Source organism: Photobacterium sp. R1, assembly GCF_054600795.1.
In genome coordinates, this window is sequence record NZ_BAAHZP010000001.1 from 1 (window position 1) to 57671 (window position 57671).

52 protein-coding genes and 3 tRNA genes (1 of these 55 running past the window's edge) are annotated in these 57671 nt (G+C 52.9%); 23 read left to right on the forward strand and 32 right to left on the reverse strand.

The genetic code is table 11. The annotated features are described in order from the left end of the window. Positions 1-2: 2 nt before the first annotated feature. The 6 genes from ACYP03_RS00005 to lolB form a co-directional block, all read right to left on the reverse strand. Positions 3-76: transfer RNA gene (locus ACYP03_RS00005), tRNA-Met, on the reverse strand. 268 nt (positions 77-344) lie between these two features. Beyond that, positions 345-1436, reverse strand: a complete 1092-nt coding sequence (gene ychF / locus ACYP03_RS00010) for a redox-regulated ATPase YchF (protein ID WP_248143448.1) — start codon at positions 1434-1436, stop codon at positions 345-347. 71 nt (positions 1437-1507) lie between these two features. Continuing rightward, positions 1508-2098, reverse strand: coding sequence for an aminoacyl-tRNA hydrolase (gene pth, locus ACYP03_RS00015; RefSeq protein ID WP_248143449.1), 591 nt, complete (start codon positions 2096-2098; stop codon positions 1508-1510). 126 nt (positions 2099-2224) lie between these two features. Then, positions 2225-3172 (reverse strand): ribose-phosphate pyrophosphokinase, encoded by a 948-nt coding sequence (locus tag ACYP03_RS00020; protein ID WP_248143451.1) that lies wholly within the window; start codon positions 3170-3172, stop codon positions 2225-2227. 10 nt (positions 3173-3182) lie between these two features. Continuing rightward, on the reverse strand, positions 3183-4067 hold the full coding sequence (ispE, locus tag ACYP03_RS00025) for a 4-(cytidine 5'-diphospho)-2-C-methyl-D-erythritol kinase (protein ID WP_459778407.1): 885 nt from the start codon (positions 4065-4067) through the stop codon (positions 3183-3185). An 18-nt stretch (positions 4068-4085) separates the two neighbouring features. Then, positions 4086-4760, reverse strand: a complete 675-nt coding sequence (gene lolB, locus ACYP03_RS00030; RefSeq protein WP_459777945.1) for a lipoprotein insertase outer membrane protein LolB — start codon at positions 4758-4760, stop codon at positions 4086-4088. A gap of 285 nt (positions 4761-5045) precedes the next feature. On the opposite strand from lolB, the gene hemA reads away from it, so the two are divergent. From hemA to kdsA, 6 genes are all read left to right on the forward strand, one after another. Then, positions 5046-6308 carry a glutamyl-tRNA reductase gene (gene hemA, locus ACYP03_RS00035; RefSeq protein ID WP_330960828.1) on the forward strand — a complete coding sequence of 421 codons (1263 nt, stop codon included), beginning with the start codon at positions 5046-5048 and terminating at the stop codon, positions 6306-6308. 101 nt (positions 6309-6409) lie between these two features. Beyond that, entirely contained in the window at positions 6410-7498 is a 1089-nt protein-coding gene (gene prfA / locus ACYP03_RS00040) for a peptide chain release factor 1 (protein WP_248143836.1), read from the forward strand. Continuing rightward, positions 7498-8343 (forward strand): peptide chain release factor N(5)-glutamine methyltransferase, encoded by an 846-nt coding sequence (gene prmC / locus ACYP03_RS00045; protein WP_459777948.1) that lies wholly within the window; start codon positions 7498-7500, stop codon positions 8341-8343. Before prfA ends, prmC begins: the two co-directional genes overlap by 1 nt. A 53-nt stretch (positions 8344-8396) precedes the next feature. After that, complete coding sequence (locus ACYP03_RS00050) at positions 8397-8777, forward strand: SirB2 family protein (protein WP_248143455.1); 381 nt, start codon at positions 8397-8399, stop codon at positions 8775-8777. A gap of 5 nt (positions 8778-8782) precedes the next feature. Further along, the gene (locus ACYP03_RS00055; protein WP_248143456.1) at positions 8783-9595 is read left to right on the forward strand and encodes a SirB1 family protein; all 813 of its coding nucleotides are present in this window, start codon (positions 8783-8785) and stop codon (positions 9593-9595) included. Between the two features lie 38 nt (positions 9596-9633). Continuing rightward, positions 9634-10485, forward strand: a complete 852-nt coding sequence (gene kdsA / locus ACYP03_RS00060) for a 3-deoxy-8-phosphooctulonate synthase (RefSeq protein WP_248143457.1) — start codon at positions 9634-9636, stop codon at positions 10483-10485. Positions 10486-10604: 119 nt separating this feature from the next. Here the strand turns inward: kdsA and ACYP03_RS00065 are convergent, their stop codons facing one another. After that, positions 10605-12488, reverse strand: coding sequence for a methyl-accepting chemotaxis protein (locus ACYP03_RS00065; RefSeq protein ID WP_459777951.1), 1884 nt, complete (start codon positions 12486-12488; stop codon positions 10605-10607). Positions 12489-12851: 363 nt separating this feature from the next. Here ACYP03_RS00065 and ACYP03_RS00070 point away from each other — a divergent pair, with 363 nt between their 5' ends. Further along, positions 12852-14213, forward strand: a complete 1362-nt coding sequence (locus ACYP03_RS00070) for a Na+/H+ antiporter NhaC family protein (protein WP_459777953.1) — start codon at positions 12852-12854, stop codon at positions 14211-14213. A 96-nt stretch (positions 14214-14309) separates the two neighbouring features. Here ACYP03_RS00070 and ACYP03_RS00075 read toward each other — a convergent pair whose 3' ends face one another. Beyond that, a complete protein-coding gene (locus ACYP03_RS00075) occupies positions 14310-16193 on the reverse strand; it encodes a methyl-accepting chemotaxis protein (RefSeq protein WP_459777954.1) in 1884 nt (627 codons plus the stop codon). A gap of 690 nt (positions 16194-16883) precedes the next feature. Here ACYP03_RS00075 and ushA point away from each other — a divergent pair. The 3 genes from ushA (at position 16884) to ACYP03_RS00090 (ending at position 19819) form a co-directional block, all read left to right on the forward strand. Beyond that, complete coding sequence (gene ushA, locus ACYP03_RS00080; protein ID WP_459777957.1) at positions 16884-18551, forward strand: bifunctional UDP-sugar hydrolase/5'-nucleotidase UshA; 1668 nt, start codon at positions 16884-16886, stop codon at positions 18549-18551. 136 nt (positions 18552-18687) lie between these two features. Then, positions 18688-19161, forward strand: coding sequence for a Cys-tRNA(Pro) deacylase (gene ybaK / locus ACYP03_RS00085; protein ID WP_330960822.1), 474 nt, complete (start codon positions 18688-18690; stop codon positions 19159-19161). Positions 19162-19204: 43 nt separating this feature from the next. Continuing rightward, positions 19205-19819 carry a LysE family translocator gene (locus tag ACYP03_RS00090; RefSeq protein ID WP_459777960.1) on the forward strand — a complete coding sequence of 205 codons (615 nt, stop codon included), beginning with the start codon at positions 19205-19207 and terminating at the stop codon, positions 19817-19819. A 9-nt stretch (positions 19820-19828) separates the two neighbouring features. On the opposite strand, the gene smrA is transcribed toward ACYP03_RS00090, so the two are convergent. Together smrA and ACYP03_RS00100 are read right to left on the reverse strand one after the other, a co-directional pair. After that, positions 19829-20410 carry a DNA endonuclease SmrA gene (smrA, locus tag ACYP03_RS00095; protein WP_248143464.1) on the reverse strand — a complete coding sequence of 194 codons (582 nt, stop codon included), beginning with the start codon at positions 20408-20410 and terminating at the stop codon, positions 19829-19831. Between the two features lie 120 nt (positions 20411-20530). Continuing rightward, positions 20531-20671, reverse strand: a complete 141-nt coding sequence (locus ACYP03_RS00100; RefSeq protein ID WP_036754542.1) for a DUF3149 domain-containing protein — start codon at positions 20669-20671, stop codon at positions 20531-20533. 367 nt (positions 20672-21038) lie between these two features. Between ACYP03_RS00100 and ACYP03_RS00105 the strand changes: the two genes are divergently transcribed. After that, positions 21039-21115: transfer RNA gene (locus ACYP03_RS00105), tRNA-Pro, on the forward strand. 97 nt (positions 21116-21212) lie between these two features. Further along, positions 21213-21289 (forward strand) — tRNA-Pro (locus ACYP03_RS00110). A gap of 15 nt (positions 21290-21304) precedes the next feature. Here the strand turns inward: ACYP03_RS00110 and ACYP03_RS00115 are convergent. Both ACYP03_RS00115 and ACYP03_RS00120 read right to left on the reverse strand, forming a co-directional pair. Further along, positions 21305-22231: a TraB/GumN family protein gene (locus ACYP03_RS00115; protein WP_459777963.1), complete on the reverse strand. Its 927-nt coding sequence runs from the start codon at positions 22229-22231 to the stop codon at positions 21305-21307. A 176-nt stretch (positions 22232-22407) separates the two neighbouring features. Further along, the gene (locus ACYP03_RS00120) at positions 22408-25221 is read right to left on the reverse strand and encodes a copper-translocating P-type ATPase (protein WP_459777965.1); all 2814 of its coding nucleotides are present in this window, start codon (positions 25219-25221) and stop codon (positions 22408-22410) included. Positions 25222-25309: 88 nt separating this feature from the next. Here ACYP03_RS00120 and cueR point away from each other — a divergent pair, with 88 nt between their 5' ends. Continuing rightward, positions 25310-25711: a Cu(I)-responsive transcriptional regulator gene (gene cueR / locus ACYP03_RS00125; protein ID WP_248143469.1), complete on the forward strand. Its 402-nt coding sequence runs from the start codon at positions 25310-25312 to the stop codon at positions 25709-25711. Between the two features lie 88 nt (positions 25712-25799). On the opposite strand, the gene ACYP03_RS00130 is transcribed toward cueR, so the two are convergent. The 3 genes from ACYP03_RS00130 to tesA form a co-directional block, all read right to left on the reverse strand. Then, on the reverse strand, positions 25800-26654 hold the full coding sequence (locus ACYP03_RS00130) for a co-chaperone YbbN (protein ID WP_459777967.1): 855 nt from the start codon (positions 26652-26654) through the stop codon (positions 25800-25802). A 405-nt stretch (positions 26655-27059) separates the two neighbouring features. After that, positions 27060-27887, reverse strand: coding sequence for an SDR family oxidoreductase (locus ACYP03_RS00135; protein ID WP_459777969.1), 828 nt, complete (start codon positions 27885-27887; stop codon positions 27060-27062). 57 nt (positions 27888-27944) lie between these two features. Further along, on the reverse strand, positions 27945-28544 hold the full coding sequence (gene tesA, locus ACYP03_RS00140; protein WP_459777971.1) for a multifunctional acyl-CoA thioesterase I/protease I/lysophospholipase L1: 600 nt from the start codon (positions 28542-28544) through the stop codon (positions 27945-27947). Here tesA and ACYP03_RS00145 point away from each other — a divergent pair. Beyond that, positions 28543-29217, forward strand: a complete 675-nt coding sequence (locus tag ACYP03_RS00145) for an ABC transporter ATP-binding protein (protein ID WP_248143476.1) — start codon at positions 28543-28545, stop codon at positions 29215-29217. The genes tesA and ACYP03_RS00145 overlap by 2 nt on opposite strands. Continuing rightward, positions 29214-31691: an ABC transporter permease gene (locus tag ACYP03_RS00150; RefSeq protein WP_459777972.1), complete on the forward strand. Its 2478-nt coding sequence runs from the start codon at positions 29214-29216 to the stop codon at positions 31689-31691. Before ACYP03_RS00145 ends, ACYP03_RS00150 begins: the two co-directional genes overlap by 4 nt. Positions 31692-31753: 62 nt before the next feature. On the opposite strand, the gene ACYP03_RS00155 is transcribed toward ACYP03_RS00150, so the two are convergent. The 5 genes from ACYP03_RS00155 to ACYP03_RS00175 all read right to left on the reverse strand — a co-directional run bounded on the left by ACYP03_RS00155 (position 31754) and on the right by ACYP03_RS00175 (position 37493). Further along, on the reverse strand, positions 31754-32677 hold the full coding sequence (locus ACYP03_RS00155; RefSeq protein WP_459777973.1) for a TIGR01777 family oxidoreductase: 924 nt from the start codon (positions 32675-32677) through the stop codon (positions 31754-31756). 133 nt (positions 32678-32810) lie between these two features. After that, the gene (locus tag ACYP03_RS00160) at positions 32811-33110 is read right to left on the reverse strand and encodes an Rdx family protein (protein ID WP_459777975.1); all 300 of its coding nucleotides are present in this window, start codon (positions 33108-33110) and stop codon (positions 32811-32813) included. Between the two features lie 9 nt (positions 33111-33119). Then, positions 33120-33881, reverse strand: a complete 762-nt coding sequence (locus ACYP03_RS00165) for a sulfite exporter TauE/SafE family protein (protein WP_459777977.1) — start codon at positions 33879-33881, stop codon at positions 33120-33122. Positions 33882-34019: 138 nt separating this feature from the next. Next, a complete protein-coding gene (pta, locus tag ACYP03_RS00170) occupies positions 34020-36173 on the reverse strand; it encodes a phosphate acetyltransferase (RefSeq protein ID WP_248143484.1) in 2154 nt (717 codons plus the stop codon). A gap of 120 nt (positions 36174-36293) precedes the next feature. Beyond that, positions 36294-37493, reverse strand: coding sequence for an acetate kinase (locus ACYP03_RS00175; protein ID WP_330960813.1), 1200 nt, complete (start codon positions 37491-37493; stop codon positions 36294-36296). Between the two features lie 315 nt (positions 37494-37808). Between ACYP03_RS00175 and yfbV the strand changes: the two genes are divergently transcribed. Continuing rightward, positions 37809-38258, forward strand: coding sequence for a terminus macrodomain insulation protein YfbV (gene yfbV / locus ACYP03_RS00180; protein WP_330960812.1), 450 nt, complete (start codon positions 37809-37811; stop codon positions 38256-38258). A 95-nt stretch (positions 38259-38353) separates the two neighbouring features. Here the strand turns inward: yfbV and dxs are convergent, their stop codons facing one another. From dxs to xseB, 3 genes are read right to left on the reverse strand one after another with little or no spacing between them, the layout of a single operon-like run. Next, on the reverse strand, positions 38354-40219 hold the full coding sequence (gene dxs, locus ACYP03_RS00185) for a 1-deoxy-D-xylulose-5-phosphate synthase (RefSeq protein WP_459777983.1): 1866 nt from the start codon (positions 40217-40219) through the stop codon (positions 38354-38356). A 24-nt stretch (positions 40220-40243) separates the two neighbouring features. Then, positions 40244-41140 carry a (2E,6E)-farnesyl diphosphate synthase gene (gene ispA / locus ACYP03_RS00190; RefSeq protein ID WP_248143492.1) on the reverse strand — a complete coding sequence of 299 codons (897 nt, stop codon included), beginning with the start codon at positions 41138-41140 and terminating at the stop codon, positions 40244-40246. Beyond that, a complete protein-coding gene (gene xseB / locus ACYP03_RS00195) occupies positions 41133-41375 on the reverse strand; it encodes an exodeoxyribonuclease VII small subunit (protein ID WP_248143494.1) in 243 nt (80 codons plus the stop codon). Before xseB ends, ispA begins: the two co-directional genes overlap by 8 nt. A 345-nt stretch (positions 41376-41720) precedes the next feature. Between xseB and pomA the strand changes: the two genes are divergently transcribed. From pomA to thiI, 3 genes are all read left to right on the forward strand, one after another. Next, positions 41721-42482, forward strand: coding sequence for a flagellar motor protein PomA (gene pomA, locus ACYP03_RS00200; protein WP_248143496.1), 762 nt, complete (start codon positions 41721-41723; stop codon positions 42480-42482). An 11-nt stretch (positions 42483-42493) separates the two neighbouring features. Next, entirely contained in the window at positions 42494-43435 is a 942-nt protein-coding gene (locus ACYP03_RS00205) for a flagellar motor protein MotB (protein ID WP_459777987.1), read from the forward strand. A 202-nt stretch (positions 43436-43637) separates the two neighbouring features. Continuing rightward, positions 43638-45086, forward strand: a complete 1449-nt coding sequence (gene thiI, locus ACYP03_RS00210; protein WP_248143500.1) for a tRNA uracil 4-sulfurtransferase ThiI — start codon at positions 43638-43640, stop codon at positions 45084-45086. Positions 45087-45175: 89 nt separating this feature from the next. Here the strand turns inward: thiI and ACYP03_RS00215 are convergent, their stop codons facing one another. From ACYP03_RS00215 to ACYP03_RS00255, 9 genes are all read right to left on the reverse strand, one after another. Beyond that, positions 45176-45808: a DJ-1 family glyoxalase III gene (locus ACYP03_RS00215; protein WP_459777989.1), complete on the reverse strand. Its 633-nt coding sequence runs from the start codon at positions 45806-45808 to the stop codon at positions 45176-45178. After that, the gene (gene panE / locus ACYP03_RS00220) at positions 45801-46700 is read right to left on the reverse strand and encodes a 2-dehydropantoate 2-reductase (protein ID WP_459777991.1); all 900 of its coding nucleotides are present in this window, start codon (positions 46698-46700) and stop codon (positions 45801-45803) included. Before panE ends, ACYP03_RS00215 begins: the two co-directional genes overlap by 8 nt. 117 nt (positions 46701-46817) lie before the next feature. Beyond that, positions 46818-47630, reverse strand: a complete 813-nt coding sequence (locus tag ACYP03_RS00225) for a nucleoside-specific channel-forming Tsx family protein (protein WP_248143504.1) — start codon at positions 47628-47630, stop codon at positions 46818-46820. 306 nt (positions 47631-47936) lie between these two features. After that, positions 47937-48758: a nucleoside-specific channel-forming Tsx family protein gene (locus ACYP03_RS00230; protein ID WP_248143505.1), complete on the reverse strand. Its 822-nt coding sequence runs from the start codon at positions 48756-48758 to the stop codon at positions 47937-47939. Between the two features lie 398 nt (positions 48759-49156). Next, positions 49157-50521, reverse strand: coding sequence for an AmpG family muropeptide MFS transporter (locus ACYP03_RS00235; protein ID WP_330960806.1), 1365 nt, complete (start codon positions 50519-50521; stop codon positions 49157-49159). Between the two features lie 170 nt (positions 50522-50691). Further along, on the reverse strand, positions 50692-51054 hold the full coding sequence (locus tag ACYP03_RS00240) for a hypothetical protein (RefSeq protein ID WP_248143507.1): 363 nt from the start codon (positions 51052-51054) through the stop codon (positions 50692-50694). A gap of 41 nt (positions 51055-51095) precedes the next feature. Further along, positions 51096-51650 carry a peptidylprolyl isomerase gene (locus ACYP03_RS00245; RefSeq protein WP_459777995.1) on the reverse strand — a complete coding sequence of 185 codons (555 nt, stop codon included), beginning with the start codon at positions 51648-51650 and terminating at the stop codon, positions 51096-51098. Next, entirely contained in the window at positions 51650-52219 is a 570-nt protein-coding gene (locus ACYP03_RS00250) for a YajG family lipoprotein (RefSeq protein ID WP_459777997.1), read from the reverse strand. The genes ACYP03_RS00245 and ACYP03_RS00250 overlap by 1 nt, the downstream gene beginning before the upstream one ends. Before the next feature lie 54 nt (positions 52220-52273). After that, positions 52274-53416 (reverse strand): methyltransferase, encoded by a 1143-nt coding sequence (locus tag ACYP03_RS00255; protein ID WP_459777998.1) that lies wholly within the window; start codon positions 53414-53416, stop codon positions 52274-52276. Positions 53417-53590: 174 nt separating this feature from the next. Here ACYP03_RS00255 and bolA point away from each other — a divergent pair, with 174 nt between their 5' ends. From bolA to ACYP03_RS00275, 4 genes are all read left to right on the forward strand, one after another. After that, positions 53591-53902, forward strand: a complete 312-nt coding sequence (gene bolA, locus ACYP03_RS00260) for a transcriptional regulator BolA (protein WP_459778000.1) — start codon at positions 53591-53593, stop codon at positions 53900-53902. Positions 53903-54571: 669 nt separating this feature from the next. Then, positions 54572-55912 carry a Na(+)-translocating NADH-quinone reductase subunit A gene (locus tag ACYP03_RS00265; protein WP_248143513.1) on the forward strand — a complete coding sequence of 447 codons (1341 nt, stop codon included), beginning with the start codon at positions 54572-54574 and terminating at the stop codon, positions 55910-55912. Between the two features lie 3 nt (positions 55913-55915). Beyond that, positions 55916-57160: an NADH:ubiquinone reductase (Na(+)-transporting) subunit B gene (locus ACYP03_RS00270; RefSeq protein ID WP_248143514.1), complete on the forward strand. Its 1245-nt coding sequence runs from the start codon at positions 55916-55918 to the stop codon at positions 57158-57160. Continuing rightward, positions 57150-57671 carry the 5' portion of a Na(+)-translocating NADH-quinone reductase subunit C gene (locus tag ACYP03_RS00275; protein WP_459778003.1) on the forward strand. The gene runs 270 nt beyond the window's last position, so the window shows 522 of its 792 coding nt (coding positions 1-522); its start codon is at positions 57150-57152; its stop codon lies beyond the right edge, outside the window. The genes ACYP03_RS00270 and ACYP03_RS00275 overlap by 11 nt, the downstream gene beginning before the upstream one ends.

Consider the following 57671-nt stretch of genomic DNA (forward strand, 5'->3'; position numbering starts at 1 on the left):
GGTGGCTACGACGGGATTCGAACCTGTGACCCCATCATTATGAGTGATGTGCTCTAACCAACTGAGCTACGTAGCCATCATGCCGATTCAGCCAGTTTTCACTGTTGCCTTTTCATCAGGCGCTGTCTCGGGAACGGGGCGCATTATGCTTATCCCTGTCTGGAGCGTCAATAGTTTTTTTAAGAATCCCCAGAAAATCTGCTTGTTCGGTGGTTATTTGGACGAAATGACCGAATGCCATGCTAGGTCAGTGATTTGGCGGGTAAAAAATCAGCAACCTTGCTCATTCCGCAAAAAAAGGGCCGGCAAATGCCGGCCCTGAAGTGTAGGTTTTTCGCTTTGCATCAGACGTTGAAACGGAAGTGAACCACATCGCCGTCTTTTACGATGTAATCTTTACCTTCCAGACGCCATTTACCAGCTTCTTTCGCACCACTTTCGCCATTGAACTCGATAAAGTGCTCGTAACCGACAACTTCAGCGCGGATAAAGCCCTTTTCAAAGTCGGTGTGGATCTTACCGGCAGCCTGAGGTGCAGTTGCGCCGACAGGAATGGTCCAGGCGCGGACTTCTTTCACACCAGCGGTGAAGTAAGTCTGCAGATTCAGCAGCTCATAACCGGAACGGATCACACGGTTCAGGCCCGGTTCTTCAATGCCCAGATCTGCCAGGAACTCTTCACGATCTGCATCGTCCAGCTCAGCAATTTCAGATTCGATTGCCGCACAAACCGGAACCACGACGGCGTTTTCTTTGCTGGCGTGTTCAATCACCATTTCCAGATGCGGGTTGTTTTCGAAGCCATCTTCGCTGACGTTTGCGATGTACATGGTTGGCTTCAGCGTCAGGAAGTTCAGGTAATCAATCGCTGCTTTTTCTTCTTTCGTCAGCTCAACGGAACGTGCCATACCACCTTCAGTCAGTGTCGGCAGCATTTTTTCCAGTACAGTGATTTCAAATTTCGCATCTTTGTCACCGCCTTTGGCACGTTTGGCCTGGCGCTGAATGGCACGCTCACAGGTATCCAGATCGGCCAGTGCCAGCTCAAGATTGATGATTTCAATATCGTCCAGCGGGTTGATCTTGCCGGCAACGTGCACGATGTTGTCGTTTTCGAAGCAGCGAACAACATGGCCAATCGCATCGGTTTCACGGATGTTCGCCAGGAATTTATTGCCCAGACCTTCACCTTTAGAAGCACCGGCAACAAGACCTGCGATATCAACGAATTCCATGGTCGTCGGCAGGATGCGCTCAGGATTGACGATTGCCGCCAGTTTATCCAGACGCAAATCCGGCACAGGAACCACGCCGGTATTTGGCTCGATCGTACAGAACGGGAAGTTAGCTGCCTCGATGCCTGCTTTCGTTAATGCATTGAAAAGTGTGGATTTACCTACGTTCGGCAGGCCCACGATACCACATTTAAAACCCATGGCTTGAAACCCTTTAGTGATGCTTCCGGCATCCCGCTTTCGGGCGGGATGGTGAAAAAGTCAGATTAAACTTACTCGGCTTTGAACGAATGAAGCCGGTTTTGTGCCTTGGTCAGACCGTCTTTCAGCCAGATATCAAGGCAGCGAACGGATTCGTCAACGGCAGCGTCAATCATGGATTGTTCGCCGACAGGGGCTTTGCCCAGTACGAAGCCGGTTACTTTGTTTTTGTCCCCGGGATGGCCGATGCCGACCCGCAGACGGTAGAAATTCTTGTTGTTGCCCAGTTTGCTGATGATATCGCGCAACCCATTATGGCCACCATGGCCGCCGCCCTGTTTGAACTTTGCCACCCCTGGCGGCAGATCCAGCTCATCATGTGCGACCAGAATTTCTTCCGGAGTGATCTGGAAGAAATTAGCCAGCGAGGAAACGGACTTGCCCGACAAGTTCATAAAAGTTGTTGGGATCAGCAAACGCAGATCTTCACCGTTCAGTTGGATCCGGCCTGTCAGACCAAAATATTTTGGATCGTTTTTCAGGCTGATGTTGTGGATTCTGGCCAGCTCTTCAACCACCCAGGCCCCTGCATTATGGCGTGTTTTGGCATATTCCGGACCCGGATTTGCCAGGCCAACCAGTAAACGGATTTTTTGACTCACGCTGGTCTCTCTATGTCGTCGGGATCAAAACGCGCGCTATGTTACCACCGCTGAGGAGATAAATAAAAACAAACACGCCCCGCACTGGGCGAGGCGTGTTGGCTGTCGTTCAGTTATTCTGAGCGATTAGTGCTCAAACATCGCAGAGATAGACTCTTCGTTGCTGATACGACGGATGGCTTCAGCCAGCATACCAGACAGGCTCAGAACAGAGACTTTGCCGGTATCCAACATGGCTTGAGACAGTGTAATCGAGTCCGTCACAATGACCTCGTCAATCACAGAATTTTTGATGTTTTCCGGTGCATTGCCAGAGAAAACCGGGTGAGTTGCGTAGGCAAAGACACGACGTGCGCCGCGCTCTTTCAGTGCTTCGGCAGCTTTACACAGGGTACCGCCAGTGTCGATCATGTCATCCACGATGATACAGTCACGGCCTTCAACATCACCAATCAGATGCATCACCTGAGAAACGTTCGCACGTGGACGGCGCTTGTCGATGATGGCGATATCGGTATCGTCCAGCAGTTTTGCCGTTGCACGGGCACGGACAACGCCGCCGATATCCGGAGAAACGACAACTGGATCTTCCAGTTTCTTCGCCAGCATATCTTCCAGCAGCACCGGAGAACCGAAGATGTTGTCTACCGGTACGTCGAAGAAGCCCTGGATCTGTTCGGCGTGCAGGTCAACGGTCAGGACGCGGTCAACACCTACGTTCGACAGGAAGTCAGCAACAACTTTAGCCGTGATAGGAACACGAGCAGAACGGACGCGGCGGTCTTGGCGGGCATAGCCAAAGTAAGGGATAACGGCAGTGATACGGCCAGCGGAAGCGCGACGCAGCGCGTCAATCATAACCACCAGTTCCATCAGGTTATCGTTGGTAGGGGCGCAAGTCGATTGAATGATAAAAACGTCGCTACCGCGGACGTTCTCATTAATCTGAACACAGACTTCACCATCGGAGAAACGGTTCACTGTCGCGTCTCCTAGTGAAATGTAAAGACGGTCAGCGATGCGTTGGGCTAGCTCTGGTGTAGCGTTACCAGCAAACAGCTTCATATCAGGCACGGGGTAAACCTCAGTTGCGTCCAAGTTGTATTGACTGACTTTTTGCAGCATGTTCACTCAGGGCCGTCATCAAAGGTGACTGATTCACCCCTTTCGCGACAAAACCACGGAGCCAGTCGGGTAGTTTTTTCAGGGTTGCAGTAGCCGCTTGCTGAGAGCTAAATTCAGCAAAAACACAAGCGCCAGTGCCGGTCAATCTCGACGGCGCGTATTCTAACAGCCACGAAAGCGCCATATCAACCTCAGGGTAAATTCTTCTCACGATTTTTTCGCAATCGTTTTCGTATTTGCTGTCCAACAGCACATTTAACTGGCGTTTCGGCGTATTTCGCGTTAAATCGGGAGCTGTGAATACATCTACCGTTGCAATGCTGACCTCAGGTTTGGCCACCAGGTACCATTTTTCCTCGGGTTCTGCCGGTTGTAACTGCTCACCAATGCCTTCTGCAAAGGCGCTGAAACCACGGACGAAAACCGGTACATCCGCCCCCAGAGCCAGCCCGATTTCGGCCAGTTCATCCGTGCTGAGCCCGGTTTGCCAGAGAAAGTTTAATGCAACCAGTGCGGTTGCGGCATTTGATGAGCCGCCACCCAGGCCTCCGCCCATGGGGAGAACTTTCCGGATGCCAATATCGGCTCCCGCGGTAATCCCGGCTTTGCGGCGCAGCGCATCTGCTGCCCGGTAAATCAGATTATCTTCAAGCGCCACGCCTTCAACGGCCGGCGTTAAAGTAATCACATCGTCCGGGCGGGCGGTGATCGTTAAGGTGTCGCCGTAATCCAGAAACTGAAATAAGGTTTGCAGTTCGTGGTACCCGTCAGGGCGTTGGCCGGTAATGTACAGAAACAAATTAAGTTTAGCGGGCGCAGGCCAGCTTGTCGTTTGTGTGTTCATCATTGAAGTCTGAGTCTGTTATTTTTGAGTCTGCCAGCGGCTGATCACCAGTTTGATGCGTTTATCACCCTGCGAAAGTACCAGTTTGCTGGGTAAGGCCGGGGAGACGCTTTCATCGTAAGCGTTGTAGTCAAGCTGCCACAGCTGGCCTCTGACTTCTTTTGCCAGATAGGCCACCCGGTTTTCAGCATTGAGCTGATACGTATCGGCACCTGTAGGTAATCCCAGCAGCCAGTCCCGCATCTGATTAATCGGCAGGGAGATATGGGTCAGAGACAGCACCAACTGCGCAGGATCGCTTCCCTGATAGCGTTTGCCGTCATTATCAATGAGAACAGCCCGGCCCGGCTGGCTGTCGAGCTTCAGCAAGGTCGAACCAAGAAAATTGGTCAGCAGCAGATGATCGGAGCCCGTATTGGTTTTCCAGCTCAGGTTTGCGGTAAAGCGCTGCTCCGGGCTGATATAGCCCAGCTTTCCGTTCGCCTGAAAGGCAGAGATGGCGGATAATGCTTTCTGGTGTGTTTCCCAGTCGGTGGTGATCTGACTGGTTTTTGGGGTTGTTGTACAACCGGCCAGTAAAATGATCAGGCTGCCCGTGAACAATGCTCGGGCCGGACGGAGCGATCGGATAAAGCGCTGTCCGGCCATCAGACCATCAGTCAGCGCAGAAAGGGGCGAAAACGCCTTTTGCATAAAATTCCCCTGAATGTCAGCAAGAGCTGAATTGCGTGTTTATCTTCTTCATTAAGAAATACATTAAAGCGCTATCATAGCATGACTTTATTTTCAGAATCTGTACGCCTCAGGTTCATGACATTTGTAAAAATTGTCTGTAAAGTCAGTTTTTGAATCGTTGCCGGGACGCAAGAAAACGTGTTCCGGCATACAGAATCGAGTCATATCCTTTTATTACGCAGGGGCATCAAGTAAAATGCGCCGCTGGATCTTTATCATCGAGAAGTAGGTAACACCACCTCCATGACCTTGCTTGCATTAGGAATCAATCACAAAACAGCGTCTGTTGACCTGCGTGAGCGTGTTGCCTTTTCGCCGGAGAAACTGACCGAAGCGCTGCAGACACTGGCACAGCACCCGGAAGTAAGCAGTGGTGTGATCGTTTCTACCTGCAACAGGACGGAAATTTACTGCGATGTTTCACACACCGGCCCGGGTGTCATGATCGACTGGCTGAGCCGTTTTCATGATTTGCCTGCCGAAGAACTGATGCCGAGTCTGTATTTCCATGAGGAGCAGGCGGCGGTCAGGCACTTAATGCGTGTGGCATGTGGTCTGGATTCCTTGGTGTTGGGAGAGCCGCAGATTCTGGGGCAGGTGAAGCAGTCTTATTCGGATTCGCGAAAGCATGAAGTCATGCACGGCATGCTGGAGAAACTGTTTCAGAAAGCATTCTCGGTGGCAAAGCGAGTCAGAACAGAAACCGATATCGGCGGCAATGCTGTGTCGGTGGCATTTGCTGCCTGTACGCTGGCAAAACAAATTTTTGAATCGATGAGTAAAGCGAGCGTGCTCCTCATCGGTGCCGGTGAGACTACTGAACTGGTGGCTCGCCATATGGTGGAACACGGCTGCCGAAAGATTATTATCGCCAACCGCACTCTGGAACGGGCGCAGACGCTGGCCGATGAATTTGGTGCAGAGGTGATCAGCCTGCCGGAGATCCCGGAGCATATTCATCGGGCGGATATCGTGATCAGCGCCACCGCCAGCCCGCTGCCTATCGTCGGCAAGGGAATGGTTGAAAAGGCGCTGAAAATGCGTCGCCATCAGCCAATGTTGCTGGTGGATATTGCCGTGCCGAGGGATGTTGAACCTGAGGTGGGTGAGCTGGAAGATGCTTATCTGTATTCGGTGGATGATTTGCAGAGTATTGTGGAACGGAACCGCGAGCAGCGAAAAGTGGCGGCGATTCAGGCTGAGGCGATTGTCAGTGAGGAAAGTGCAGCGTTTATGCACTGGCTGCGTTCACTGGAAGCGGTCGACAGTATCCGCCAATATCGTTGTTATGCTGATGAAGTGAAGCATGACCTGCTGAGCCGAAGCCTGCAGGCGCTGGCGAACGGCAGTTCTCCGGAAAAAGTCCTGACAGAGCTCAGCAACCGGCTGACGAATAAACTGATCCACGCGCCGACCAAGGCAATGCAGCAGGCTGCGCAAGACGGTGAACCGGAAAAACTGGCTGTGATCCGTGAAACCCTGGGGCTGGATGGCCTCAAAGAGTAACCGGGCCGCAAGGTGCTGGTAACGCGAACTGAATTATTTTCTGACACGCCATGCCGAGCGGGCATCGCGGGTCGTTATTAGGATCTGACGTTGTAAACATGATGAAACCGTCCATTTTAGCGAAATTAGAATCCCTGGTTGAACGCCATGAGGAAGTGCAGCATTTGCTGGGTGATGCTGCAATCATTGCTGACCAGGATAAATTCCGTGCTTTGTCCCGGGAATATTCGCAGCTTGAGGAAGTAAGTACATGCTTCCGCGCCTACCAGCAGGCACAGTCAGATCTGGCCACAGCGGAAGAAATGGCGGGTGAGGATGACCCGGAATTACGCGAAATGGCGCAGGATGAAATCAAGCAGGCCAAAAGCGATATCGAACGTCTGGAAGATGAGCTGCAGGTTCTGTTGCTGCCGAAAGATCCGAATGATGAGCGCAACTGCTTTATTGAAATCCGTGCCGGTGCCGGCGGTGATGAAGCCGGTATCTTTGCCGGTGACCTGTTCCGCATGTACAGCAAATTTGCTGAAAGCCGCCGCTGGCGGGTTGAGGTGATGAGTTCCAACCCGGCTGAGCATGGCGGTTATAAAGAGATGATCGCCAAAGTCAGCGGAGAAGGGGCGTACGGCGTCCTGAAATTTGAGTCCGGCGGCCACCGTGTTCAGCGGGTGCCAGCGACTGAATCTCAGGGGCGGGTCCATACCTCTGCCTGTACCGTGGCGATTCTGCCTGAAATTCCTGAAGCGGAAATTCCGGAGATCAATGCCGGGGACCTGAAAATTGATACTTTCCGCGCATCCGGTGCCGGTGGTCAGCACGTTAACACCACAGACTCTGCTATCCGGATTACTCACTTACCGACAGGCATTGTGGTTGAGTGTCAGGACGAGCGTTCCCAGCACAAAAACAAAGCCAAGGCGATGTCTGTTCTGGCCGCCCGTATAATCAAAGCCGAGGAAGAAAAGCGTCATGCTGAAGAAGCCAGCACACGCCGGAATCTGCTGGGCTCGGGTGACCGTTCCGACCGTATCCGGACCTACAACTACCCGCAGGGCCGGGTCTCGGATCACCGGATTAACCTGACGCTTTACCGTCTGAATGAAGTGATGGAAGGCGAGCTGAACAGTCTGATTGATCCTGTTCTGCAGGAACACCAGGCTGATTTGCTGGCAGCCATGGCTGATCAAAACTGATGAACCCTTCGATTGACTCTGCCCTGAAGCAGGCTGTGGCTCAATTGTCCGCTTCAGGCTCAGACAGTCCGCAAATTGATGCGGCGGTTTTGCTGTGTCATGTGCTTGGCAAGCCCCGCAGTTATCTGCTGACCTGGCCAGAAAAAGCGCTGTCGGATGCAGAGTCGGATGCATTTTCAGCGCTGCTGGCCCGTCGTCAGATCGGAGAGCCAGTCGCTTACATTGTCGGCGAGCGTGAGTTCTGGTCGCTGCCATTCAAAGTTGCACCTCATACGCTTATCCCACGTCCGGATACAGAGCGGCTGGTTGAAGTTGCGCTGGAAAAAATTCCGGCAGGCTCCGCCGTGCTTGATCTGGGCACCGGCACAGGCGCGATTGCGCTGTCTCTGGCCTCTGAACGGCCCGATTGCCGCTTCACCGGGATTGATGTCCGGCCGGATGCGGCTGTGCTGGCAGAAGAAAACCGTCAGCGTCTGCAAATCAGTAATGCCCGGATTCTTTGCGGAAGCTGGTTCAGCCCGTTATCTGAGGATGAGCGTTTTGCGGTCATTGTCAGCAATCCGCCTTATATTGACGAAGCGGATCCGCACCTGAGTCAGGGAGACGTCCGTTTTGAACCCCGGACGGCGCTGGTGGCAGAAGAGGCGGGTCTGGCGGATATTCGTCATATCTGCGAACAAAGCAGAAAGTTTTTGACGCAGGGGGGCTGGTTATTGCTGGAGCATGGCTATCAGCAAGGCGAAGCCGTCCGGAATATTTTTGAACAACTCGGTTATCAGGAAGTGATGACCGTTCAGGATTATGCGGGCCTGGACAGAGTAAGCTTAGGCTGCTGGTCTGTCTGATCATTACGATCGGGTCGGTATTATTCGAAGGAAACGATAAAGAGAAAAACCAGATGTACATAGCACTGAAACATTTTCATTTAACGATTATCGCGCTGAGCGCTCTGCTGTTTGTCGTCCGTTTTGGCCTGATGATGGCAGATTCACCGTTGCTGCAGAAAAAAGTCCTGAAAGTGACTCCACATGTGGTGGATACCTTTCTGCTGCTGAGCGGTATTGCGCTGATCCTGTACACTGGCTTTATTCCGTTCACTGCGGGTGCGAGTTGGCTGACTGAAAAACTGACCTGCGTGCTGGCCTATATAGCACTGGGTTTCTTTGCCCTGAAATATGGCAAAAATAAGGTCTTTAAGACTTTCGCATTCCTGGGAGCCCTGGGCTGGTTAGCAATGGCCGGGAAGCTGGCTGTGACAAAACTGCCATTGCTGGGGTAAGACAGATGCAGTTCAACGATGAAAGCCGAGATTACGAAGCGGTGACCCTGGTCGAAGGCGCAATTGATCTGATGATGGATCTGGAACCCGGATTTCCTGCGCAATGGGTACGGTTGCAGCTCGCCAAGCTGGTGAAAGAAGCTGAAGCGGCCCTGATGTCTGAAACGAATCCGCATTTGCGTCTGGAAGGCTTGATCCGCCTGTTTTACCGCGAATGGGGATTCAGCGGCGATCGCAACCAGTACTATGCGGCCGAAAACGCATATCTGGATAAGGTACTGGAGCGACGCAAAGGGATCCCGGTGAGCCTGGGTGCCGTCTTCATGTACATTGCCCAGCATCTTGAATTGCCGGTTTCCGGCGTCGCTTTTCCAACCCAATATATTCTGCGCGTTGACTGGCCGGATGCCGACACCCAGTTTATCAATCCTTTTGATGGTGAGTTTGTCAGTCAGAAAACGCTGGGGGCCTGGCTGAAAGGCCATAAAGGTCCGCTGGCACCGTGGCGGGACAGTTATCTCACGGCTACGAGCCATACCGATGTGCTGGCTCGTTGGCTGACTGTGCTGAAAAGTGCCCTCTTAAGAGAAGAACAGTATGCCGACGCACTGCGTTGCAGCGATCTGGCTTTACTGTTACGTCCGGGGGATCCGCATGAAATCCGCGACCGGGGCTATATTTATCAGCAACTGGAATGCAGTCATGCGGCCGCAATGGACTATACCTATTTCATTGAACAGTGCCCGGAAGACCCGGCTGCCGAGCTGCTGAAGCTGCAGGTGAAAGTCCTGAGTGCACAGACGCAGGTGCTGCACTGAGCGTTCTGAACGAATTGACAGAAAAGAAGAGTAGAAGCATGCAACAGAAAGTGGTTCGTATTGGTGACATTGAGGTCGCTAACGATAAAGCCTTTGTGCTGTTTGGTGGTATGAACGTTCTGGAATCGCGTGATCTGGCGATGCAGATCTGTGAGCACTACGTCAAAGTCACTGAAAAGCTGGGCATTCCTTATGTGTTCAAGGCTTCCTTCGACAAGGCAAACCGTTCTTCGGTTCATTCTTACCGTGGTCCGGGAATGGAAGAAGGCCTGAAAATTTTTCAGGAACTGAAAGATACCTTCGGGGTGAAAATCATCACGGATATTCACGAGCAGTATCAGTGCCAGCCGGTGTCTGAAGTGGTTGATGTGATTCAGCTGCCTGCTTTCCTGGCGCGTCAGACCGATCTGGTTGAAGCGATGGCGAAAACCGGTGCCGTGATCAATGTGAAGAAACCACAGTTCATGAGCCCGGGTCAGGTGGGCAATATCGTCGAGAAGTTCGCTGAATGCAATAACGACCAGATCATTCTGTGTGAGCGCGGTGCGCTGCATGGCTACGATAACCTGGTTGTTGACATGCTGGGCTTTGATGTCATGAAACAGGCATCGAAGGGCAGCCCGATCATTTTCGATGTGACGCATGCACTGCAGTGCCGTGATCCGCTGGGCGCAGCATCTGGTGGTCGTCGTGAGCAAACCGTGACACTGGCGCGTGCCGGAATGGCAGCTGGGATTGCCGGTCTGTTTATGGAAGCGCACCCGAACCCGAATGAAGCGCGTTGTGATGGTCCGTCAGCCTTCCCGCTGGATAAGCTGGAACCATTCCTGAACCAGATCAAACAGCTGGATGACCTGGTGAAGAGCTTCGAGCCGATCGATATCCAGTAATTCGCAGCTTGCAGCAAAAATCCAATAAAAAAGGGTGTCAGTAGACACCCTTTTTTATTGTTAAATTTTTATTGTTTATTCAGGAATTCCGGCCCGGTCTGTTAACCGGGCCGGAAGGATCACAGCTTAAAGCGGCTGATTTCCTGTTGCAGTTCGTGTGACAGTTCAGACAGCTGAGCCGCCTGTTGTGCAGCTTCACCGGCTTCCAGAGCCAGTTCGTTTGACACGTCGCGAATGCCTTCCGTATTGCGGGTGATTTCAGAGGTGACCGAAGACTGCTCTTCCGCCGCCGACGCAATCTGGGTCGCCATATCGCTGATGTTGGTGATCGCTGAAATAATCTGAATCAGGCTGGCAGATGCCGAATTGGCATCATCCACACTGGTTTCTGCCAGACGACGGCTGTCGCCCATAATACCGACGGCACGGCCAGTGGTCTGCTGCAGCGTTTCGATCATCTGCTGAATTTCCTGCGTCGAAGCATGCGTGCGCTGACTCAGGACACGGACCTCATCGGCAACCACGGCAAAACCACGACCCTGCTCACCGGCACGGGCCGCTTCAATCGCAGCATTCAGCGCCAGCAGGTTGGTTTGCTCAGCAATGTTCTGAATGGTCGACAGAATGGTGGTAATGCTTTGCGCGTGATGATTCAGTTCACTGATGACATCCGTCGCGGTTTCCACTTCACCGGCAAGGCTGGTGGTTGAAGACTGGCTTTGTTCAACCTGCTCGGCACCATGTTCAGCCGCTTTGACCGTTTCGGTCGATGTGCGGGCGGTGTTGTCGGCGTTACCGGCAATTTCCTGGGTTGCAGCAGCCATCTCATTGATAGCCGTGGCGACCATGTTGATCTCATCCTGCTGATGACGAATCCGGGTGCTGCGCTCTTCAGCCTGAGAAGCTGTCTGATGCGCCTGAGAACTCAGCGACTGGGAAACATCCCGCAGGCGGGTGACCATGCCGTGCATGTTGCCCACAAAGCGGTTGAAGTTATGTGCCAGTTGGCCCACTTCATCATCGCTGCGTGGTTCCAGGCGTTGCGTCAGATCGCCTTCACCGGTCGCAATTTCAGCCAGTGCATCAGAGACTCGGCCCAGATCGCGGAACAGGAACCCGACCAGCCAGGCAACGGCTGCCAGGACAATCAGTGTAATGATGATTGAGGTGATGATCAGGCGAGTCAGAAGCTGGCTCTGGCTTGCTTCTTCCGTGGTCTTGTCCATTTCCAGGCCCAGGATCCACGGGGTGCCGGGAACTTCGGCAAAATAAAGCAGCTTGTCTGCGCCATTGATGGATTCGCTGATAATAGTGCCGCGGCTGACCGCCTGCTGGATGTCACTCATGCTCAGGTCCTGGCTGTAACCGTTGACCGGTTTCAGCAGCAGCCCCTGATCATGGTGAGCCAGGAAGGTATTGTCCTGTGTGTTAATCAGCATGGCGTAAGCATTTTTGCCCGCATCCAGACTGATCACATCAGAGATGAGCTGATCAATCAGCACGTCAGAGCCGATCACCGCAATCAGCTGACCGTTCTGCTTCACCGGCTCAGCCAGGGTGACCAGCAGGGCATTGGTCACCGCATCACGGTAGGCCGTGGTGATGATTGGTTTGTTTGCGGACTGGGCATCAATGTACCAGGGACGCTGGCGCGGGTCATAGCCTGCACGGTTACGCTCCGGATAAGAACGGAACATTTCTCCGGCCGGCGTACCAAAATAAATTTCGTCAAAACCACCAGCGTTGCGTGCCTGTTGCAGGAAAGGCACTGGATCAGAGGATTGTACATAAGGTTTGACGGCACTGGTGACGCTGCGGCGAATGCTGATCCAGTCACTGATCCCTTTGGTCGCAGTTTTGCTCAGGCTGTCAGCGCGGCTGAAAATACTGTTTTGAGTTTGTTGATAAAGTTGATTCGCAGCCAGCCATGTCAGCGCGGTTGCCATAACCACGACGGCAGATAAGCTGGCACCTATGAGTTTTTGCTTTAGGGTCAGTTTCATTGTGAGTCTCGATGGATGGAACGGAAGCTGATGTTGATTTTTTCTCATTTGTTGCACAAAAAATGTGACAAGTGAGGAAAAATAATCCTGAGAATTCTATATAGCTATACGACTGTTGTATATGGAAATTTAAGGGTTATTGGCGACCGATTATTGACGTTATAAGGATAAAAATTTGTCGGTCAGCGATAAGTGTTACATATTCAACTGGTTAGTTTTTACGGACATCTATGCAGCAAGTTTAATTTATTGAAAGTTTTTCAATTAAATGCATATTTAGATGTTTAGACGTCTAGAAGTTGACACGTGTGGATGTAAGTCTTAGGCTATGCGGCCAATTCAAAATAATATGCTGTAGTGATCATGTCGCACGATTCAACACAACATCCTTCGGAAACCATAGCGCCCTCTGCTTTGGCGTTATTACCGCTTGCTGTCTTTCTGGCTCTGTTCATCGGGGTGGGGAGCTATCTGACCTGGCAGGGCGTCGACTTTGCTTTTTATCAGTTACCGGCACCTGTCGCTGCATTGCCTGCAGTGCTGGTGGGCATTCTGCTGAGTAAAGACCGGCTGAATCAGAGCATCGAACAGTTCATGCGGGGTGTCGGCCACAGTGACATTATTGCAATGTGCATGATCTACCTGCTTGCCGGTGCCTTTGCGGCCGTCGCGAAAGCAACCGGGGGTGTGGATGCCACGGTTAATCTTGGTTTGTCGTTGTTACCATCCAGTCTGATTCTGCCGGGTATTTTCGTGATCGCAGCATTTATTGCGACCGCCATGGGGACATCCATGGGCACGATCGCTGCCGTCGCGCCGGTTGCTCTGGGAATTGCAGAGACTGCGGGCCTGGATAAAGCGCTGACTGCCGGGGTTGTTCTGAGCGGCGCTATGTTTGGCGATAACCTGTCGATCATCTCAGATACCACCATTGCGGCAACCCGTTCTCAGGGATGTGCGATGCGCGATAAATTCCGTGAGAACATTGCGATTGCGTTACCGGCCGCGATTGCCGCGATCCTGCTGTTTCTGTTTGAATCGACCCCGACGCAAGCGCCTGCAGTGACCAGCATTGAATGGCTGAAAGTATTGCCGTATATCACGATTCTGGTTCTGGCCGTGGCCGGTCTGAATGTATTTGTTGTTCTCAGTCTCGGGCTCATTCTGGCAGGTGGTGTCGGTTTGCTGTCTGTGCCTGATTATGGTCTGGCGAACTGGGGACAGGATATCTATGCCGGATTCGGCAACATGCAGGAAATTTTCCTGCTCTCCATGCTGATTGGCGGCATGGGTGAGCTGATGCGCCGCCAGGGCGGACTGGCTTTCCTGACCCGGCTGATCAACCGGATGATTGGCGGCTTTGGCCGTAAGGAAGCGGATCAGTCACAGAAGGCCAGTGAGCTGGGGATTGCCGGTCTGGTGAGCCTGACGAATCTGTGTACGGCCAATAATACCGTGGCCATTATCGTCGCCGGTGGTGTGGCCCGTGAACTTGCTGAACAAAATGGGGTGACACCGCGCCGTTCGGCCAGCCTGCTGGATATATTCTCCTGTGTGATTCAGGGAATCCTGCCTTATGGCGCACAGGGACTTTTGCTGGGTTCGGTTTTCGGCTTATCCCCGCTGACTGTGGTCAGTCATTCTTATTACTGTTTCTTCCTGGCGGGCAGTGCGGTGATCGCTATGCTGATCAAGCATCAGCAGCGGATAGCCGTTACGGCATAACCCTAACGACCCGGAATAAAAAAACACCCCGTCTGGGGTGTTTTTGTTGGTACTTCTGAATCTGCTTTTCTGAAGCCAGTCTTGCTGAATCCGGGATTACAGCTTAAAGCGGCTGATTTCCTGTTGCAGTTCATGAGACAGATCTGACAATTGCGCAGCCTGCTGTGCCGCTTCGCTGGCTTCCTGAGCCAGGTCGTTGGACACATCGCGAATGCCTTCGGTGTTGCGGGTGATTTCAGAGGTCACAGAAGATTGCTCTTCCGCGGCAGAAGCAATCTGAGTGGCCATATCACTGATATTGGTAATCGCAGAAATAATCTGAGTCAGGCTGGCAGACGCTGAATTGGCGTCATCCACACTGGTTTCTGCCAGACGACGGCTGTCGCTCATAATGCCGACGGCACGACCTGTGGTCTGCTGCAGCGTTTCAATCATCTGCTGGATTTCCTGAGTTGAAGCATGCGTGCGCTGACTCAGGACACGAACTTCATCGGCAACCACGGCAAAGCCGCGACCTTGTTCACCGGCACGGGCTGCTTCAATTGCAGCATTCAGCGCCAGCAGGTTGGTTTGCTCGGCAATATTCTGAATGGTCGACAGAATGGTGTTGATGCTTTGCGCGTGATGGTTCAGTTCACTGATGACATCGGTCGCGGTTTCTACTTCACCGGCCAGACTGGTGGTGGAGTGCTGGCTTTGTTCAACCTGTTTTGCGCCGTGTTCGGCTGCCAGTACAGTTTCAGTCGATGTACGCGCGGTGTTGTCAGCATTGCCGGAAATTTCCTGCGTTGCCGCAGCCATTTCATTGATGGCCGTTGCCACCATGTTGATTTCATCCTGTTGGTGACGAATCCGGGTGCTGCGTTCTTCGGCCTGTGACGCAGTCTGATGCGCCTGAGAACTCAGCGACTGGGACACATCGCGCAAACGCATCACCATGCCGTGCATGTTGCCGACAAAGCGGTTGAAGTTATGGGCCAGCTGGCCGACTTCGTCATCACTGCGAGGTTCCAGACGTTGCGTCAGATCGCCTTCACCGGTCGCAATTTCTGCCAGTGCCTCAGATACCCGGCCCAGATCGCGGAACAGGTAGCCAACCAGCCAGGCAACCGCAGCCAGTACAGCTAGAGTAATGACAATTGAGGTCAGAATCAGCCGGGTCAGCAGTTCGCTCTGGCTCGCTTCTTCTGTGTCTTTGTCCATCTCCAGACCCAGAATCCAGGGAGTGCCCGGCACTTCTGTGAAGTAAAACAGTTTGTCTTCACCATCGATGACCTCGTTCATCAGCTTGCGGGAACTGACCGCTTTCTGGATGTCGCCCATGTTCAGTTCCTGGCTGTATCCGGTGATGGGTTTGAGCAGCAGAGACTTCTGAGGGTGAGCAAGGAAGGTGTTGTCCTGAGTGTTAATCAGCATGGCGTAAGCCTTTTTCCCGGCATCCAGGCTGATCACGTCGGAGATCATCTGATCAATCAGCACGTCCGAACCGATGACGGCTATCAGTTGCCCGTTTTTATTGACAGGCTCAGCCAGTGTTACCATAGGCGCATTGGTGATTGCATCCAGATAGGCGGTGGTAATGATCGGTTGATTCGCCTTTTGTGCATCGATGTACCATGGGCGTACGCGGGGATCATAGCCTGCGCGGTTCCGTTCCGGATTTGAGCGGACCATTTTACCCGATGGCGTTCCGAAATAGGTTAAATCAAAACTGCCCGCGTCACGGGCTTGCTGAAGGTAAGGTACTGGTTCATCTGATGTGACATAAGGCTTAATGGCACTGGTAATATCACGTCGAATCTTAATCCAGTCACTGATCCCTTTGGTGGCTGTTTTGCTCAGGCTGTCAGCACGGTTGAATATGCTGTGTTGGGTTTGTTGATTGAGTTGGTTTGCGGCCAGCCAGGTCAGCGCGGTTGCCATAACCACGACAGCAGATAAGCTGGCACCGATGAGTTTTTGCTTTAGGCTCAGTTTCATTATGGGTCTCGGTGGATGGAACGGAAACGAGTAACGGTGTTGGCTCATCATGTTGCACAAAAAGCGTGACAAAAATGGGGTAGCAACACTTGAGTTCCATATATTAATACGACGGCTGCCTGAATAAACTTAAATATTAGGTGTGACTAATGTTTTGTCAGTATTGGTATAAAAGTTTGTTGAAAAGGGATAAGCATTCCAAATTCAAAGGATTATCTTATAGAAATCCGAACTTCTTAAAATTTTATCGGTGAGATATTTTTCAGGCACAGTCCTGAATGTCTGATGTCCAGCGGGATCTCATCCGGAGTTTCTTTAGAGGACAAATTTGTCCATTGGCGGATCCTGTCAGTCAATTCAATGACTTGCTGTGGGATGCGTTTCGGATGACTGTTTCTGCCGGGTTATCACTCTGGAAATTACGATGTTGAATCAGTCTTATCAGGCTGTTCTGGAATCAGGCAGAATCAAATTTCTTGTTTTGAGAAATGCTCCCCATTTCTGGGATGTTTTTGCTGCTATCTCCTTCAAATATCAAAAATGATATCGATTGCATAGTGATCGGTTTAACACTCTGATGAAATCACCTGCCACGTCGCAATTGAATCTTTTACACTGAACACCGTTTTGGGCACTGCCACCACCACGGAGGGCGGTACGCCATGAGAGTAGACTGTGTAAGGTGATGAAATGACCACAAAACTGTTAACCCGTACTGCCTTGTCTGCGGGACTGTTATTGGCACTGGCAGGATGCGCTAGCCAGGATCAGGCTGCCGGCTGGCAGCAAGACCAGACCTATAAGTTCACAATTCTTCATACGAACGATCATCACGGCCGTTTCTGGACAAACCGTAATGGTGAGTATGGCATGGCTGCCCGTAAGACTTTGCTGGATGAACTGCGTGCTGATGTCGCTGAAGAAGGTGGTACCGCTCTGTTACTGTCTGGCGGTGATATTAATACCGGGGTGCCAGAATCCGATCTTCAGGATGCGGAGCCAGATTTCAAAGGCATGAACATGCTTGGCTACGATGCGATGGCTGTGGGCAACCACGAGTTTGATAACCCGATGGATGTGCTGCGCAAGCAGGAAGGCTGGGCGAACTTCCCAATGCTGTCTGCCAACATTTATGACAAGGCCACAGGCAAGCGCCTGTTCCAGCCTTACCAGATTTTTGAACAGCAAGGGATCAAAATTGCCGTCATCGGTCTGACCACGGAAGATACGGCTAAAATCGGAAATCCGGAATATATCGGAAACATTGAGTTTCGTGATCCGAAAGCCGAAGCCAAAGCACTGATTGCCGAACTGAAAGAAACTGAGCATCCGGATGTGATTATCGCTGCGACGCACATGGGCCATTATGTCAATGGCAACCGCGGTGTGAATGCCCCGGGTGATGTTGCTCTGGCGCGTTATCTGGAGCCGGGTGATCTGGATCTGATCGTCGGTGGTCACTCGCAAGAGCCGGTTTGTATGGAAGCGCCGAACGTCGCCAATGACGGATTTAAGGCAGGTGATGACTGTAAGCCGGATCAGCAGAATGGTACCTGGATCGTTCAGGCGCACGAGTGGGGCAAATATGTGGGCCGCGCTGATTTTGAATTCAAGAATGGTGAGTTGAATCTGGTCAGTTATGATCTGGTTCCTGTGAACCTGAAGAAGAAAATCCAGCTGGCTGATGGTTCCTCACAAAGAGTGTTTGTTGAGAAGGAAATCCCTCAAAACTCAGAGGTGAAAGCTTTCCTGACTCCTTATCAGGAGCGTGGTCAGGCTCAGCTGAACGTGAAAATTTCTGAGTCAAACGGCAAACTGGAAGGCGACCGGAATGTGGTGCGTTTCAAACAGACGAACCTGGGACGTTTGATTGCAGCGGCGCATATGCAGCGCGCCAAAGCAGATTTTGCGGTCATGAACTCCGGCGGTGTGCGTGACTCAATTCCGGGTGGTGCGATTACCTATAAAGATGTTCTGAAAGTGCAGCCGTTCGGTAACATGGTGACTTACACGGATATGACAGGTGCAGAAGTGCTTGATTATCTGAATGAAGTGGCCACGAAACCAGTTGACTCAGGCGCTTATGCCCAGTTCTACGGCATCCGGATGGATGTGAAGAACGGCAAAGTCAGCAATGTGAAGATTGGCGGCAAAGCTTTGGTACCGAGCAAGACTTACCGTTTCACAGTGCCGAGCTTTAACGCCGCAGGCGGTGACGGTTATCCTAAATTGACGGGCCACTCAGGTTATGTAAACACAGGTTTTGTTGATGCAGAAGTGCTGAAAGATTATCTGGAAGCCAACAGCCCGGTGAACGTGAATAGCTTTGCACCAAAGGGTGAGATTGTTTACCGTTAATCCAAACTGACGACGGCTCAATGCAAGCTCACCTATGCACTTAGGTGAGCTTTTTTATTGCTGTCTGTATCTCAGTTGCCTTGGCGAAATGAGACCTGTTCGATATAGTGAGGAGCGAAAGATCTCGGAGGACAGGATGACACCCGCAATCAATCTAGCCAAAAAGCATAAAATTGCCCACACAGTTCATCAATACCAGCATGATCCCAACAATAGCAATTTCGGCATGGAAGCGGCTGAAGTGCTGGGGCAGGATCCGGCCCGTGTATTCAAAACCTTGTTGTTTGCCTGTAATGGCGATCCTAAACAACTGGCTGTGGCCGTTGTTCCGGTTGCCGGAATGCTGGATCTGAAAGCGGCGGCAAAAGCGGCCGGGGCCAAGAAAGCGGATATGGCTGATCCTGCGATTGCGGAGAAAACGACAGGCTATATCGTGGGCGGAATTAGTCCTTTGGGACAAAAAAAACGACTGCCGACTTTTCTGGATGAATCGGCAAATTCATTCGAAACCATTTGTGTCAGCGCCGGGCGCCGAGGGCTGGAAATTGAACTGTCCCCGGCTGATTTACTGCAACTGACTGGCGGGAAGCTGGCAGCACTGGCCAGATAAACTTTAATTTTGAGACAGGCCTAAATGGCCCTGAGGAGAAGGGATGACTTTGACGATCTGGCTTTCACTACTGATGATTTGCATGCTGGGTGCGATGTCACCGGGGCCAAGTCTGGCGGTTGTTGCAAAGCACAGTCTGTCGGGCGGTAAGATGCACGGGATAGCGACTTCCTGGGCGCACGCTTTTGGGGTGGGAGTGTATGCTCTGCTGACCTTACTCGGGCTTGCGGTGGTGCTGAAGCAGTCTCCGCTGCTGTTTCAGGTGATTACGTATTCTGGTGCGGCCTACTTAGCTTATTTAGGCATTAACGCGTTGCGCTCCAAAGGGGGCGTGGCTGCGAAACTGTCAGCCGGAGCGTCGGCCAGTCTGGGGGAAGCTGCGAGGGATGGCATCATGATTTCCATTCTGAATCCGAAGCTGGCCCTGTTTTTTCTGGCTCTTTTCAGTCAGTTCGTTGCAGTTGGCAGCCAAATGAGTGATCGCGCGATTATCGTGGCGACGCCACTGCTGGTGGACGGCCTCTGGTACACCCTGATTGCGCTGATCTTATCCCGGCCTGCTGTGTTGGAAAAACTGCGCAGCCGGGCACAGCTCATTGACCGTTTGTCTGGCGTGGTTTTACTGATGCTGGCTCTGCGTGTGGTCTGGCTGGCTTAACTGGCCAGCCTAACTCATCCGTTTCTGATGCCGTTCCCGGTTTTCCAGTTTACGCTCCGGACTTTTCTTCAGCATGACGTACAGCGCGCCGTTGCCGCCGTGCTGACGCAGTGCGGAGTGATAACCCATCACGTCACTGATCTGAATTAACCAGGAAGCAACGAAACTTTTCATCAGTGCCGGTGGGGCAGAGCGCTCCCCTTTGCCATGCACAATCAGCACGGTCCGGATATCCATCCGCTGGCATTGCTTCAGGAAACTCAGGACTTCGTCTCTGGCTTCTTTCAGGGATTTCCGGTGCAAGTCGAGGCGGGCCTGAATGTCATATTTACCCAGACGTAATTTGCGAATTACACCATCCTGTACACCATCGCGCTTGAAATCCAGCATGTCGTCGGGTTTGACCATCCGGGCATAATCCAGTGACAGGTATTCAGGGTCACTGTCGGACAGGCTTTGGGCCGCAACCTGACGGGCGAGCTGAGACTCGGTAATCTGGTGTTTTTTCTCTGTAAGTACGGTGTCTTGTTCCAATGGGGCGACATCAGCCATCATTTCACGGAACAGATCCAGTTCATTTTGATCTGACATGGTGAGCTGTTTTTACTGCGGACTTTAAGAGAATTATACGTGGCTGGCGGGGAAAAAAAAGAATCCTGGGGCCTGTCAGTGTCCGCAGGATTCAAGAAAGATTGGAGATAACGGAAAATATTACTGTTGTGAATCAGCTTTCATGACTTTGTAAACGAAATAGCCGCCATAAAAGATCATCAGCCCCAACGCACCGAAAATCACAATCATTGACGACAAACCGACCGGGTTACCGAAGAGTAAATCAAGCCAAAATTCCATGTGATGTCCTCTGCTGTATGGAAACTTGTTGCAATCTTAGTTTAAGGGGGTTGTAAGGCAGATGATCTGGATCAAGCTCGGACAAGGTTCCGTCAGTCAGGTGTATTTTTTGTGGTTTGGGCAATAAACCCTGCTCAAAGTGATGATTTACTCATCAAGCAGTAAAAAGAAAGGAAAATTTACTTCCTCCCCCCTTGCGTTTGGCAAATTTGCCAGTATTATAGGCCACCTCGAAAGGCAATGTGATTTGTCTGGCCTTTCAGCAAATTGTCGGTGAATAGCGCAGTTTGGTCGCGCATCTCCGGCTCTTGGGAATAGCGGACCAGAGAAACCCTCTGGAGCAGTCTCAAGGCGAAAAACAAACAATCGGTGAATAGCGCAGTTTGGTAGCGCATCTGGTTTGGGACCAGAGGGTCGGGGGTTCGAATCCCTCTTCACCGACCACTATTTTAAAAGTTTGCTTTTGAAAAGCAGGCTACAAAAATTGAGAGTTTGAGTAACTCTGACTGCAAGAGTTATACTTTCAACAGAACAAAATTATCGGTGAATAGCGCAGTTTGGTAGCGCATCTGGTTTGGGACCAGAGGGTCGGGGGTTCGAATCCCTCTTCACCGACCACCTTCGAAAGCCCGCTCATTGAGCGGGCTTTTTTGTCTCTGATGTTTTTGGTTGATTGTTTGCCTGACGCAGAGGCGCGGGTTCACATTGTGCCGGCCGGCCGTGATTGAGTTGCCGGACCGTGAAGCCTTGTTGCATCAGTAACGCAGGCAGGCCATCGTTCCCCATCATATGATAAGCACCGACAACGACCAGAAAGGTCCCCTTCTGGTATTGCGGCGCATGGGCAAGTTGCCTGGCCCAGTCCTGATTTCTGCGCGTCAGCAGGTGTTGTTCGGTGTCATCAGAGAGGGCGATCTGAGCGCTCAGTTCCGTCAGCACGGTACCATTCCCCTGTTGCCAGGCTTCGAGCAGGCAACGCAGTTCATCTTCCAGTAAAAGCCATTCATTCAGCGTTGTTTGCAGCAGGTTCAGGCCATGATCCGGGAGACTCCTCAGCAGCTGAAACTGTGCTTCGATGCCCTCCAGTTCGTAAACGGGAACGTGCTCTTTTTGGGCCCGGGCAAATACCACCTGATCGATGCCTTTCTCCGGAGAAAGGCCATAGGCCAGAGACTGGGCCAATTGCAGTTGCATGGCTGTCATCCAGGGCGGATTTTCAAGGAGCGAGTAAGAGGATAATCGGTATTGGTCGGCCAGTGCTTTGAGGGTACGGATATCCTTCGGGGGCAGCAAATGACGTGTTGCGGTGCTTGCGTCAAAGGGCGGCATCTCAAACTTTTTCTGGATATCGGCTTCCAGAATCAGGCCGTTCGCTTCAGGCCAGTACCGGGTAAAGACATCTGGTAACGGATAAAGTGCATCATTGCCGACATGAATGGATCCCATCAGCACAAACTGACGCTGGTGATCTTTGGCAAGCCAGACCTGAGGCTCAGCTGAGGCACTGGTACTGAAGAAGGTCAGAACGATACTTGCTTTGGTAAGCAGAGATTTAAACATGATCATTCCAGTGGTTGGCGGTTGTAAACAGCCTATGGAATACATGGGGGACAGGCAAGTTTCACGCATCAGAAAAGCGGCCGGACAGACAGTCCAGCCGCTGAAGAACTACCGGTTCGGATGAAGCCAGAACCACCAGATGATGAAGCCAATGGCCAGGGCTGCCAGTAATGCCATCATTCCAGGCCTCCTTTGTTGTCCGTGAGTGTGGTTGTCTGATATTGCGCGCTGCCCGGACGGAACAGTCTCAGGCGGTTGGCATTACTGACGACCGTGATGGACGACAGTGCCATCGCAGCCCCGGCAATCACCGGACTGAGCAAACTGCCGGTAAACGGAAACAGAATACCGGCGGCAAGCGGAATCCCCAGGGTGTTGTAGACAAAGGCTCCGAACAGGTTTTGCTTCATGTTCCGCAGTGTGGCGGAAGACAATTCCAGCGCATCTGCGACGCCGTGCAGCGAGTGGCGCACCAGTGTCAGCTGGGCGCTTTCAATAGCGACATCACTGCCGCTGCCCATGGCAATTCCGATTTCCGCCTGAGCCAGCGCTGGCGCATCGTTAATTCCGTCACCCACCATGGCGACGTGCTTGCCCGATTGCTGCAGCTGACGCACTTCTTCCGATTTGCCATCCGGCAGTACACCGGCAATCACTTTCGTGATGCCTGCCTGACGGGCGATGGCCGTGGCCGTCCGTTCGGTATCCCCCGTCAGCATGATGACCTCAATGCCTTTTACCTGAAGCCTTGCCACAGCTTCGCCTGAGTCTGCACGCAGGGGATCACTGATGCCGAAAACCGCAGCCGGTTGTCCGTCAATCGCGATGAAGATTGCGGTTGCACCGTCATCGGACAGCGTGAGCGCATCGGCTTCCTGGCTGGCTGTATCAATCCCTTCTTTTACCATCAGGGCGCGGTTACCCAGCAGGATGTTGTGCGTTTCGACCTGACCGCTGACGCCATAGCCCGGCTGCGCATGAAACTGACTGAGAGTTTTCAGCGGCAGCGATTGTGCTTTCGCCGCGGTGACAATAGCCTTCGCAAGCGGGTGCTCGGCACCTTGTTCCAGGCTGGCTGCCAGTGTCAGTACCTGCTCTTCAGTGTATTCGCCGTAGTAGTGGCTGTGTGTCAGGACAGGTTTACCTTCTGTCAGGGTTCCGGTTTTATCCAGCACGACGGTATCAATCCCGGCAGCCAGCTGCATGGCATCGGCATGGCGGATCAGGATACCGTGTTCTGCAGCCCGGCCCAGTCCGACGGTGACCGACATCGGGGTTGCCAGCCCGAGGGCACAGGGGCAGGCAATGATTAGAACGGTGGTCGCCGTAACCAGCATATAAATCGAGACGGGATCCGGACCGACGTAATACCAGATGGTTGCGGTGACAATCGCAATGATCATGACCGTGGGGACAAAGATAGCCGAGATGGTATCGGCCATCCGGGCCAGTTTCGGCTTACTGCTTTGTGCCTGACGTACCAGACCGATGATTCGTGCCAGCAGAGTCTGATTGCCGACCTGCCGGGCAATAAACAACAGGCTGCCGCTTTGATTGATCGTACCGGCATGCAGTTCATCGCCCGGCTTTTTGTGGGCCGGTACCGGTTCACCGGTCAGCATCGACTCATCCAGATAGCTTTCACCGGTTTCTATCACACCATCAACCGGCACTTTCGCGCCCGGACGCAGCCTGAGCTTCATGCCGGGTTTGATCTCGGCCAGCGGCACTTCGCGTTCGCCCTGATCATCGACCAGAATGGCGGTTTGCGGTTGCAGGTCGATCAGTTTTTCCAGCGCCTTTGAGGTGCGTCCTCTGGCTTTGGTTTCCAGTGCATGTCCCAGCGTGATCAGACCCAGAATCATGGCCGAAGCTTCAAAGTAGACGTGGCGGGCCTGCGCCGGGAACCATTCCGGGGTCAGGACCACAAACATGGAGTAAAACCAGGCCGCCCCTGTACCCAGCGCCACCAGTGTATCCATGCTGGCTCTGTGGTGAAGGAAAGCTTTCCAGGCATCCCGGTAGTAATGTCCGCCACAGTACACCAGCAAGGCCAGTGTCAGCAGGCCGATGATGCCCCAGCTCCACTGGCTGGTGACCGAATCGATCATCATACTGCCGCCAAATACACCCCAGGCCATCAGCGGTACCCCGAGTGCCAGTGCCAGTCCGGCATTGATCAGGTGCTGACGGTAAACCGCTGAGTTCTGTGCCTGCTGTCGTTCACGCCGGGTGCGTTCATCTTCACTCAATTCAGCACCATAGCCGGCATTTGAAACAGCCCGGATCACGGATTCAGGATCGATCTCTCCCTGAACCAGCGCGGTGCGTTCGGCCAGATTGACACTGACCGCGGAGACCGCATCAACTTGGCGGATAGCTTTTTCGACGGAAGACACACAGCTGGCACAGGTCATGCCGGAAATCAGAAAGTAGTGACTGTCTGCGTCGGCTTCGTTCGGGCTGTCGCTTACTGTTGCCGTGGTGGCTGGTGCTTCTGGTGCCGTTTCAGCGTTCTGAAGGTGAGCGGCTGCATCGGAACGGGCTTGCTGTCCCGATGTCTCCTGATCATCTGGATGCTCTGATAGAGGGACCTGATATCCGGCAGACTGGATCAGTGCAGTTAATGCATCCTGGTCTAAGGCGCCCAGAACCACAGCACGGGTTTTACTGACCTCAAACTGGGCAATCCGGGGATCTGCGGCGAACACTGACTTCAGCTTGGCAACACATTTTCCGCAGGACAGGCCTGCCAAAGGTAAGTCGTGCTGATAGCCGGCCTCGTATCCCAGTGTCTCAATGGTCTCAATAATCTTTGCCAGATCCAGCTGACCTGAAAGACGGGCGTTTTGCGTGTCAACCGCTACTGTTTCCACGCCATCCAGTACCTGTAATGCCTGGGTGATTTTTCCGGCACAATTCATACAGCGGACTTTGCCAAGCGGCAGCGTCACATCCATATGGGCCGGTATGCTTGTTGAAATCGTCATGGGCTTCCTCAACGCCATTGATGTGGTATATGCTAATCATAAAGCTTCCAGTTGATGGAAGGTCAAGTTAGTTTTTCAGGAGGATCAGATGAACATCAGCGAAGTGGCCAAACAGACGGGATTAACCAATAAAACCATACGCTTTTATGAGAGTAAGGGGATGATCAGTGAACCTTTGCGTGGTGAGAACGGCTACCGCCGCTATAGTCAGAAACAGGTAAACGAACTGCTGATGATTAAGCGATCGCGGCTGGTGGGGTTCAGTCTGGAGGAAAGCCGGGAGTTGTTGTCGCTGTCACGCGATCCGGAACGGAAAAGTGCCGATGTAAAAGCAAAAGCTGAGCATAAACTGGCTGAAATTGATCATCAGATCCAGGAGCTTCTGGCGATGAAGCAGAGTCTGCAGAGTCTGATCAGTCAGTGTCCGGGGAACAACCAACCGTGCTGTCCGATCATCGATGCGCTGACCGAAGGTGAGTCCGAAGCTTAAGTTCAGAAAGCCTGAGCTCAGTCGGCCTAGTTTCAGTCAGCAATAGGTTGTTTTCACCGCAGGCCGGTTGGCTTGCGGTGAACTGGTATCAGTACAGCAGTGAGTAAAGCTGACGACGGTACTGGCTGGCCAGTGCATTCCCCTGACCCAGAGCCGCCAGAATATCCATCATGGTTTTCTTGGCGTTCCCGTCGGCAAAGTTCAGATCTTTGCGCAGCAGGCCCATCAGGATCTCCAGAGCTTCCTGCTGGCGGTTTGCCTGGCTGTACTGGATTGCCAGTTCGTGCGCCAGCTGACCATTGTCCGGTTCCGCGGCCAGTTTTTCTTCCAGCTGACGAATTTCCGGTGAATCACTGGCCTGACGGTGCAGCTCCAGTTTGGCAACCAAACGTTTGTAATCGCTGTCCTGATCCTGCATCGGGATCTGGCCCAGCAGGGTTTCAGCGTCATCAAACTGAGATGTTTCCAGCAGACATTCCGCAGCAGCCAGTAACACCAGGCTGTTGCCCGGCAGGCTGGCCATCAGTTCACGTAACAATGGCAGCGCTTCGTTATAGGCTTGCTGGCTGACCAGCTGAATGGCCTGATCCAGCTTCATTTCATCTTCGCTCGGCAGGTGCTTGCTCAGCATCTGGCGCAGGCTCTCTTCCGTTTGCGGGCCGGCGGCGCCGTCGACCGGCTGACCATTGCTGAACAGAGCAACGGTTGGCAGACTGCGGACACCAAACTGTGCCGCGACCATTTGCTGCGTTTCACAGTTCAGCGTCGCCAGCACAAACTGTCCCGGAAGCTGGGCTGCCAGGCGTTCCAGGACGGCATTGACTTCTGCTGTTTCAGGCATCGACGGTGCCCAGAAACTGATCACCACCAGCTGTTGCATGGACTGCTCAATCACCTGATGCAGATTGGATTCGTTCAGTTCAATCGCTAATTTGTCGTTCATACCGGGCTTTCCGTGATCGTTGAATAAGTGATGATGAAGATGTTGGGCTGATTGGCAGGAAAATCAAGGGAAAAGGGTGAATAAAGCGGTGTTCGACGGGTTCAGAGGAAAAAAACGGAGAGCCAGGCTCTCCGTTAGAGTTGAAAGCTCAGAAGCAGAGCAATTGCGACACAGAGACAGAGCGCGTTTATCTGGCGTAATGTCATGCCGATTCCTCCGAAAATGTAGCACTGTTTGTTTAGGGGGATCGCTGGATTACCTTTCACAACAGGTAAGGACCAACTTACCCTGAAGCCTAGATGGCTCAGATGACACATTCATGACATCTGATGAAAAAACAGGCATTCCGGTGTGAGATTTTTCACGTTCGGATCAGGATCAAACTTCCACCACTCTGCATGGTTATTAATCGCTTTTGATTAAGATGCCATCCAGCCAGCGCACCGGCAGAATCCGGCGTAAAAAGCCGAAAATATAGGTCGGCTGGGTAACATAGTAGCGTGCAGCAGGCGTGTGACTGTCGATGATCTTCTGCAGCGGTTTCAGGACGGCTTCCGGCGTCAGGGTGAACTTGTTGGACGGGGACGGCTTGCCAAGCCGGTCCAGCGTATTCTGATAATTCTGGCTGTGGCGGGAATCGGCCATGTCGATGTGGGCTTCAAACTGGCGTTTTGCGTTGGTCCGGAACTGACTTTCAATCGGACCGGGCTCAATCAGGCTGACCTGAACCGGCGTATTGGCCAGCTCAAGCCGCAGGGTGTCGGTATAGCCTTCTAATGCAAATTTACTGGCATTGTAGGCCCCGCGGTATTTCATGGCGACCAGCCCCAGAACAGAGCTGTTCTGGACAATCTTTCCGCCCCCTTGTCTGAGCATCACGGGAATGACGGCCCGGGTCAGAGAATGCCAGCCGAACAGGTTGGTTTCGAACTGTTCGCGCAGCGCATCTGTGGGCAAATCCTCAAGAGCACCCGGCTGGCCGTAAGCGCCGTTATTGAACAGCACATCCAGTCGCCCGTCGGTGATTACCAGTGCGTCCGACAGACCCTGTTCGATGGAAGCTGTGTCAGCAAGGTCGAGCTGAACGCAATGCAATCCTTCGGCGCGCAGACGTTCTACATCCGCCAGTTGCCGGCAACTGGCAACCACCAGATAGCCAGCCTGATGGAGCGATTTGGCGCAGTGGTATCCGATACCGCTGCTGCAGCCTGTGATGAGAATGGCTGTGGTCATGTGAGTCCTTTTCATTGGGGAATGAGGTCATTGGAAATTGGGCGTTGTAAAACCTGGTTACAAAAAAGGTGTGATGGCATTTGTCATGTACTGGGCGATCCAGGGCTGCGCGGCGGCTTTGGGATGGAGGCCATCGTCCATCATCCAGTGGTCACGCAGGATGACCTGCTCCAGGAAAAAGGGCAGCAGCGGCAGGCTGTAGTCTTTGCTGAGTCTGACGTAGATTGCTTCAAACTGGCTGGTATAGCGCTTGCCGTAGTTGGGCGGGATACGGATTTGCATCAGCAATGGCTCGCCGCCGCTATCTTTAATCAGAGCAATCATAGCTCTGAGGTTCTTCTCGATCGCCGCAGGCGGAAAACCGCGAAGCCCGTCGTTGGCACCGAGCTCGATGATGACGTAATCTGGTGCATGCTGTTTCAGCAGTTTGGGTAAACGGGCCAGACCATTACCTGTGGTATCACCGGAAATGCTGGCATTGATCACCTCAATTTTCAGGCCGTTGTCATTGAGCATCGGTTCCATCAGCCGTGGCCAGCTTTGATCAGCTCGCATCTGATAGCCGGCGCTCAGGCTGTCACCGAGTACCATCAATGTGGCGGCAACGCTGCTGATTGGTGTCAAAATAAGTATTAACAGTGCAAGGATCCGCATCATGTCTACATCCGTGATAAAAGCGCAATCAGTATCCAAACAGGTGACGACGGCCACCACAACACTCACCATTCTGCAGGATGTTTCGCTTGAGGTCGAGCGGGGCGAAAGTATTGCTTTGGTTGGGGTTTCCGGCGCGGGCAAATCCACGCTGATGACGTTGCTGGCCGGGCTGGATGTTCCCAGCAGCGGCGACATTGAACTGCTCGGGCAGACTTTGTCAGCGATGGATGATGAATCCCGGGCCGCCTTGCGCAGTCAGGCGGTGGGCTTTGTGTTTCAGAGTTTCCTGCTGATTCCGTCGCTGACGGCGCTGGAGAACGTGACCCTGCCTGCCATCATCAAGGGGGAGACCGGCGATACGGCACGCGCCGCAGCCCTGCTGCATCAGGTCGGTCTGCAGGGCCGGGAAGCGCATTTGCCTTCACAGCTCTCCGGCGGTGAACAGCAGCGTGTCGCACTCGCCCGGGCTTTTATGACCGCGCCTCAGGTGTTGTTTGCGGATGAACCGACGGGCAATCTGGATCAGCACACGGCAGCCACGGTGATCGATTTACTCTTCGCCCTCAACCGGGATCACGGCACCACACTGGTGCTGGTCACCCATGATCCTCAGCTGGCGGAACGCTGTGATCGCGTGGTACGTATTCATGGCGGGCGTGTGGAGGCGGCATGACAGAGATGAGTGAAAGTCAGATCCCGAGCCGACAATCCGATCCGTCTCTGTTGCTCCGGTGGAGCTGGCGCGAATTATGGCAGGGTCAGCTCTGGCCGGTGGCTGTGGCGCTGACGCTGATCATTGCCTGTGTGTTCGCACTGGCATCTTTGGTGGTGCGGGTCGAAAAAATCATGATCAATCAGGGCCGCAGCATGATCGCGGCGGATCTGGTGCTGCGCTCTGCCAACCCGATTGCGGAACCCGTATTGCAGGAAGCCCGGCAGTTAGGCCTGACGGTGACGCAGCAGACCCGTTTTGGCACCATGGCTTTCAGCGATCATGCCATGCAGCTGGTGAGCGTGAAGTCTGTCGCCAGTGATTTTCCGCTGCGGGGAGAATTGGTGCTGCAGGGACATGAGCAGACCCGGCAGCGGGTCGAACCGGGCGAGTTGTGGCTGTCGGAGCGTTTGTTTTCACTTCTGGATGTGAAAATCGGTGATCAGGTGGCGATAGGGAATGCCGAACTGACTGTCGCAGGGGCAGTGGTTTCAGAGCCGGAGCTGTCGTTTAACCCCTTCAGCCAGATGCCTGCGGTGCTGATGCATGAGTCGGATCTGGCTGCCACGGAAGCTATTCAGCCTGGCAGCCGGGTACGTTACCGGGCGTATTTCAATGGCGATGACTCTTTGCTGAAGCAATTGCAGGCCGATGTGGTGTTGAGTCCGGATCAGCGGTGGATCAGTGAAACCACACAGGGGCGCACCGGTGAGATGATCGAGCGGGTACAGCAGTATCTGTCGTTGACCCTGATTCTGGTGATTCTGATGGCGACGGCCACACTTGTGCTGACCTGCATGCATTACACGGCCAGCCGCACAGAAACGGTCGCGATGATGAAAAGTCTGGGCGCCCGTAAAGGCTTTCTGGGGCGCTGGCTGGCCCGGCAGCTCGGATTACTGTTTGCCATTGCGGCGGTGGCCGGACTGAGTCTGGGCTGGATACTGGAATGGTTGTTACGCTTGCCGTTGAGTGATGTCTTGCCTAAACCTTTACCGGAAATGGGAGTGATGCCCTGGCTGGTCAGTTTGCTGGTGGCGGTTCTGGTCGCGATTCCCGGGATGGGGATTGCGCTGTGGCGCCTGCTGGATGCACCGGCACTGGCGGTCATGCAGCGGGGACTGAAGACAACGGCCTCAAAAAACCGGTACCTGCTGATACTGATCCCGCTGATTGCCTTGTTGCTCTGGGTCGGGGATAACCCGATGATGTGGCTGACGTTGGCGGGTTTGGTCGGATTGCTGGGCGTTTTAGCCGGGCTGGGCTTGCTGTTGGTTGCCGGGCTCCGCCGGCGTCGATGGGGAGCCGCAATGACCCTGGCGTTAAGCCGTATCGGTCGCAGTCCGCTGGTGACCGGAGCACAGCTGGCGGCGCTGACCAGTTCGCTGATGCTGCTGGCCGTGATCTGGCTTTTGCGAACCGACTTACTGGAAGACTGGCAGCAGACCCTGCCGGCGGATGCACCGAATGTTTTTGCCCTCAATATCAGTCCGACCGAGCAACAGGCGTATCTGGATGTGCTGGACGGTTATGGGCTGATGCGCTCAGACAGTTACCCCATTGTGCGCGGCCGTCTGGTGACGATTAATGGCGTTAATCCGAGAGCGGAAACCACAACGCCGGATGCGCAGCAGGATGATCGTCAGGAAGGGGATGAGTCTTTGCGCCGGGAACTGAATTTTACCTGGCGGGAAACGATGCCGGTGCACAATACACTGGTGGAAGGAAAATGGAGTCTTGCGCCGGGCGGCGTGTCGGTTGAAACCGGGGTTGCCGAACGGCTGGGCATTCAGCTGGGCGATCAGCTGGGGTTCAGTGTGAACAGTCAGTCTTTCACTGCGACAGTAACCAGTTTGCGGGAGGTGGAATGGCGGAATATGCGGCCCAACTTTTTCTTTATTTTCACCCCGGATGTGATGGCTGATTTGCCAGCTACCTGGCTGGTCAGCTTCAGGGTGGCAGCGGATCAGAGTGAGATTGTCAATCAGCTGGGCCGGGATTATCCGACCGTCACCTTGCTGGATCTGAGAACTATGGCAACCCGGATCCAGGCGATTTTGCAGCAGGTCTCTCTGTCCTTGTCTGTGCTGGCTTTGCTGGGGGTGTGCAGCGGGCTGCTGCTGGTGCTGACCTTGCTGCGTCTCAGTCTGTCGCAGCGGCAGCAGGAAATTAAGCTTTACCGGACGCTGGGGGCCAGCAGGCAACGGATCCGGGCAACGATCTGGAACGAATATGGTCTGATGGCCGTACTGGCTGGGGTGATTGCAGTCTTTGGGGCGGAAGCCCTGGTTGCAGCCCTGATCAAATGGGGTTTTGAGTTGCCCGTGACCTGGCACCCGGGCTTGTGGCTGGTTCTGCCGCTGATGTCCGTTCTGCTGATACTGCTGATCATCAGCAGCATGATGAAGCAGTTGCTGCGTCCCTTAGGCCGTTAGATTCGTCCGACAGACAGTACGGTGATTGCTCAGGGTAGGCTGCCGGAGATTCTGAGACCGGGTTACTCCACGCGGGTCACCCGGCTTTCCGGTTCGGCCAGCGCACTTTTCAGTGCCCGCTCCAGATCCGGGTAGCAAAAGTGGAAACCATGCGCTTCCAGTTTGGCGGGCAGTGCCCGCTGACTGTCGAGCAGCATTTGTGCGGATTCACCCATGCCAATGCGGAGCAGCCATTCCGGTGTACTCATGAGATGAGGCCGGTGCAGCACTCTGGCCAGTGTCTGGCTGAATTCTTTATTGGTGACCGGATTCGGCGCGGTGAGATTAAATGGCCCCTGAGCGGTTTCATGGCGCATCAGAAACATAATGCCTTTGACCATGTCCTGCAGATGGATCCAGGGGAAATACTGCTCTCCGCTGCCGATAGGGCCTCCCAGACCCATCTTGTAAACCGGGACAAGTTTCGCCAGGGCGCCGCCGCCTTTGCCCAGCACAATCCCGGTACGCAGCAGACAGACCCGGGTTTGTTCAGTCTGAGCACTCAGTGCCGCTTCTTCCCAGGTCCGGCAGACGGTATGGGCGAAATCATCCCGCTGAACTTCGAGGGACTCATCGAACGCCTTGTGTTGCTGGTTACCGTAATAACCCACGGCAGAGCCGCTGATAAAAGTATGCGGTGGCGTGCTGCCGGCCAGAATTTTACCCGCCAGCTGGCGGGTGAGTTGCCAGCGGCTGTGGCAGATTTCTTCTTTTTGTTTCTCCGTCCAGCGTTTATCGGCAATTGGTTCGCCTGCCAGATTGATGACGACATCATATTCGTCCAGCGTGTCCAGTTCATCCAGACTGGTGATGACCTTGATGTGGTGGCCTAAGCGCTGATATGCACGATTGGGATGACGGCTGAGAACGGTAACCTGATCATGGTTCAGATGTGGAAGCAGTGCCCTGCCGATAAATCCGGTGCCGCCGGTGACCAGTATCTTCATCGCCTTTCCCCTGTTATAGGTGTTGATTTATCCTTGTTTTGTATAAATTATAATCAAACCCAGGCGTAATCTCTGCTTTTCATCTGCGGCCGGATTGAAGTGGATCGCGCTTTTGCAATTTAGGGCTGCCGGTTTAACGGTCTACATGACCCAGATCGCGTGCCGGGTCTAAAACATCCCGGATCCGCTGCTTCAATTGTTTAGCATCCGGAAATCCGCCATCGGTTTTCCGCTCCCAGATCCGAATGTTGTTACAAAAGATCTCAAACCGTCCTCCGGTATCCGGGTGCAGACTCACGGCTTCCAGATCTTCACTGAAGGTATGCAGCAGTTCCTGACACATCCAGCTTGCCCGGAGCATCCAGTTGCACTGGCGGCAGTAATAGATATCAATCATGGCTTTTTTTTCAGGATTGGTGATAGGGTCTGACATAAAGTGTCCTCACAGGCCGAAAAGAAGTTTTGCCCCAATCAGGAAGGTCAGGGCTTCGAAACAGCGTTTAATCAGCTGGTTGCTCTGGCGTCCCGCAAGGTGCGCGCCCAGATAACCACCCAGTAACGAACCGGCGATCAGAACCGGCAGCCACGGCCAGTAAATTTCTGCGCCAGCTGCATACATCGCGACAGCACCGGTTCCGTTCCAGAACAGGCCGACGCTGATCAGAGTGAGTGCGACTGCCTGTCTGTAGTCATAGCCGAACCAGCGGATCAGAAAGAGGGTCACAAACAGACCGCTGCCGGCAGTCAGAGAGCCGTTGACGATGCCGATAGCAGCCAGTCCCAGGCTCCCCAGAATCAGCCCTTTGTTATCACGGCGGCGCGGATTCTCCGCCTGCCCCAGACTGGGCTGATAAAGAGAATACAGCCCCAGACAGAGGATCAGCAACCCCAGTGCGGCTTCGGCCATTCGGCCCGGAACGAACAGGATGGCATTGGCGCCTATGATCACGCCCAGGGTTCCGGCAATAATCACATAGAGGGTCATGGACCAGTTCAGTTTACCGGCTCGAATGTATTTGATTGCGGCGCCCAGCCCCAGTGCGACACTGGCAATCTTGTGTGTGGCTAAAGCCACGGAAAAGGGCAGCCCGAGAAAGATGAGTAATGGAAACTGAATCAGCCCGGCGCCACCGCCGGACAGCGATGCCAGGGTATTGGCCAGCAAAGAGCCGATGAAAAGTCCGAGAGTATTCAACCCGTCCATGGATGATGCCGGAATCCTTATTGATCAAGAACGTACAGCATACGGATTTTGCCGTCTGAGGCAAAGGGGCAGGGAATCGCCGGATAAAAAAATACCCCGGCAGGCCGGGGTATCTGGATGTCGTGTCAGGACAGCGGTTTAAGCACCTTGCTCTTCAGCCTGTTTCGCCTGAATCGCTGTCAGCGCGATGGTGTAGACGATATCGTCAACCAGAGCGCCACGGGACAGGTCGTTTACTGGCTTACGCATGCCTTGCAGCATTGGACCGATCGAAACCAGATCCGCAGAACGCTGTACCGCTTTGTACGTGGTGTTACCGGTGTTCAGGTCAGGGAACACGAATACCGTTGCTTTACCTGCAACCGGAGAGTTCGGTGCCTTGGATTTTGCAACGTTCTCCATGATCGCTGCGTCGTACTGCAGCGGACCGTCGATGACCAGATCAGGACGTTTTTCCTGAGCGAGGCGGGTTGCTTCGCGGACTTTATCGACGTCTGCACCCTGACCGGAGTTACCGGTAGAGTAAGAGATCATCGCCACGCGTGGTTCGATGCCGAAAGCTTTGGCAGAATCAGCAGACTGAATCGCGATTTCAGCCAGTTGCTCGGCGTTCGGATCCGGGTTGATCGCACAGTCACCGTAAACCAGAACCTGATCCGGCAGCAGCATGAAGAACACGGAAGAAACCAGCGACGCATTTGGCGCGGTTTTGATCAGCTGCAGCGGCGGACGGATGGTGTTAGCTGTGGTGTGAACTGCACCGGAAACCAGACCGTGTACTTCGTCACGCTCCAGCATCATGGTACCCAGAACGACAGTGTCTTCCAGCTGCTCGCGGGCGACCACTTCGGTCATGCCTTTGTTCTTACGCAGCTCAACCAGACGCTCAACATACTGCTCGCGTACGGTTTCAGGATCGATGATTTCCACACCGGCACCCAGAACCACGCCTTGCTGTTCTGCAACACGCTTGATTTCAGCCGGGTTACCCAGCAGAACACAGTCAGCAATACCGCGCTCAGCACAAATCGCGGCAGCTTTCACAGTACGTGGCTCATCACCTTCAGGAAGCACGATGCGCTTGGCGGCTTTACGGGCCAGTTCAGTCAGCTGGTAACGGAAAGCCGGCGGGCTCAGGCGACGCTCACGGGCAGAGCCTTCAGACAGGGATTCGATCCACTGACCGTCGATATGGCTGGCCATGTACTCGTTGACCATTTCCACACGCTCTTTATCGTCTGCCGGTACTTCCAGGCTGAAACTTTGCAGGTTCAGGGAAGTCTGCCAGGTATTCCCCTGGGCCGTCATCACCGGCAGGCCGGTTTCGAATGCGCGCTTACACAGTGTCTTCACGGCTTCTGGCAGCTCGTAACCACCGGTCAGCAGCAGGGCACCGATTTCCACACCGTTCATGGCAGCCAGACAGGCGGCAACCACAACATCCGGACGGTCAGCAGAAGTCACCAGCAGTGAGCCGGGACGGAAGTGCTGAACCATGTTCGGAATGGAACGGGCACAGAAGGTAATGCTCTTGATGCGGCGGCTCTCGATTTCACCTGCGTTGATGATTTCAGCATTCAGGTGATGCGCGATGTCAGTTGCACGGGTCGCGATCAGTTCAGCGTTGAATGGCGCACAACCCAGCACACGGATCGGGCTGGAGTTGAAAACCTGCATCACTTCAACGTGAGTCGGCATGACAGCATCAGAACCATCGAAGATTTCAGACAGGTCAGGACGTGTACGGCCTTCCGCATCAACCGGTGCGTTCAGCTTGTTCACGATGACGCCGGCGATGTGTTTGTTCTTGATGCCGCCGAAGTTCGAGCAGGCAATTTCAATGCGCTCTTTCAGCTGAGCCGGGTTGTCTGTACCCGGTGCAACCACGAACACGATTTCCGCGTCCAGGGTTTTGGCGATTTCGAAGTTAATCTGATTCGCAAACGGGTGCTTGCGGGTCGGGACCAGACCTTCGATCAGGGCAACTTCGGCACCTGCAGTCGCTTCTTTAAAGCGTGCAACAATGTCTTCCAGCAGCACATCGCTCTGGTCGCTGCGGATCAGCTCATCGGCCTGTGCCATAGAAACTGGCTCGGCGATTTGCATGTCGCTGTTCGCACGGATAATGGTGGTGGTCAGGTCCGGCTGATCGCCGCCGTGACGTGGCTGGGCGATAGGTTTGAAAAAGGAAACACGGACGCCTTTGCGCTCCATAGCGCGTAGCACACCCAGGCTGACGCTGGTCAGGCCGACTCCGGCACCAACCGGAATTAGCATAATGGTACGTGACACAGTCAATTCCTCAAACTGATGGCAAACGGTAGAAAATGTTGGCAGATGGATTATAGGCAACCCTCTGCCTTATCATCTTTCTGGATAGAAAATGGCCGACTGAGTCGGCCATTTGATGTCTTAGATTTCAGCCAGACGTGCTGTATCTTCAGCAATCACCAGCTCTTCATTGGTTGAAATCACCATAGCTGGGACGCGGCTGTTTTCGGTGGTAATGACACCTTCGCCGCCGAAACGTGCTTTCAGGTTCTTCTCGCTGTCAACTTCGATACCGAAGATCTTCAGGCGGTTCAGCACCATTTCACGGATTGGTGCTGAGTTCTCACCGATACCACCGGTGAACGTGATGGCATCCAGCTGGCCATCCAGAGTCGCCGTGTAGCTGGCAACGTACTTCGCCAGACGGTGGCAGAAGACGTCCATTGCACGGGTCGCTTCTTCTTTCTGGCCGTAGTTGTCTTCAACGAAACGGCAGTCAGAAGTCACTTCAGTCAGACCTGCCAGGCCAGACTCTTTAGTCAGCATGGTGTTGATCTGATCGATGGTGTAGCCCAGCGTATCGTGCAGGTGGAAGATGATCGCAGGGTCGATGTCACCACAACGGGTACCCATCACCAGACCTTCCAGCGGCGTCAGACCCATAGAGGTATCAACAGACTTACCATTCTTGATTGCACAGACAGATGCGCCGTTACCCAGGTGGCAGTTGATGATGTTCAGTTCGCTCTCTGGCTTGCCCATGCGGCTCGCTGTTTCACGGGTGATGAACAGGTGAGACGTACCGTGCATGCCGTAACGACGGATGCCGTGCTCTTTGTACAGCTTGTACGGCAGTGCGTACAGGTAAGCTTCTTCCGGCATGGTCTGGTGGAATGCTGTATCGAATACAGCGACGTTTTTCAGGCTTGGGAACGCTTTCTGAGCCGCTTTGATACCAATGATGTGTGCAGGGTTGTGCAGTGGCGCCAGCGTTGCACAAGACTCAATACCTTTCAGTACAGCGTCGTCAATCAGGGCAGACTGAGTAAACTGCTCACCACCATGAACCACACGGTGACCGATTGCTTTCAGGTTTTCAGCCAGTTCAGGTTTAGAAGCCAGAATAGTTTCTACCATGAAAGCCAGTGCTTCTTCGTGAGCGGCACCATTGCCCAGTTGAGCTTCATGTTTGGCGCCATCAAGTTTCCACTTGATACGAGCTTCCGGGAGGTGCAAACATTCTGCAAGACCTGTCAGATGCTCATCACCTGATACTGCGTCAACGACTGCAAATTTCAGTGAAGAACTACCGCAGTTAAGTACTAGAACCAGCTTAGACATGTGAGTGACTACCTATATAATCTGTCTGAAAGTTGATATTCAATTGAATAAGCGTTACCCATAGAATAGTCGCCGGGTTTTCTGAGGCGGCTAGACCAGGTAAGTGTCGCTTCTGTCCGTAGAAGTGATGTGAACCTGAGGAGTCGGTTATCCTTAATGTTGCGATAACGGGGTTATCGGCCAACAATTACCAAAGGCGTGCATAGGATAGCCCTTGTTGCGCGATATAACAAAAAAATTTTTAAAAATTAATTCGAGTTAGATTGATTGTTGTCTATTTTTAAAGTTTATAAAATTTGTTGAGGCTGGTGCGATATGAATCAGACAAAAATCTGGAAGCAGGTCCAACATGGCCAGCATTACATGTCGGTATGGCCCATGCGCAAAGAGCTGGCCCTATTATTTCCTGAACAGCGCTATATCAGAGCGACCCGGTTTGCGGTGCGGGTGATGCCTGCAGTCGCGGTGATGAGTGTCCTCAGTCAGATGGCGTTTCACAATACTTCAGGTTTGCCGCTGGCAATGGCCGTTGCCTTGTTTGCGCTGAGTATGCCGTTACAGGGGCTGTTGTGGCTGGGGAAACGCAGCCGGACGGATCTGCCGCCGTCTCTGGCGAGCTGGTACAGGGAAATTCACGGAAAAATTCTGAGTGAAGGGTATGCGATGCAGCCGCTGAAGGAGCGTCCGCGGTATCTGGAACTGGCGATGGTGCTGAACCGGGCTTTCAAGCAACTGGATAAGACGTCGCTGGAGCGTTGGTTCTGAGTTTCACGGATGATTGCGTAAGATGATTGCGTAAAAGAAAACGGACCGGTTTGTACCCGGTCCGTTTTTGTATTCATCTGGCTGAACGGCAGGAATTATCGCTCCAGATACCGGCGGATTTGCGCCTCGATACCCGGGCCGTCGATCTCAAGCTCTGCATGTAACTCAGCCTGAGTGCCCTGATGGATAAATTTGTCCGGTAAACCAATTTGCAACACAGGTTTGAGGCGTTTCTCTTTCATCAGGAATTCAATCACCCCTGAACCTGCGCCCCCGGCAATCGCATTTTCTTCCACGGTCACCAACACATCATGGCTGTCTGCCAGTTCACGGATCAGAGCTTCGTCCAGTGGTTTCACGAAACGCATGTCTGCAACCGTCGCATTCAGGTTCTCTGCGGCTTCCAGTGCAGAGCTCAGGGTCGTGCCGAAGTTTAGAATGGCAACGGTTTCGCCCTGACGACGAATCACGCCTTTACCCAGTTCGAGTACGGTCATGGTCGTATCCGGCTTGACGCCGGTCGCGCTGCCACGCGGATAGCGAACGGCACTCGGTCCCTGATGCAAGTGGCCGGTATAGAGCATCTGACGGCACTCGTTTTCATCGCTCGGTGCCATGATCACCATGTTCGGAATACAGCGCAGATAGCTGAGATCGAAGGCACCCTGATGGGTCTGACCATCGGCACCGACCAGACCACCACGGTCAATGGCGAACATGACCGGCAGATCCATAATTGCCACGTCATGGATCAGCTGATCATAACCGCGCTGCAGGAACGTTGAGTAGATTGCAACGACCGGGTGATACCCGCCAATGGCCATCCCGGTTGCCAGCGTCACTGCGTGCTGCTCGGCAATCGCCACGTCAAAATACTGATTCGGGTATTCTTTGGAAAAACGCACCATGCCCGAGCCTTCACGCATGGCTGGCGTGATGGCCATGAGTTTATCGTCCTGAGCCGCCATATCGCACAGCCAGTCGCCGAAGATGTTCGAGAACGTCGGCTTGCTGCTTTTTGCTTTTGGCAGCGGATTTTCGCTCAGATCGAATTTCGGCACAGCATGGTAGTTGATCGGGTCGGCTTCTGCAGGCGCGTAGCCTTTGCCTTTTTTAGTCATGATGTGCAGGAACTGCGGGCCTTTCAGGTTCCGCATATTTTTCAGGGTGCGGACCAGTTCCTGTACATCGTGACCGTCAATCGGGCCAATGTAGTTGAATCCCAGCTCTTCAAACATGGTACCCGGGACGACCATGCCTTTCAGATGCTCTTCTGCGCGGCGGACGAGTTCTTTAATCGGCGGTGCGCCGGACAGGACTTTTTTACTGCCTTCGCGGATACTGGTGTAAAAGTTGCCGGACAGCAGGCGGGCCAGGTGGTTATTCAGTGCGCCGACGTTTTCAGAAATCGACATTTCGTTGTCGTTCAGAATCACCAGCATGTCGCTGTGGACATCTCCAGCGTGGTTCATGGCTTCAAATGCCATACCAGCAGTGATCGCGCCATCGCCAATCACGCTGACGACTTTACGGCCCTGTCCTTCACGCTCGGCTGCGATCGCCATCCCCAGTCCGGCACTGATGGAGGTGGAAGAGTGTCCGACGGACAGAACGTCGTATTCACTTTCTCCACGCCATGGGAACGGATGCAGGCCGTCTTTCTGGCGGATGGTATTCATCTGCTCCCGGCGGCCGGTCAGGATTTTATGGGGATAAGCCTGGTGTCCAACGTCCCAGATCAGATGATCAAACGGGGTGTTGTATACATAATGCAGGGCAACCGTCAGCTCGACGGCACCGAGTCCAGAGGCAAAGTGTCCACTGGACTGGCTCACCGATCTGAGCAGGTATGTCCGCAGCTCTTCACAGAGTGCTGGCAGACTTTCCACCGGCAGTAAACGGAGTTCGTCCGGTGTGTTGGCTAAAGCCAAATGCGGGTACTTTGAAATATCCAGTGTCATAACATGTCGGCGCTTATACTGTTTTTAGTTGTTGCGCTCGATAACGTATCGGGCAAAAACTTCGAGTGAATCTGTATTGTAGGGGATTGCTTCCAGAGCTTGTAGGGCTTCCTGATACAGCTGCTGTGCTTTTTTCTGTGCACCTTCCAGTCCGAGCAGGGCAGGATAAGTGCTTTTCTCCAGTGCTAAATCCGAGCCCTGGGGTTTCCCCAGTGTCTGAGTGTCGCTGATCACATCCAGAATGTCGTCCTGTACCTGAAAAGCCAGGCCAATTGCATTGGCATACTGATCGAGCTGCGGCAGAACGGCGACGCCTTTGTCTCCGGCAGCCAGTGCACCCAGACGGATGGCACATCGGATCAGGGCACCGGTTTTATGGCGGTGGATGCTTTCTAGTTGAGTGAGACCGACCTGCTTTTTCTCCGCCGCTAGATCCAGCGCCTGTCCGGCACACATTCCGGAAGCCCCTGCAGCGAGAGCAAGCTCGCGGACCATGGCGATACGCTGGCTGTTGCCTGCATCACTGAGTTGTCCGCAGGCCAGAATTTCAAAAGCCAGCGTCTGCAGAGCATCTCCGGCCAGGATTGCTGTCGCTTCGTCAAAAGCAATGTGACAGGTTGGCTGACCACGGCGCAGGTTATCGTCGTCCATGGCGGGTAAATCGTCATGGATCAGAGAGTAAGCATGGACACATTCGACGGCGGCTGCCGGCGCATCCAGGTCACTGATTTCGGCACCCAGCATCTGACCGGTCACATAAGTCAGGAAAGGACGGGCTCGTTTTCCGCCCAGCAACGTACCATGGCGCATGGCCTGAACCAGCGGCTGTTCAGCAAACGGCTGCCGGGTCAGCCAGTGTTCCAGTTGTTCATTATTACGGGCCGCAAAGAAGGCCAGCTGTTGGGAAAGGCTGTTAGTCATCGCTCGGGTCAAAGTCCGTCAGTGGCGCATTGTCATCAGCTTGTAGCAGAATTTCGACACGCTGTTCAGCCTGGGTCAGTTTCTGCTGGCTGTTGCGTGCCAGGGCAATTCCGCGCTCGAATTTTTTCAGCGCGTCTTCCAAAGGGATTTCACCGGATTCCAGCTCGTTGACAATGACATCGAGTTCATTCATGGCTTCTTCAAAGGCCATATTTTCTGGTTTTTTGGTTGCCATATCCGGTCCATTGATTGGGTTGAGAGCGCGGTCAGGTGTACGCTCGGAAAATGAGGGGAAAATAGCGCACAGGCTAGGCCGGGTCAAATTATGGCACAGGGAAGTGTGCGCATTACAGTGTTATTTTTATGGTTTTCCGTTTGCCGGCTGAAATTGCCAGGGCAGATTTTCAGGGGGCGCTGACACGGGCTTGAGAAGGAATGTGTTTTTTTTCCCAGCAGAGCACAAAACCGGGGTTGAATCCGTGCTAAACCAAAATCCAAAGATGCCGATACAGGGTGAGTAAGTTAGAATGGCGCCAGTGCGAGTTGGCCGGAAAGAAAAAAAATTACATAGGAGTGAGCCGTGGATTTGGCAACCCTCATAGGTTTAGTCGGTGCCTTTGCTTTCGTCATCATGGCGATGCTGCTGGGCGGTAGCCTGGATATCTTTTTTAACATGCCTTCGGTTCTGATTGTATTTTGCGGGACGTTATTTGTTGTCCTGATGAAGTACAGTCTGTCGCAGTTTTTTGGTGCAGCCAAAATTGCGGCCAAGGCGTTTATGTTCAAAACGGACGACCCGGAAGATTTGATTGCTAAGATCGTAGAGATGGCTGATGCCGCCCGTAAAGGGGGGTTTCTGGCTCTTGAAGAGATGGAAGTTAATAACAGCTTCTTGCGTAAAGGCATTGATTTGCTGGTGGATGGTCATGATGCAGATGTGGTGCGTTCGACATTGCAGAAAGATATTTCGCTTACCAATGAACGTCATGAGCGTGGTATCGGTATTTTCACTGCAATGGGTGATGTTGCCCCGGCAATGGGGATGATCGGGACACTGATCGGTCTGGTCGCCATGCTGACCAATATGGATGATCCGAAGTCGATTGGTCCTGCGATGGCGGTTGCACTGCTGACCACCCTGTATGGTTCTGTGCTGGCTAACATGGTGGCGATTCCGATTGCGGATAAGCTGTCCTTGCGTAAAAACGAGGAACGTCTGAACCGTCGGTTGATTCTTGATGGCGTGCTGGCAATTCAGGACGGTCAGAACCCGCGTGTGATTGACGGCTTCCTGAAAAACTACCTCCACGAAAAACAGCGTCGTATCGACGTTGATGAATAAGGAGGTGTCTGATGGACGAGCTCGAGTGCAACTGTAAAAAAGGGGCGCCAGCCTGGATGGCAACCTTTGCCGATCTGGCGACCCTGCTGATGTGTTTCTTTGTGCTTTTGCTGTCTTTTTCAGAAATGGACGTTCTGAAGTTCAAGCAGATTGCCGGATCCCTGAAATTTGCTTTCGGGGTCCAGAATATGGTGGAAGTGAAGGATATTCCGAAAGGGACCAGTGTCATTGCTCAGGAATTTCGTCCGGGCAGGCCGGAACCGACCCCGATTGAAGTCATCATGCAGCAGACGATTGACATGACGCAGCGGACGCTGGACTTCCATGAGGGGGAATCGCAGAAGGCTGGCGGAACCAAACGCGAAGCCGGTAAGCTGACCGGCGGTCGTTCTGAGCATACCGCCACACAGATGAACCAGAACACCCAGTCGGAAATGACGCAGGCACAGCAGCAGCTGGCCGATATTCTGGAAACCGCGCTGGAGCGTGAAATTCAGGAAAATCTGATTGAGGTGGAAAACCTCGGGCAGCAGGTGGTGATTCGTATCCGTGAGAAAGGTGCTTTCCCGGAAGGCTCTGCGTTTCTGCAGCCGAAATTCCGTCCGCTGGTGCGCCAGGTGGCGGAGCTGGTGAAAGATGTGCCGGGTGTGATTACGGTCTCCGGTCACACGGATAATCAGCGTCTGGATTCGGAGCTTTACCGATCTAACTGGGATCTGTCTGCGCAGCGGGCCGTATCGGTCGCGCAGGAAATGGAAAAAGTGACCGGTTTTGATCACAGCAGGATGCGGGTGCTGGGTCTGGCAGACACTGCGCCGCTGGAAAGCAATGATACTGCGGAAGGACGCAAACTGAACCGCAGGGTTGAGATTGCGATCATGCAGGGTAAACCGCATTTCTCCAATGAACTGACCAGTGACCCGGCAGGTGAATCTGCCGTCCCTTCAAATTAAGCCTACACTCTGAGTAAGGAATCGGAGGCTGTCCGGCTCAGTGCCGGACAGTCCATGGCTGAGCGCAGCGGTTGTCTGAGCACTCTGTCTGGCCTGAAATGTCTGCCCTCACTATGATTCTGATAATCCTTTGTATTTCAGCGACCGCTTGCTTGCTGTATAATCCGCGCCTTTAGTTAGGCCCTGTGAAGCGAAGCATGTTATGAAATTTATTGTAAAGCCCCATCCTGAGATTTTTGTAAAGAGTGAATCAGTGCGGAAGCGCTTTACCAAAATCCTGGAGTGCAATATCCGCATTATTCTTCAGCGCCTGTCCGATCAAGTGGCGGTCTATAACCGTCGCAGTTATATCGAAGTTACCGTGAAGGACGACAGCCTTCGCGAGCAGGTTCTGACCGTGCTGACGCAGACGCCGGGCATTCATCATGTCCTGGAAGTGAAGCAGACCAGCTTCACGGACATGCACGATATCTATGAACAGACACTGGCTCATGTGGCTGATCAGCTGGACGGTAAAACGTTTTGCGTTCGCGCCAAACGGACCGGGAAGCATGATTTCACCTCGATTGAACTGGAACGTTATGTCGGCGGTGGTCTGAATCAGGCCATTGAAAGCGCCAAGGTGCAGCTGAAAAATCCTCAGGTGACGGTACAGATCGAAGTGGAAGGCGAAAAGCTGAACCAGATCCTGGCCCGCCACAAAGGCTTGGGTGGCTTCCCGCTGGGGACTCAGGAAGACGTGCTGAGCCTGATTTCCGGTGGCTTTGACTCGGGTGTGTCCAGCTACCTGCATATCAAGCGCGGCAGTAAGGTGCATTACTGCTTCTTCAACCTGGGTGGCCCGGCACACGAAATCGGCGTGAAGCAGGTATCTCATTACCTGTGGAAGAAATTCGGTTCTTCGGCCAAGGTGAAATTCATTGCGATTGATTTTGAACCGGTCGTGGCTGAAATTCTGGAAAACGTGGATGACGGCCAGATGGGCGTCGTGCTCAAGCGGATGTTCATGCGTGCCGCTGCTCAGGTTGCGGAACGTTTCGGGATTCAGGCGCTGGTGACCGGTGAGGCGTTGGGGCAGGTGTCCAGTCAGACGCTGACGAACCTGCGTCATATCGATAATGTGACCGATACGCTGATCCTGCGTCCGCTGATCAACTGGGACAAAGAAGACATCATCAATGTGGCGCGTGATATCGGCACTGAAGATTTCGCCAAGACCATGCCGGAATTCTGTGGTGTTATTTCCAAGAGCCCGACGGTGAAAGCCGTGAAGGAGAAACTGGAAGCTGAAGAAGCCAAGTTTGACTTTGCAGTGCTGGATCGCGTGGTGAGCGAAGCCCGGGTGATGGACATCCGTGACATCGAGAAAGAGAGCCAGGCTCAGGCGCCGGAAATTGAGCTGGTGGATCAGATTGATGGCAACAGTACGGTGCTGGATATTCGCAGCCCGGACGAAGAGGATGAAAATCCGCTGGAGATTGAAGGTGTGGAAGTGAAACACCTGCCATTCTACAAACTGGCAACTCAGTTCGGTGATCTGCCGCAGGACAAAACGTACCTGCTGTACTGTGCCCGCGGTGTGATGAGCCGTTTACAGGCGCTATATCTGAAAGAAAATGGTTTCGAGAACGTGAAAGTCTATCGCCCGTAACGGGTCGGGACAGACATATTGCAGAAGAAAGCGAGATCTCCGGATCTCGCTTTTTTTTTGTGTGAACGGTCTTGTCAGTGTGTCCGGGATCAGGCTTTGCCCCCGATGACGTCGAAGCACATGCTTGGCCACATCACCATAGGTTCGGCAACTTCGGCCGTTTTGGATTTGCCCATCAGCAATGTGATGATTTCCAGTGCGAATTCCTGTGATGTGCCGGGAGCCTGGCTGGTTAGCAGATTGTTGTTCACATCAAACATGACTCGGCGTCCGGCGCGGCGGCGGTCTTCCGGAATACGTTCGACAAAAGCCGGATGTGCGGTCATCAGCGCTTCCGGATACAGCCCATGATGTTCCAGGACAATCACCGGGGCCGCACAGATAGCTGCGACCAGTTTACCGTCGTATTTATGCTGCTTCACAAATTCTACCACCAGCGTGCTGTCGCGCAGATATTCTGCACCGGGCAGACCGCCGGGCAGCACGACACAGTCAAAGGGCTCATCAGCAATATCGACCAGCGGACAGTCAGCGGTCAGGGTAATCCCCCGGGAGCCTTTCACCGCCAGCGAACCGTCTTCGGCGGCGCTGGCAATGGTGAGTTCCATTCCGGCACGAATCAGAATATCGGCCGTGTTGATGACTTCCATTTCTTCGCTGCCGGGGGCGATACACAGCGCGACTTTCAGGGCTTGGTCAGCGGGTTGGTAGACGTTAGTCATAGTGTTGCTCCAGGTCTTTAATGTGTTGCCACAGTCGGGTGTTGGCTGGTGTGGCAATCTGAAAATGGTTCGCTTGTCGGATCAGAAAGCCGGTAATGGCATCAATTTCTGTCGGTCGCTGGTGAGCGACATCCTGCTGCATAGAAGAATAGTTGGCTGCGGTTGCTTCAATGACCGCCATCACCCGTTGTCTGAGTATCGCGGTGTCTACAGGGTAACCCGCAGCAGTCATCACGGCAGAAACTTCATGGCAGACAGCGGTCAGTTCATCGGCATACCGTGCTTCGGATAATTCACCGTTCCGGCACTGGTGAATCGCTGTCAGCGGGTTGATTGCACAGTTGATGGCGAGCTTCTGCCATTGCGGTTCGTGAATATCAGTCTGCCAGTGACAGGGCGGAAGTGCAGTGTGCAGGAGTTCTGCAAGACCTGAGCAGGCCTGGCCAGCCGGGTTGACGCCGCCGAGATAAGTCGGGCCGTTACCGGTATGGCGGACAGAATGCGGGTCCGGACGGAAGGCAGCCTGAGCGGTGGTGGCGTATAACACCGGATTGTCCGGCAGCAGTGACAGCACTTCGTCTTCTGTTCCCATCCCGTTATGCATGATGATGACTGGTGTGTCTGCACTGAGCCAGGGTAAAAGGGTGGTGACTGCGTCTGCGACCTGAAAGGCTTTGACTGTGATGAAAACAACATCACTGTCTGCCAGTTGTGCAGGCTGATTGCTGTCAAAACAGAAAGTATCTTCCCGGGAGGAATGGACATCCTGCCAGTTCAGTGTGTACGTATTGCCGGGCTGACGCCGCCAAAGATGTAATTGATGGCCTTGTTTTGCCAGTGCGCCAGCCCAGAGGCTGCCAATTGCACCTGCTCCAACCAGAGAAATCTTCACCTTAAGTCCTGTCCGGAAAGGAATCATTGTTCGTTATTGTAACGGTTGATAAATCAAAGGGGAAAGAGAAAGTCCGGATGAGCAGGAGCTGATCCGGACGATTACGGGGACGGCCAATCAGAATTTATAAGTGACCGAGAAATAATGAGACGGGCCGGTGGATTCAAATGTGTCTGAATCTTTAATCAGATAGACATCATAGAAGAGCTTCAGGCCGTAACCGACAGAGAAACGGTCTGAGTGCCAGTAAAGGCCGTTGAACCAGTTCCCGCCATGCGTTGCCTGCGGATTACCCTGAAATTCAGTGTCGGCACCAAACTGGTAATCAATGTAGCCTTGATAAGAGATAAATGAACCATTTTCAAAGGTGTAAAAGGGCTTGAACCAGTTGGTGGAAACCTGATAACCATTCCAGGCTTTCGCATTTACGTCATACAGGCCATACAGGTTCAGGCCGACTTTGCCGAACCAGGGCACCATGATGTCGGAACCGATGCCCCAGAAGGAGTTGTTGACATCCTGGGCACCACCGCCCCAGTTGAACAGGGTCGCGAAATAAAGTTCCTGCACCGGGCCGAAAGACAGGTCCGTGTTTGTGAGGGCATCCAGTGAAACCCGGGGAGCAAATTTCATGAACATTTTCGGCCGGTCTTTTTTATCACTGGCACCGCTTTCGGTCAGGTCAAAGAAATCGACATAGCCGTAGAGGTCAAAAATGCCGGAGCGGCCGCCAAATTCCATTTCCAGGTAATCGTGACCGGATGGGTCATCAGGTGCGCGGGGGTATTCTTCCAGAGCGTACATCAGGTTGAACTGGAACCATTTGTAGTCGTTTTTATGGATATCGCCATCGGTGTAATCTGCGGCGAGGCTGATTCCGGGGACAACAAGTGCAGCTCCAAGAGCCAAAGCTAACGGTGTCTGTTTCATGTTGGCGTTCTCACTTATCGTTTATCGATGCCATTGCTTGTTGCTTGTCGACAGAGGCTTGTTTCTAAACAGAAAGACAATGTCTAACTTAAAAGATTAGTGTATTGCGGGTGGGATGCCTTACCGGCAGGACCGGAAAATATCCGTCAGACGCCCATGTGACGCAGGCTGTGGAAATTTCTGAAGAAAATGAAGTACAAAGCAGGGCCGAGAAGCAGAGAAAAGTTGTCTCAGGAATGGGAAAGAAAAAACAAAGGCGCCTGAAGGCGCCTTTGCTGAAAAGAAATCGTGTCCTGTGACGCGACCTTAGAACTTGTAAGTCACGCTCACGTAGTGGCTGACACCAGATGTTTTGCCTGCCCAGCCACCGTCTTTCAGACCGTATACGTCTTGGTAAGCTTTCAGACCGTAACCCACTGCATAACGGTCAGAGTGCCAGTAGATACCGTTGAACATTGCACCGCCGTTGGCAGTGTTCAGGTTTTTGTTGTCATCGTTCATAGCGAACTGATAATCAATGTAACCCTGGTAAGACATAAAGCTGCCGTTGTCGAAGGTGTAGAAAGGTTTGAACCAGTTGGTCGAGATCTGGTAACCGTTCCAGTCTTTTGCGTTCATGTCGTATGTTTTGTACAGGTTCAGGCCAATTTTGCCCAACCAAGGTACAATCACGTCTGAACCCAGACCAACTTTGTAGTTGTTTACACCAAAAGTGCCTTTAGTCGCATTGGTAGTTACGCCATCCCAAGTCAGTTCTGAAGCAATGTACAGTTCTTGAACCGGACCGAAAGAAAGGTCAGCACCAGTCACTGCGTCCAGAGAAACACGCGGTGCGAATTTCATAAACATTTTAGCGTCAGCATTTGCTTTGTCGCTGTCTGGGCTACCAGTCAGATTGAAGATATCCACGTAACCGTACAGGTCGAAGATACCAGAGCGGCCGCCGAATTCCATTTCCAGGTAATCGTGGCTTGATTCGCCTGGCAGTTCGTCAAACGCGTACATCAGGTTGAATTGAGACCATTTGTAGTCGTTTTTATGGATATTACCGTCGGTGTAATCAGCAGCTTGGGTCGCAGCAGACAGGGAAGCAGCCAGTACACTCAGTGCAACAAGGGATTTACGCATCGTCAACTCTCGCTAATTGTATTAAGACACCGGACTTTTTTAACCAGTCCGTTTGCAATGGCGGGAAGTGTATTGTTTGATGTCACGAATGTGAATGTAACGTTTCACTTCTAATTTTTTGATCGTGAGCTGGATCTTGTGTAATGGATTACAAAAAAATACAAAGGTGATTTTGATCGCTATTTGGCCGTGATTTGATGCAAATATTTCGAACCTAATGAGTGTTTGGTCATTAAGTGTTCATCTCTGGGTGGGGGGAAAGTTATCTGAAATCAAATAAAGTCAAAAAGTGCTGGCATGGCGTCAACAAAATCAGAAAAAACGGGATGGAAGTGAGGGTGTATCTGGCCTGAATTGTTGGAACATTCAGGCCAGAAATAGTTCACAGGACTGAGAAATTAATCCTGATGCGGGGCGTATTTTTCTACGGCTTTGATCAGGATCAGCACTGGCAGGCCAATCAAAGCGGTACTCAGGAAGAAGATGTTATAGCCGAAGTGATCCACATACAGACCAGAGAAACCGGCCAGGAATTTCGGGAACAGCAACATGATGGAGCTGAACAGCGCATACTGAGTGGCGGAGAACGCCACATTGGTCAGACCCGACATAAAGGCAATGAAGGCCGCTGTCGCAATGCCGGCGCTCAGGTTGTCGATGGAAATGACCAGCGTCAGCATCGGCAGGCTGTTTCCGATGTAGGTGAATGCCATGAAGAGCAGGTTTGTGAATGCTGACAACACGGCGCCCAGTGCCAGAATCCGTAAGGTGCTGTAACGGGTAATTAACAGACCACCAAGGCCCGCACCGGCCAGTGTCATGATCACACCGTAGATTTTGGAAACTGTGGCAACTTCGCTTTTTGCGAATCCCATATCGACATAGAAGGCATTCGCCATAATTCCCATGACAACGTCTGAAATCCGGTAACAGCCGATCAATGCCAGTAACAACATGCCGGCTTTGCCATAGCGGCTGAAGAAATCCAGGAAAGGCATGACCGCAGAGGTGTAAATCCAGGCCATGGCTCTGGCCAGCGGGTAGGGGACATTGGCATCCTGCAGACGCAGGCGGATATCCGTTTCAAGGTTGTCGATGGCTTTGCCATCCAGCTGAGGTTCATGGATACACAAAGCGGTAATTAAGCCGACTGACATTAAACCCGCCATGATGAAATAAGCAGTTTTCCAGCCGATAGGATCATAACTGGTGTCTGAACCGAATAGCGCAGCAATAGCCAGTACACCCGCACCGGCCATAATCATTGCCAGACGATAGCCTGTCATATACGCGGCAGCCAGGGCGGCCTGTAAGCGCTCGGTGGCCAGTTCAATCCGGTAAGCATCGATCACGATGTCCTGTGATGCAGACGCAATGGCGACAATGATCGCGAAAACGGCTAACTGAGAGAGGTCTGCCTGGGGATTACTGATCGCCATACCGCACAGCGAAGCGATGATCAGCATTTGTGAGAACACCATCCAGCCACGTCGACGTCCTAAAAGTTTTGAAAAAAGCGGGACGGGAAAGCGGTCAATGAGTGGGGACCAGGCCCATTTCAAACCGTAGGCCAGTGCCACCCAACTGAAGTAGCCAATATCGGTCCGGCTGACTTCCGCTTCCCGTAACCAGAATGACAGGGTTCCGAATACCAGCAAAATCGGCAGACCGGATGAGAACCCCAGCGCCAGCATGATCAGGACTTTTTTTTCTAGATATACACGCCAGCCGGTGCCCGGGCGGTCGTCAACAGCTTGCTCCATCGGAATGGACCCTCTTCAGCATAAAATAAAACGCGTGACGTTCTGCGGGAAGTTGCCGCGGTGCGGGCAGCAGCTTCTAACAGGTCAGAGATATAAAGGTATCAGTATGGCGGGTGGAGAAAAACCATCAGAACGTCAAAACTGAGGCGTCACTGGAGAGAAATGTGTGTTTAAGGACGAATGCCCTGCATTTTTTCAGGTGCTTCGCCAATGCCCAGCAGATACTTGGCTCCCGCAGTGACCCGAAACTGGATAAAGCAGTTTCCCAGAAGCTGATGCTCTTCCAGCGATTCCATGAGGTGGAGCAGGTACCAGTAGACGGATTCATAAGCTGTGCCTGGTGTGCCGCTGGGAACACAGAGCTGCCACCACTCATGAAGCTGTTCCGTACAGGTTTGCCGCAAGGAGTCGTAACTGGTTTCCCCGTTGATGGTTCCCAGCATCGACAGCGCCAACGCTGGGGCATGGTCAGCAATGTGACGGGCAATTCGCTCTGTCGGCACATCCGGCTGTGAGGAAACAAGTCTAAGCATGGGGATCACCTGACCGCAGACTCACGGTCAGGGACGTCAGTCTACTTGTTGATAACGTTGATTGCTTTAATAACTATAGGCTGCTGAGGTACATCTTTCATACCTATTGAGCGGACTGTTGTTGTAGGAACTGCGGCCATTTTTTCAATAACTGAGAACCCTTTCACAACTTTTCCGAACACAGCATAGCCCGGACGGTTTGGCTGACCGTCCAAAAAGGTGTTGTTCTGGTAGTTGATATAGAACTGTCGGGTTGCCGAATCGGCAACCTGCGTCCGGGCCATCGCGATGGTCGCTCGCTGGTTGCTCAGGCCGTTGTCAGATTCGTTCTTGATTGGCTCGTAGCTCGGACGGCGGTTCAGTTCGGCATCGAAGCCTCCGCCCTGTGCCATGAACCCCGGGATCACCCGGTGAAAAATGGTGCCGACATAGCTGCCGTCTTCAACATACCGCAGAAAGTTTTTGGTTGTCACAGGGGCTTTTTCTTCATTCAGCTCAACCACAAATTCCCCCAGACTGGTTTCTACGGCAACTTGTGTAGCGGCTGCGGCAGAAAAAGACAGGGTCAGCAGGGCTGCAGTTAAAATTTGGCGCATTACAGGTTTTCCTCCATGTAGCTGTTCAGTTCAGAATCGGTCTGAATATCTCGCAGGACAGCATCCATCAGGCCGTTCATGGCCAGCTCCATCGATTCCTTCGAGGCGGCCATGGCACCTTCCCGGGATGACTTGCCTGCATATCGTTTGATGAATTTGCCGTTGGGTGTGTTCAGGACCAGCTGGAGCTGCAGTTTACTGCTCAGCGTGTGGCTGAGCGTGCTTTGCTTCACGTTGACCATGGCTTCCAGAATATCCAGACGCAGCGTGCTCTGGCTGTCGTGATCGATTTGGATGCCCTGAGATTCCAGCTGTCGGGACAGCGCTGTCTGCAGGGTCTGACGCAGGTTTTCCCGGGCATGCAGCGGGTGAACATTTTTGTCGCCGTTATCGATCACGGCAACAAATTGTGCTGTGCGAAGGTCGCGGCTTTCCAGGTTCAGATGCAGGCCCTGTACACTTGGCTGAGCGGCCAGTGCGGGGGTTGGCTGCAGGTTAAGTTGCGTATCCGTCGGCGTTGTACAGGCCGTCAAAGTCAGCAGAGCGGCAGCAAAAACAAGCGGTTTCATCCAGATGTTCCTTATTCAGCAGGCTGTGAGTCAGCCAGAATGTTCAGAGCGGGTTTATTTTTCAGCTTGATAAACCACAAATTTATTGTTTTGAGCAATTTGATGTACTTTAGCAAACAGGCGCTTGAGTTTCCCGTCATAGCCCAGATGGCGGTTGCCAATCACAATCAGCCGGCCATGACGGCGCAGGCAGCGTTTTGCATCGCAGAACATCTGCCAGGCGATATGGTCTGTAATGGTGTTTTGCTGATGGAACGGCGGATTACACAGCACCAGATCAGCCTCATCATTTACCATACTTTCCAAACAGTTATCTACTTTAGCGGTCAACTGTTTGTTGTTCGTCAGGTTCAGGTCAGCATTTTCACGGCAGGATGCTGCGGCCATGTAGCTTTCATCGACACAGGTAACACTGGCTTCCGGATTGAGCCGCGCGGCATGCAGCCCGATCACCCCGTTTCCGCAACCCAAATCAATGATATGTTTCAGGGCCGGATCCTGAGGGATGTGTTGCAGAAGCAGCCGGGCACCGATATCCAGACTTTCTCCGGAAAATACATTGGCATGATTGGTCAGTGTCAGGTTGTACTCCGGGACTTCCCAGCGCTGAACCGCTGGCAATTGTGCCGCAAGTGATTTGTCTGGCTGACAGAAAATCAACCGGGCTTTTTTCACAGCCAGTGACGTCGTGGTCGGTCCCAGGTGTTTTTCGAACAGTTTCAGTGTCGAAGTATGGATTTCCTTGGCTTTGGCTGCCGCAATCACTGTGCAGTCGTCAGGTAAAGCGGCGCACAGTTGCGTCAGTTGCCAGATCAGCAGACGGTTGTTCTTTGGCAGTTTGATTAAGACCAGCTGTGAATTCTCGGGCAGAGCAGCGAGGCAATCCGTAAAGGTCACCGCAGGCAGATTGTTGTCTGCCAGATTCGCTTCACCGGCTTTACGCGCAATATAGGAGTCGCCTGATGAAACGACCTGTCCCTGTTCAGCGAACCAGCAGGCCAGCGTACCAAAGCTGTCGTTCAGGATCACGATGGGACGCTCTGAATTCAGGGACAGTTGCTTGGCTTCTTTCATCGCTTCAACCTGATTAATCAGGTATTCATCGGCCGCATCCCAGGCTTGCAGGGTTTCTCGGTTTCGGACGGGATAACGTTGCAGTTGCAGGCTGCGGCCGTGCAGGGTGAGCTCAGGTTTCATTCAGGCTATCTTTAGGGTATGTTGTCGGGTTGAATATTTTCGCAGATGCTGGCGAAGCTGCAAAGACTAACCTGAACACTGTGGCCGATTGTTGTGTCGTTTCCGCAAGTCGCTGCTGTATTTTTCACCAGGATGGTTTTTCAGGCAGCGGACAGCGCCGTATCAGGAGGACGTATGATCCAGGAACGTATCGAACAAAAATTACAGCAATCTTTATCTCCGACTCACCTGGAAGTGGTGAATGAAAGCTACATGCACAATGTGCCGGCAGGGGCTGAAAGTCACTTTAAAGTCGTCGTTGTCTGTCATGAATTTGAAGGTCAGCGACTGATCGGTCGCCATAGAATGATAAATACGATTCTGGCTGATGAGCTGGCGAATCATATCCACGCGCTGGCGATTCACACTTATACACCGGATGAGTGGCAGACGCAGCAGGCTGCACCCGATTCACCCGCTTGTTTGGGTGGCAGTAAGTTCGGGTAAGTTAAGCTATACCGGCGTTCAGGACTGACAGATAAAAAACCGCAGCTTTGCGGTTTTTTACAGTCTGAAGTTTGAAGTCGGTAAGTGAGTGATTACTGAATGATGGCGTAAGATGCGTATCGTTCATTTTTTATCCTTGCCGGGTGTGTAAACCTCTTTGACTTCTGCTGGGGCGTCTATACTGACACCCGGATATCTCAAAGGTGGTTACCTGTGTGAGAGAGTGAAAACATATGTTGCAGAATCGATGCGAAATTGCATGGAATTTTGCTGCTTTATAGACATCGAATGCGTGAGTTTAACCGACGGTCCTGTGGTGTTGAAAAATTGATACCGGATTGTAAATAGCAGAAAAACACTCTGATCGTGGCAAGTGCCGGAGGATTCACCGCAAGTGTGCGTTGGGTCAAATTTATCTATCACAGTGATTATTAGCACATCAGCTATCGCTGAATTTCAGTTCGATTAGCGAGGTTTGCCATAGTAAAAACCAGTTGATTAATGCTAAAATCCGGCCCTCGAAAATACTCGTCATCCAGTTGTGTGATGAAAGAGTAAATAGGATGTTGCGGTGCTGGTGGTTTCTGATACCGGCTTCGGACCAAGGAAAGTCGTGTCTAAATTGCGCAATAACAAGTTCTTTTTCCCGTTAATGTAGTGCAAGTGCGTATGATTACAATAAAGAAGGGTCTGGATATCCCAATTGCTGGGACTCCTGCCCAGGCGATAAATGATGGCAAAGCCATCACTCGAGTCGCCTTGCTTGGCGAAGAATACGTCGGCATGCGTCCAACGATGCATGTCCGCGTTGGGGATGTAGTAAAAAAAGGTCAGGTGCTCTTCGAAGATAAGAAGAACCCAGGCGTGAAGTATACTGCTCCGGCCAGCGGCAAGGTTGTGGAAGTCAATCGTGGTGCTAAGCGTGTTCTCCAGTCTGTCGTCATCGATGTCGAAGGCGAAGAAACGATCACCTTTAACCGTTACGACAAAGCGCAGCTGTCACAGCTGGACCGCGCTGCTATTGTAGAGCAGTTAGTGGAGTCTGGTATGTGGACGGCAATGCGTACGCGTCCGTTCAGCAAGGTTCCTGCAATCGATGCTGAAACGCAGGCGATCTTTGTCAATGCAATGGATTCCAACCCATTGGCGGCCAATCCGGAAGTGATCATCAACGAACAAGGCGAAGCCTTTGTTGCTGGTCTGACTCTTCTGTCTCGTCTGACAGGTGGCAAAGTTTATGTGTGTAAGTCTGGCGCCAGCCTGCCGCGCAGCAACGAAGCCAATGTCGAAGAGCATGTATTCAACGGTCCGCACCCTGCGGGTCTGGTGGGTACACATATCCACAAACTGTTCGGCGCCGACATGAACAATGTTGCCTGGCACCTGAACTACCAGGATGTGATTGCCTTTGGTCAACTGTTCCTGACTGGTGAGCTGTACGCTGAGCGTGTGGTTTCTCTGGCGGGCCCTGCTGTGAATGAGCCACGTCTGGTCCGTACTGTGATCGGTGCTTCTGTTGATCAGCTGACTGATGGTGAACTGCTGACCGGTGAACTGCGTGTTCTGTCTGGTTCTGTGCTGAATGGTATTCATGCCACAGGTTCGCACGCATATCTGGGTCGCTACCACTTGCAGGTGACTGCGCTGCGCGAAGGCCGTGAGAAAGAGTTCATGGGCTGGATCGCACCTGGTAAGAACAAATTCTCTGTAACACGTGCTTTCTTTAGCCAATTTTTCCCAGGCCAACTGTACAACATGACAACCACTACCAATGGTAGTGAGCGTTCTATGGTGCCAATCGGTAGCTATGAGCGTGTCATGCCGCTGGACATCGAACCAACACTGCTGTTGCGTGATCTGTGCGCCGGTGATAGCGATAGTGCCCAACTGCTGGGTGCGCTGGAACTGGATGAAGAAGATCTGGCGCTGTGTACCTTCGTGTGCCCAGGTAAGTATGAGTACGGTCCAATGCTGCGTGCATGCCTGGACAAGATTGAGAAGGAAGGGTAATTCATGAGCCTCAAGAATTTCCTCGAGCAGATCGAACACCACTTTGAGCCAGGTGGTAAGCATGAGAAGTGGTTTGCACTGTACGAAGCAGTTGCAACCGTGCTTTATACCCCAGGTATGGTGACCCGTACCGGCTCTCACGTACGTGACAGTATCGACCTGAAACGTATCATGATTATGGTCTGGTTGGCTGTATTCCCGGCAATGTTCTGGGGTATGTACAACGTGGGCCATCAGGCTGTTGCTGGTCTGAACCACCTGTATGCCGGTGCAGAACTGGTGAAAGTAATTCAGGGCGACTGGCATTACTGGCTGACCGAAGCGCTGGGCGGCACCTTAGGTGCTGATGCAGGCTGGGGCAGCAAAATGTTGCTGGGTGCAACTTACTTCCTGCCAATCTACGCGACTGTATTTATCGTCGGTGGTTTCTGGGAAGTGCTGTTCTGTATGATCCGTAAGCACGAAGTGAACGAAGGTTTCTTTGTCACCTCGATTCTGTTTGCGCTGATCGTGCCGCCAACACTGCCTTTATGGCAGGCAGCCCTGGGTATTACCTTTGGTGTTGTTGTGGCGAAAGAAGTCTTCGGTGGTACTGGCCGTAACTTCCTGAACCCTGCACTGGCTGGTCGTGCTTTCCTGTTCTTCGCATATCCTGCTCAGATCTCTGGTGATCTGGTGTGGACTGCTGCCGATGGTTTCTCTGGTGCAACTGCACTGAGCCAGTGGGCGAGCGGTGGTCAGGCTGCAGTTGTGAATACTGTGACTGGCGAAGCGATTAGCTGGATGGATGCTTTCATTGGCCGTATTCCTGGTTCAATTGGTGAAGTTTCAACGCTGTTCATTCTGATCGGTGGTGCCTTCATTGTTTACCTGGGTATTGCGTCCTGGCGCATCATCGCCGGTACGCTGATCGGTATGGTTGCGGCTGCAACGCTGTTCAACATCATTGGTTCTGAAACAAATGCAATGTTCAGCATGCCATGGCACTGGCACCTGGTTCTGGGTGGTTTTGCGTTCGGTATGATGTTCATGGCAACTGACCCGGTTTCTGCTGCTTTCACCAATAAAGGTAAGTGGTGGTATGGTGCACTGATCGGCGTGATGGCTGTTCTGATTCGTGTGGTGAACCCTGCGTATCCGGAAGGCATGATGCTGGCGATTCTGTTCGCTAACCTGTTTGCACCGCTGTTTGACCATGCAGTGATTCAAGGCAACATCAAACGGAGACTGGCTCGTCATGTCAAGTAAGAACGATAGCATCAAGAAAACGCTGACCGTTGTTGTTGCCCTGAGTCTGGTGTGCTCGATTGTGGTTTCAACAGCAGCAGTTATGCTGCGTCCGATGCAGCAAGATAACGCTAAGCTGGACGTACAACGGAATATCCTGTCTGTTGCAGGTCTGCTGCAAGACGGTGTGAAAGTTGGTGAAACGTACAACCAGTATATTGAACCAAAACTGGTTGATCTGAAAACCGGCAACTTCGTTGATTCTGTTGATGGAAAATCACCAGCAGACTATGACCCGCGTGATGCAGCAAAAAATCCAGCTCTGTCTGTGAAGCTGGATCCAGCGAGTGACCCAGCGAAGCTGATTCGTCTGGCAAACGTTGCCAAGATTTATCTGGTTAAAGATGACAACAATCAGATCCAGAAGCTGATCCTGCCTGTGAATGGTAAGGGCCTGTGGTCGATGATGTACGCATTCGTTGCGGTTGAAACCGACGGAAACACAGTGTCTGGCATCACTTACTACGAGCAG

Bases quoted from the DNA above. Each gene is read 5' to 3' on its own strand.
- ychF (WP_248143448.1), bottom strand. From the start codon at position 1,436: ATGGGTTTTAAATGTGGTATCGTGGGCCTGCCGAACGTAGGTAAATCC.
- ispE (WP_459778407.1), bottom strand. From the start codon at position 4,067: ATGAACACACAAACGACAAGCTGGCCTGCGCCCGCTAAACTTAATTTG.
- lolB (WP_459777945.1), bottom strand. From the start codon at position 4,760: ATGCAAAAGGCGTTTTCGCCCCTTTCTGCGCTGACTGATGGTCTGATG.
- hemA (WP_330960828.1), top strand. From the start codon at position 5,046: ATGACCTTGCTTGCATTAGGAATCAATCACAAAACAGCGTCTGTTGAC.
- prfA (WP_248143836.1), top strand. From the start codon at position 6,410: ATGAAACCGTCCATTTTAGCGAAATTAGAATCCCTGGTTGAACGCCAT.
- prmC (WP_459777948.1), top strand. From the start codon at position 7,498: ATGAACCCTTCGATTGACTCTGCCCTGAAGCAGGCTGTGGCTCAATTG.
- ACYP03_RS00050 (WP_248143455.1), top strand. From the start codon at position 8,397: ATGTACATAGCACTGAAACATTTTCATTTAACGATTATCGCGCTGAGC.
- ACYP03_RS00055 (WP_248143456.1), top strand. From the start codon at position 8,783: ATGCAGTTCAACGATGAAAGCCGAGATTACGAAGCGGTGACCCTGGTC.
- kdsA (WP_248143457.1), top strand. From the start codon at position 9,634: ATGCAACAGAAAGTGGTTCGTATTGGTGACATTGAGGTCGCTAACGAT.
- ACYP03_RS00065 (WP_459777951.1), bottom strand. From the start codon at position 12,488: ATGAAACTGACCCTAAAGCAAAAACTCATAGGTGCCAGCTTATCTGCC.
- ACYP03_RS00070 (WP_459777953.1), top strand. From the start codon at position 12,852: ATGTCGCACGATTCAACACAACATCCTTCGGAAACCATAGCGCCCTCT.
- ACYP03_RS00075 (WP_459777954.1), bottom strand. From the start codon at position 16,193: ATGAAACTGAGCCTAAAGCAAAAACTCATCGGTGCCAGCTTATCTGCT.
- ushA (WP_459777957.1), top strand. From the start codon at position 16,884: ATGACCACAAAACTGTTAACCCGTACTGCCTTGTCTGCGGGACTGTTA.
- ybaK (WP_330960822.1), top strand. From the start codon at position 18,688: ATGACACCCGCAATCAATCTAGCCAAAAAGCATAAAATTGCCCACACA.
- ACYP03_RS00090 (WP_459777960.1), top strand. From the start codon at position 19,205: ATGACTTTGACGATCTGGCTTTCACTACTGATGATTTGCATGCTGGGT.
- smrA (WP_248143464.1), bottom strand. From the start codon at position 20,410: ATGTCAGATCAAAATGAACTGGATCTGTTCCGTGAAATGATGGCTGAT.
- ACYP03_RS00100 (WP_036754542.1), bottom strand. From the start codon at position 20,671: ATGGAATTTTGGCTTGATTTACTCTTCGGTAACCCGGTCGGTTTGTCG.
- ACYP03_RS00115 (WP_459777963.1), bottom strand. From the start codon at position 22,231: ATGTTTAAATCTCTGCTTACCAAAGCAAGTATCGTTCTGACCTTCTTC.
- ACYP03_RS00120 (WP_459777965.1), bottom strand. From the start codon at position 25,221: ATGACGATTTCAACAAGCATACCGGCCCATATGGATGTGACGCTGCCG.
- cueR (WP_248143469.1), top strand. From the start codon at position 25,310: ATGAACATCAGCGAAGTGGCCAAACAGACGGGATTAACCAATAAAACC.
- ACYP03_RS00130 (WP_459777967.1), bottom strand. From the start codon at position 26,654: ATGAACGACAAATTAGCGATTGAACTGAACGAATCCAATCTGCATCAG.
- ACYP03_RS00135 (WP_459777969.1), bottom strand. From the start codon at position 27,887: ATGACCACAGCCATTCTCATCACAGGCTGCAGCAGCGGTATCGGATAC.
- ACYP03_RS00145 (WP_248143476.1), top strand. From the start codon at position 28,543: ATGTCTACATCCGTGATAAAAGCGCAATCAGTATCCAAACAGGTGACG.
- tesA (WP_459777971.1), bottom strand. From the start codon at position 28,544: ATGATGCGGATCCTTGCACTGTTAATACTTATTTTGACACCAATCAGC.
- ACYP03_RS00150 (WP_459777972.1), top strand. From the start codon at position 29,214: ATGACAGAGATGAGTGAAAGTCAGATCCCGAGCCGACAATCCGATCCG.
- ACYP03_RS00155 (WP_459777973.1), bottom strand. From the start codon at position 32,677: ATGAAGATACTGGTCACCGGCGGCACCGGATTTATCGGCAGGGCACTG.
- ACYP03_RS00160 (WP_459777975.1), bottom strand. From the start codon at position 33,110: ATGTCAGACCCTATCACCAATCCTGAAAAAAAAGCCATGATTGATATC.
- ACYP03_RS00165 (WP_459777977.1), bottom strand. From the start codon at position 33,881: ATGGACGGGTTGAATACTCTCGGACTTTTCATCGGCTCTTTGCTGGCC.
- ACYP03_RS00175 (WP_330960813.1), bottom strand. From the start codon at position 37,493: ATGTCTAAGCTGGTTCTAGTACTTAACTGCGGTAGTTCTTCACTGAAA.
- yfbV (WP_330960812.1), top strand. From the start codon at position 37,809: ATGAATCAGACAAAAATCTGGAAGCAGGTCCAACATGGCCAGCATTAC.
- dxs (WP_459777983.1), bottom strand. From the start codon at position 40,219: ATGACACTGGATATTTCAAAGTACCCGCATTTGGCTTTAGCCAACACA.
- ispA (WP_248143492.1), bottom strand. From the start codon at position 41,140: ATGACTAACAGCCTTTCCCAACAGCTGGCCTTCTTTGCGGCCCGTAAT.
- xseB (WP_248143494.1), bottom strand. From the start codon at position 41,375: ATGGCAACCAAAAAACCAGAAAATATGGCCTTTGAAGAAGCCATGAAT.
- ACYP03_RS00205 (WP_459777987.1), top strand. From the start codon at position 42,494: ATGGACGAGCTCGAGTGCAACTGTAAAAAAGGGGCGCCAGCCTGGATG.
- thiI (WP_248143500.1), top strand. From the start codon at position 43,638: ATGAAATTTATTGTAAAGCCCCATCCTGAGATTTTTGTAAAGAGTGAA.
- ACYP03_RS00215 (WP_459777989.1), bottom strand. From the start codon at position 45,808: ATGACTAACGTCTACCAACCCGCTGACCAAGCCCTGAAAGTCGCGCTG.
- ACYP03_RS00225 (WP_248143504.1), bottom strand. From the start codon at position 47,630: ATGAAACAGACACCGTTAGCTTTGGCTCTTGGAGCTGCACTTGTTGTC.
- ACYP03_RS00230 (WP_248143505.1), bottom strand. From the start codon at position 48,758: ATGCGTAAATCCCTTGTTGCACTGAGTGTACTGGCTGCTTCCCTGTCT.
- ACYP03_RS00235 (WP_330960806.1), bottom strand. From the start codon at position 50,521: ATGGAGCAAGCTGTTGACGACCGCCCGGGCACCGGCTGGCGTGTATAT.
- ACYP03_RS00240 (WP_248143507.1), bottom strand. From the start codon at position 51,054: ATGCTTAGACTTGTTTCCTCACAGCCGGATGTGCCGACAGAGCGAATT.
- ACYP03_RS00245 (WP_459777995.1), bottom strand. From the start codon at position 51,650: ATGCGCCAAATTTTAACTGCAGCCCTGCTGACCCTGTCTTTTTCTGCC.
- ACYP03_RS00250 (WP_459777997.1), bottom strand. From the start codon at position 52,219: ATGAAACCGCTTGTTTTTGCTGCCGCTCTGCTGACTTTGACGGCCTGT.
- ACYP03_RS00255 (WP_459777998.1), bottom strand. From the start codon at position 53,416: ATGAAACCTGAGCTCACCCTGCACGGCCGCAGCCTGCAACTGCAACGT.
- bolA (WP_459778000.1), top strand. From the start codon at position 53,591: ATGATCCAGGAACGTATCGAACAAAAATTACAGCAATCTTTATCTCCG.
- ACYP03_RS00265 (WP_248143513.1), top strand. From the start codon at position 54,572: ATGATTACAATAAAGAAGGGTCTGGATATCCCAATTGCTGGGACTCCT.
- ACYP03_RS00270 (WP_248143514.1), top strand. From the start codon at position 55,916: ATGAGCCTCAAGAATTTCCTCGAGCAGATCGAACACCACTTTGAGCCA.